This is a genomic window from Sphingomonas sp. P4_G3, assembly GCF_056401105.1.
This window is the reverse complement of sequence record NZ_JBFUJZ010000006.1, coordinates 113114-170784: the sequence shown is the minus strand read 5'-3', so window position 1 is coordinate 170784 and position 57671 is coordinate 113114. Positions and strand designations below refer to the sequence as shown.

Sequence of the window (57671 nt, the reverse complement as noted above, 5' to 3'; positions counted from 1 at the left end):
CCGCGGCGCGCCGGCGCTCCCCCTGGAGATCGTCGCCAAGATAAGCCGTCAGCCGCTCGCCGAGATCTCGCGCATCGCATGCGGCATAGCGGATGCCGCATCCCGGGCGGTGATGGTCGGCGGCACCGCCGCGATCGGGCAGGATCAGCGGCAGGCCGCTCGCCGCGCCTTCGGCGGCGACCATGCAGAATGTCTCCGCCTCGCAGCCGTGGATCAGCGCGTCGGCGCTGGCCAGCATCCGCGCCAGCCGGTCGCGATCGGTGATCGCCGGGGCGACGATGATATGCGGCGACCCGCGCGTCGCGCGAATCACCCGCGCGCGATCGCGTCCCGCACCGAACAGGACCAGCCCGATAGCGTGGTGCGATCCGGCCGCCAGCACCGCCTCGCAGATCATCGGCCAGCGCTTCTCGGGCGCCATGCGGCCCAGTCCGACCAGCAACGTCGCCTCGGGCGTCAGGCCGCATTGTTCGAGCATCTCGCGGCGCAAATCCTCGTCGCGCAGATCGGGCGAGAAGACGTTCGGCTGTACGCCCATCGGGATGGTCTGGGCCTTGGTCACGCCGCCAGCGCGCAATCGCTGCGTCAAATCGTCGCTGGCGCTCACCACGAAGTCGAACTGGCGATCGAGCTTGCGCAAATGCCGCCAATACCATTCGAGCCGGCGGTCGATCGTCGAGATCGAGAACATCCCCTGCAGCCAGCGATAGGGATAGGCTGACAGGAAATCGCAATGCATGATCAGCGCGCGCGGGGCATCGCCGCGCCACTGTCCGACCATCGACGCGCTGGTCCAGGGCGAGGCGACCTCGACCAGATCGGGCCGCCATTGGTCGAGCGCAGCGTGCAGCCGGTCCTGATCGTCGAAATAATGATAATTGCGATCGAGCGGAAACGGCGCCGCAGCGATCGTCGCGATGATCGCACCGGGTGCTACTTCCTCGATCCGGTCCTCGTCGCCGGGCGCAAGAATGACGATTTCATGCCCCGCGCGCGGACCCGCCTGCAGCTTGCGCTCGACATAGGTCTTCACGCCGCCGCCGGCGGGGGTGTAGAAGGCGCAGACGTCGACGATGCGCATCAGCGAGCCTCGACGTGCAGGGCTTCGCGCGCTAGGTCGGCGACAGCGAGCGCGGCGCCGATCACGACCTGCCCAGCGAAGAGCACGCCCGCGACGAGGGCGACCGTATCTGCGACGTCAGGCACATCGTGCAGCATGCCGGCGGCGAGGCCGGCAAACACCAGATCCTTGTTGGGCAGAAACGGCAAGCGAGTGACGAACTGACGCGCCGCCGACAGCAGCAGCCACCAGCCCACAGACACGCCCGGCATGACCATTGCCCACAGCAATCCGAACATCAATGTCACCGCGATCGACCGCACCGTGTGGATCGCCGCGATTCGCCAGAATTGGGCGCGCGACAGCGCGAACAGGCGATGACGGAACAGCATCACCGCCATCGACGAGGCGACCAGGAGCACGCCCGACCACAGGACGTGCGGGTTCATGACGCCGAATTCGAGCGGCCCGGGTACGGCGATCGCCGCCAGCAGCAGGGCCAGGGTGACGATATTGCCGGCCAGCGCCGACAGCACCGCGACGTCGCGCACTGCCCCGAAGGGCGAGCCGGGGATCGACGCGTTGCGGCGTGCCCAGAGGTAGAATTGCAGCTCGCCCGAATAGCCGAACAGCAATTCGTTCGATGCCGACTTGCGGAGCAAGGCGGTGAGCCCGCCGACCAGCGGCAACGGCCACAGCCCGCGGAAGATGATATAATCGGCGATCGGCTGGATCGCGAGCAGCAGCGCCATGCCCACCCAGAAGCCGGCCGATACCGGCAGCAGCTGATCGAGCGCGATCAGGTCGGCTCGACCCAGAACGCGTGCAACGACGAAAATGATCGCGATCGAGAGGATCGGCCCCGTCCAACGAAGCCAGGGGGCAGCAGCGCGATCCCCCGCGCTTCGTGCCCAATCGGCAACCGTGGCGGCCTCCATTCCGCGTACGGCCCGTGACATATCGTTCATTCGATCGTACCTTACCCGTCCCTTTCCCGTGTTGGTCTCTGGCCGCTCACGCCCCCATGGCCGGCAGAAGTTCGCTGTACCGCGCAAAACGCGCCCCGCGCGACAAACTGGCAACCGTGCGCGCGATACTGTCGGTCAGTGCCGGTACGTTGGTGTCTCCAGGATGAACGGCGAGCCGCATCCATGGACGGCGCGGCAAAGCGGCGCGCGCCACAGCCGCGACGGCGAGCGACGAGGCGATCCGCCAGCGGCTGCGGCTGGCCCAGGTGATCACCGGTCCCTTGGCGACGACCTCACCGGTCGCGGGACGCCACACTTTCATATGATCCTCGGCCAGCGCGAAGCCTTCCTCGCCCAGCGCCTGCATCGCGCCCTCGCCATAGAGCCAGGCGGGGGCGATGAATCCGGTCGCCGGTCGGCCGATAATGTCCTCGATCAGCTTGCGCCCATCGGCCATCCGGCTGCGCGCGGTATCGTGATCGAGGCCCAGAAACTCCCCCTCGCCCGCGGTCATCCGCTTCGCCTTGAACTTGGCCAGCGCGCCGTCATGCTCGCTGCGGTCGAGGTGGAACCAGCCATGGACGAACATGTCGACCCCGGCGTCCGACCAGGCCCGCAGCCGCGAGGCGAAGGGCGTGCCCCCGCGGATCGGTGAATCGCCCCAGTGATCGGGCACGACCAGCATCGCATAACGCGGCGCCGGCATGTCGCGCGAGACGAGCTCGGCGAGCCGATCGACCTTCCCCTCGAACTTCGGGGAAACGTCGTGGATCGAAACTAGCAGGGAGGGTTCTGGGCGGGGCATAAGGGAATGGGCAACAGCGTCGCGTCGGGTTGCGCGCCGCTAGGCCCGTTTCGGGTGGACCGCAAGTGCAGGAATGTCGCAGCCTGTCGCCGCGATTTGCACGCGGAAAGCTAAGCGGCGCTGCGCGTCCCGAACCAGAGCACATGCCGCGGGCCCTTGCCGTTGCTGCGGGCGCGGGTCACGACCTCGTCCACAACGAACCCACATGAGCCGAACTTGCGGGCGAACCGCGGATCGGGCGCCGCCGACCAGATCGCCAGGATACCGCCCGGGCGCAGCGCGCGCCACGCCGCTTCGAGGCCGCGTTCCGAATAGAGCCGGCCGTTGCTCGGGCGGGTCAGCCCGTCGGGGCCATTGTCGACGTCGAGCAGAATGGCGTCATATTGGCCTTGCCCGGTGTCGATCAACGCCGCCACGTCGTCGCCGACGACGCGGACGCGCGGGTCGTCGAGGCAGCCGGCGGCGAGCTCGGCCATCGGTCCCCGCGCCCAGTCGATGATCTCTGGCACCAGTTCGGCCACCGTCAGCCTGGCATCGGCGCCGAGCGACCGCAGCGCGGCGCGCAAGGTGAAGCCCATGCCATAGCCGCCGATCAGCAGATGCGGCGCCTTGCGGGCACCGAGGCGTTCGCACGTCGCGGTCGCCAGCACTTCCTCCGATCCGCTCATCCGGCTGTTCATCAGCTCGTTGCGATCGAGCACGATCATGAAATCGGCGCCACGGCGGAACAGCCGCAGCTCGTCATTGGTGCCGGGGATGCGCGCGACATCGATTAGTTCGCGGGGGATCATATGGTGTTTTCCTCGTCACCCCGGCCTTGTGCCGGGGGCCAAGGTGCCGCGATGGAAGTCATTGAACCTCTTGCCTTTCGGCCTGCCGCCCGTTGGCCCCCGGCACAAGGCCAGGGTGACGGCTGGGACGGACGCGCGGTTAGCCTCAGCTCTCGTCACCCATCCTGAGCGCGGCGATGAAGGCTTCCTGCGGAATCTGCACGCTGCCATATTCGCGCATGCGCTTCTTGCCTTCCTTCTGCTTGTCCAGCAGCTTGCGCTTGCGACTTATATCACCGCCATAACATTTGGCCGTAACGTCCTTGCGCATAGCGGCAATCGTCTCGCGCGCGATCACCTTGCCGCCGATCGCCGCCTGGATCGGGATCTTGAACAGATGGCGCGGGATCAGGTCCTTGAGGCGCTCGCACATGCCGCGCCCGCGGCTTTCGGCGGTGCCGCGATGGACGATCATGCTGAGCGCATCGACCGGCTCGTTATTGACCAGGATCGACATCTTGACGAGGTCGCCCTCGCGATAGCCGATCTGATGATAGTCGAAGCTGGCATAGCCCCGGCTGATCGACTTCAGGCGATCGTAAAAGTCGAACACCACTTCGTTGAGCGGCAATTCGTAGGTCACCTGCGCGCGGCCGCCGACATAGGTCAGGTTCTTCTGGATGCCGCGCCGGTCCTGGCAGAGCTTGAGGATCGAGCCGAGATATTCGTCGGGGCAATAGATCGTCGCCTCGATCCACGGCTCGCTGATCAGCGCGATCTTGTTGGGATCGGGCATGTCCGCCGGGTTGTGCAGCTCGATATGGCCCTGCCCGTGGGTCAGCTCGATCTGATAGACGACCGACGGTGCGGTGGTGATCAGGTCGAGATCGTATTCGCGGGTCAGCCGTTCCTGGATGATCTCCAGATGCAGCAAGCCGAGGAAGCCGCAGCGGAAGCCGAAGCCGAGCGCGGCCGAGGTTTCCATCTCGAACGAGAAGCTGGCGTCGTTGAGGCGCAACCTCGAAATGCTCTCACGAAGCTTTTCGAAGTCATTGGCATCGACAGGAAAAAGGCCGCAGAACACGACCGGCTGGACTTCCTTGAAGCCCGGCAGCGGCGCGGTCGCAGGACGCTTGGTATCGGTCAGGGTGTCGCCGACCCGCGCTTGCGCCACGTCCTTGATCTGCGCGGTGATGAAGCCGATCTCGCCGGTGCCGAGCTCGGTCAATTGTTCGATCTTGGGCCGGAAACAGCCGACACGGTCGACCAGATGCTGGGTGCCGGCCTGCATGAAGGTAACTTGCTGGCCCTTCTTGAGCACGCCGTCGATCACGCGGACCAGAATGACGACGCCAAGATACGAATCGTACCAGCTGTCGACCAGCATCGCCTTGAGCGGCGCGGATGCGTCGCCCTTGGGATGCGGGATGCGCTGGACCACCGCCTCGAGCACTTCGGCGATGCCGATCCCCGATTTGGCCGAGGTCAGCACCGCGTTGGAGGCGTCGAGCCCGATCACTTCCTCGATTTCGGCCTTGACCTTTTCCGGCTCGGCCGCGGGCAGGTCGATCTTGTTGATCACCGGCACGATCTCATGGTCGTGCTCGATCGACTGATAGACGTTGGCGAGCGTCTGCGCCTCGACCCCTTGCGCCGCGTCGACCACCAGCAGCGCGCCCTCGCACGCCGCCAGGCTGCGCGAGACTTCGTAGGCGAAGTCGACATGGCCCGGCGTGTCCATCAGGTTGAGCGTATAGGTCTCGCCGTCCTGCGCCTTGTAGGACAGGCGCACGGTCTGTGCCTTGATGGTAATCCCGCGCTCGCGCTCGATGTCCATATTGTCGAGCACCTGCTCGGACATCTCGCGCTCGGACAGGCCGCCAGTTGCCTGGATCAGACGATCGGCAAGCGTCGACTTGCCATGGTCGATATGAGCGATGATCGAGAAATTGCGGATTTTGTCGAGCGGCGTGGACACGATGATCTTTGCAATGAAGAGGGATTTGCCGCGCCGATAGCAGGCATGCGGCCAAACGCCAAAGGGCAAGGACCCTAAGCGCCTGAGAGTGACTTCTCGGTGCCGAGGATGGCGCGAAGCGCGGTCAGATAGCGCTGATCCCCCTCTCCACTCACCATCGTCCAGCGCACGCCGCGGCGTTCGAGCACTTCCATCGACAGTTCGTAGAAGCGTCGGCGCTTTTCCGGCGTGCCGAACATTCGCGTGCCGTCGTCCACCCAGGGAAGGTCGATGTCGAACAGCAGATAGAGATCGGCGAAGCCGTTCCACGAATCGAACCATTTGTCGTGGCGGCCGAACAGCATCTCGGCCCAGACCTCGGTCATCAGCGGGTCGGTGTCGAGGATGACCGGCGTCCGCCCGCTGGCGATCGCCTGGCGCGTCTGGGCGTCGTGCGCCTGGGCGATCGCGACGAGATCGGCCATCGTCCAATTGGTGCCGAACGCCTCGGTATAGGTGCGGCCATATTCGACCACGCAGGCCGAGCCGAAATGGCGCGCCAGTTCGGGCGCCATCGTGGACTTACCGGTGCTTTCTGGACCGTGGAGGCAGATCGAGCGGAGCTTCATGCCGCCGCCCTTTGCCGCGCGGCGTTCCAACCCGCCAGCCCCAACAGCGAAATAGCGAGCAGCACGACGTAAAGCGCGGTGGTAATCCACAGTCCCTTCGCCGCGTACAGCCCGATCGACAGGATGTTGGCGGCGATCCACAGCCACCAATTTTCCAGCTTGCGCACCGACATCAGGATCTGGGCGGCAACGCTGGTCATCGCCACCGAGGCATCCCACCACGGCAAAGCGGCGTCAGTGAAGCGGTGCATCAGCCAGCCCCAAGCGCCGACTGTCACCAGAATGCCTGCCAGCCAGCCCAGCCGCGCGTTCGCGGTCAGTCGTTCCACCACGACCTCGCCCGCGTTGATTTCTGACCGCCGCCATTGCCACAAGCCATAGAACTGAACGACCAGAAAGAAGAGCTGTAGCAATGTGTCACTGTAGAGCTTCGCATGGAAGAACACGACGGCATAGATAGCGACGCCGACGATCCCGAACGCAAAATTCCAGATACTTCGCAGCGCGACCAGCACGACATTGGCGAGGATCAGCAGCGCGGCGACGCCTTCGATTGGCGACATCTCGCTCAAAAATTCGCGGACGATATCGAGCGATGCCATCGCCCCCGACGATAGCGCCGCGCATGTCGGCGGCAAGGATTTCCGTGCGGCCGCCAGCCGGAACCGGGCAAACCAATGACGGAAAATGCCTATTTCGGATCATCACGCTCTGCTAGATATGGATCAGGATGCAGGGCGGGTCGCATCTCCCGCATCGCCATGGACGCGTCACGGCAACAGCTGGGCACGTGCGAACTGGGTCATCCGCGCCGGACCGCTCGAGGGCACTGGCGCTTGGGGAGGTTTAGATGCGTAAGTTGATGATAGCAGCCGTTGCTGCCGCGATGGCGTTTTCCGTTTCGCCGGCGTTCGCGGGGCCCGACAGATCGTCGGGCCGCAAGGATCAGGATCGCGGCATGCGCGAAATGCCGCATTGCGCGAGGCCGCTCGGCACGATCGCGATGGTCGAGCCCGAAAACCAATGGTGGCGGCAATATAGCCTGGGCAGCCCCGAGGCGATCATCAAGGTGTTCGTCCAGGAATCGCATTGCTTCACGTTGGTCAATCGCGGCCGCTCGATGCAGAGCCGGGCGATGGAGCGCGCGCTGGCCGATAATGGCGAACTGCAGCGCGGGTCGAACATGGGCAAGGGCCAGGTCCGCGCGGCCGATTTCCTGCTCGAACCCAATATCGTCACGACGAACGACAATTCCGGCGGCAGCAATGTCGGTGGTGCGATCGGCGGCGTCCTCAGCCGGTTCGGCGGTGGCGGCGCTCGGGCGATCGGTTCGCTCGCAGGCGGCATCAACATCAAGAAGGGTGAAGCCAACGTCACTTTGTCGGTGGTCGATTCGCGCACCACCGAAGAGCGCGTCGTCGAGGGCTATTACCGCAAGACCGATGTCGGCTTCAGCGCGTCGACCAGCGCGAGCTGGTGGGGCGGCTTCGCCGGGGCCGGCGGCGGCGGATATCAGAACACGCAGATCGGCCAGGTCATCGTGCTCGCCTATCTCGACGCCTACATCAAGATGGTCGACCAGCTCGGCGGCCGGTAACAACGACACGATAGGTCTACTAACCCCTCTCCCGCGTGCGGGAGAGGGAGGGGCCCGCCGCCGTCAGGCGGTGGGAGGGTGAGGGTCTTCTTTCCTCTTCGGTTCGGTCAAAGAAGAAGAAAGAAGACCCTCACCCAACCCTCTCCCGTAAACGGGAGAGGGCTAATGTAATTTAACGCTTCCCCGCACAATCCAGGCCGTTGCCGATGACGGATACACGCCCTAAGCATCCCCTCCTGACCTATCAGGAGGGGCCATGCGTCACGTTGCGATCATCGGATCGGGTCCCGCCGGCTATTACACCGCGGAAGCGTGCCAGAAGCAGTTCGGTGACCAGGTCCGGGTCGACATCATCGACCGCCTCCCCGTCCCCTATGGCCTGATCCGCACCGGCGTCGCGCCCGACCATCAATCGATCAAGGGCGTATCGCGCCGCTATGAAGCGACCGCGCTGTCGGACAATGTCCGCTTCGTCGGCAACGTGACCGTCGGTACCGACGTCACCATCGCCGAACTGGTCGGCCTCTACGACGCCGTCGTCCTCGCGACCGGCGCGCCCGCCGACCGGCCGCTCGGCATTCCCGGCGACGATTTGCCCGGCGTGACCGGATCGGCGGCGTTCGTCGGCTGGTATAACGGCCATCCCGATTTCGCCGACCTCGCCCCCGTGCTGAGTGGGCCAGGCGTGGTGATCGTCGGCGCGGGCAATGTCGCGCTCGATGTCGCGCGCGTGCTCGCCAAGACCGGTGCCGAGTTTGCCGGCTCCGACATTGTCGGCCACGCGCTCGACTCGCTCGCGACGGCTTCGCACGAAAGGATCACCATCCTGGCGCGGCGCGGCGCGCACCAGATCGCGATGACCCCCAAGGAGCTTGGCGAGCTCGGCCATCTCGAACGCGCGGTACCCCATGTCGACCCGGCCGATTTGCCGCCCGAGGCCGAAGACGCCGCGCTCGAGCCGGGGCTGCGCAAGTCGGTGACGCATTTGCGCAATTTCGCGACGCTCGACGTGGCCAAGCCGATCACCATCGAGTTCGACTTTTACGCGATGCCGGTCGCGATCGAAGGCGACGGCAAGGTCGAGCGCGTCATCGTCGAACGCACCGTGATCGACCGGGAGGGTCGCGCCAATGGCACCGGCGAAACCTATGTCATTCCCGCTGCTTTGGTGGTGAGCTGCATCGGCTATCGTACCCCGCCGATCGACGGCGTACCCTATGACGCCAAGCTCGGCCGCTTCGCCAATGACGAGGGCCGGATCGCGCCCGGCCTCTACGCGGTCGGCTGGGCGCGGCGCGGGCCGACCGGGACGATCGGCACCAACCGCCCCGACGGCTTCATGATCGCCGAGCAGATCGCCGCCGACTCGCCTGACGATTACGGCAAGGAAGGCCGCGCCGGGCTCGACCTGTTGCTGCGCGACCGCAATGTCGACGTCGTGACGTTTCGCGATTGGCAGAAGATCGAGGCAGCCGAGATCGCCGCGGCGCGCGACGGTTCGCCTCGCGAGAAGTTTACCAGCATCGACGCTATGCTGGCGGCGCGGGGGATATAACCATTTCTCATCATCCCAGCCTTGCGCCGGCATGACGACAGGGGCTGCCGCACCGCGATGCGAGGCTTGCGCGACTCCTCTGCCATGGTTATAGGCGCCCCCTCGCACGGCCGGGCTTGCCCGGAGATGCGCCGGTCGGGGAATAGCTCAGCCTGGTAGAGCACTGCCTTCGGGAGGCAGGGGCCGGAGGTTCGAATCCTCTTTCCCCGACCAATTTTCCCGAAAAAGCGAACGTCCGGGGGACGTTCGCCGGGAAAATTCCCGAGCGATAGCGAGGGCGGATAGCCCGCCGCTCCTCAACATCCTGATGCCAGCATAAGAAAACGCCGGGACGTCTCCGCCCCGGCGCCGCAGTTTTCAGGCCCTCCCCTGAACCCTATTCGTAGCGCAACGCCTTGATCGGGCTCGCTTGCGCGACCCGGACAGCGTGGCCGGCGATCGTCCCCGCCGCGATGATCACTGCCAGCAAGCCTGCCTCGACGAACGGCAGCGGCGTCAGCGTCACTCGCGTGTCGAAGCCGTTGAGCCAGCCGCGCATCAGCCACCACGCAACCGGCCACGCCACCAGGTTGGCAATCAGCACCGGCCGGCTAAATTGCCACACGAGCAGCCGGACGATGTCGCGGGTGCGTGCACCGAGCACCTTGCGGATGCCGATCTCCTTGGTGCGCCGTTCGGCGGTGAATGCCGCCAGCCCGAACAGGCCCAGACAGCCGATCACCACTGCCAGGATCGCGAACATCCCGAACAATTGCGCGCTCTTCTCGTCGATATTGTAGAGATCGTGGACGATATCCTCGACGTACCTGGCGCTGAGCGGCACGTTGGGCACCGACCGTTTCCAGACCCGCTCGACCGTCGCCCGCGCGGCCTGCGGATCGCCGGTGAAGCGTACCATCATCTGATTGAACGCGCCGCCGGTGACATAATAATAGAGGATCGGCTGAACAGGATCGCGCGCCGATCGGTAACGCACGTCGGAGACCACCCCGACGATCGTCGCCATCACCAGGCCTGCCTCATTGCTGACCATCGGCGCCTGGATCTGTTTCCCCAGCGCCGCCGCGGGCGAGGCGAAGCCCAGCCGTCCGACCGCCGATTCCGACAGGATGATATTGGTGCCGCGCGCGACGAGCGCGCGTTCGGCATTGAGGTCGGGCGGGTTGGGTGTGGTCGAATCGTCCAGCGCGATCGCCTCGGAGAAATTGCGGCCGGCGATCACCCGCATGCCCAGCGTGTCGAAGGCATGCGTGTCGACGCCGTAAATGCCCAGCGTCACCGGCTTGCCGCCGGGCAGATTGACGTCAGTGGTGGAATTGTTGCCCGACGCAATGCCCAGAGACACGCGCGCGGCATCGACGATCCCGGGCTGCTTGCGCAATTCCTGAAGCAAGGTCGGCGCCACGGCTTCGACTTGCGCGCGCTGGATGCCGTTGAGCTGAAGCAGCCCCTGGCGCTTGTAGCCGGCATCGACATTCCGCGCATATTGCGTCTGCGCATAGATCACCGAGGTGCAGATGATCAGCCCGATCGAGACCGCGAACTGGGCGATCACGAGCAGGCTGCGCAGCCGCCCGCTACCTTCGGCATCGGCGGCCGACTTGTTGGCCTTGAGGATCCGCGCGGGCTCGAAGCGCGAGAGATAGAAAGCGGGGTAGAGTCCGCCCGCCAACCCGACCAACAGGGTCAGCGCGATCACCGGCAGCAAAAGGCCCGACATGCCAAAATAGCGGAAAGTCATATCGGCATCGAGGAACGCGTTGAGCGGCCGGATAGCGAGTTCGGCCAGTGCCAGCGCGATCAGCATGGCGATCGCCGACACCAGCATCGATTCTCCGACGAACTGGACGATCAATTGTTGGCGGCTGGCGCCCAGCACCTTGCGCAACGCCACCTCGCGAGCGCGCTGCGAGGCACGCGCGGTCGCCAGGTTGGTGAAGTTCATGCACGCCATGGCCAGGATCAGCAGCGCGACCACCCCGAAGGTCAGCACCGATTGGCGATTACCGTTGGGCCGCCCCTGCCCATTGCCTTTGCTAAGGTGGAGATCGCGCACATTGATCAGGTGGAAATTCTCGAATTGGCCCTGATTGGTCACCGGATTGCTGCCGACGTCGTCGGGGATGTTGCGCTTTTCCCAGGCCGGGAACTGCGCCTCGATCGCCTTGGGGTCGGTGCCGGGTTTCAGGCGGACATAGATTTCGCCGTTCGACCAGCTCCAGAAATTCACCACACCCGGTGTCTTGCGGAAATAATCGGTCGGATCGATCCGGACGACAGCGGTCATGTCGAAATGGCTGTTCTTGGGCAGGTCCTTGAACACGCCCGTCACGCGATAATCGGCGGTCATGTCGCCGCTGGCGACGGTGATCGTCTTGCCCAGCGGGTCGCTGTCGCCGAACCGCGCCTGAGCCTCGCTCTCGCTCAGCACGATCGAATGCGGATCGTCGAGCGCGGTCGCGGCGCTGCCCCGGACGAACGGCGCGCGGACGATGTCGAACAGCGGGCCGTCGGTGATGAGCGACTTCTTGGCGGCGGTCGGCGTGCCGTCCTGCAGGAACGTGACGTTTTGCGACGACGCCCACACCACGCGCTCGACCTGCGGAAAATCCTTCTTGAGCGCGCCGCCGGCGACATAGGCAGTGGTCAGCGACAAGCCCGGCTGCTGCCCTTGCGGCGAGGGCAGATATTCGGTCGCCAGCTCATAAGTGTTCTCGGCTTCGGGCAGCCAATTATCATAGCTGAATTCGTAGCGGACATAGGTCAGGATCAGCAGGCATGCCGCCAGCCCGATCGCCAGTCCGACGATGTTGATGACGGCATAAACACGGCTCTTGAGCAGAGCGCGGATGCCGACGGTCAGGTAATTACGCCACATCGGGGCTCTCCTATTCGTACCGCAAAGCGTTGATCGGGTTGGTCCGCGCGACGCGGATCGCGTGACCGGCGACGGTCGCCAGCGCGATGCCGAGCGTGAGCGCGCCGGCGACGGCAAACGGCGTCGGGCCGAGCGCGATCCGCGTGTCGAAGCCGTTGAGCCAGTCGCGCATCAGCCACCAGGCGACCGGCCAGGCGATCAGATTGGCGATCAGCACCGGCCGACTGAACTGCCAGACCAGCAGTCGCACGATGTCGAGGGTGCGCGCGCCCAGGACCTTGCGGATGCCGATCTCCTTGGTGCGCCGCGCCGCGGTGAACACGGCGAGCCCGAACAAGCCCAGGCAGCCGATCACCACCGCGAGGATCGCGAAAGCGGCGAACAACTGGCCGCGCGCCGCCTCTCGTTCATATTGCTGGCGCACCAGGTCGTCGGCGAAGCTTGCCTTGAACGGCACGTCGGGAATCTGACGGCGCCACACCTGCTCGACCGCATCGCGCATCACCGCCGGCGCCACACCGGCATAGCGAACCGCGATCTGGCTGAACCCGTTGCGCTGCATGACATAAACGATCGGCTGCAACGGCTCGCGCAGCGACCGGAAACGGGCATCGGACACCACGCCGACGATCGTGCACGGCACCTGGCCGAATTCGGGCAGCGTGAGCTTTCCCGACATCTGCTTGCCAATGGCGGCTTTGATGTCGGCGAAGCCCAGGCGATGCGCGGCACTTTCGCTGACGACGACGTTGAGCCCACGAGCGACGAGCGCCCGTTCGGCGTCCGGGTTGACCGGATGCGGTGTCGTTGCATCGTCACGGCCGTAGTTCAGCGAGAAGTCGCGACCCGCCAGGATCCGCATCCCCATCGCCTGGAAAAAGCCCTCCTGCACGCCATAGGTGCCGAGCTCGATCGCGCTCGAGCTGCCAGCCAGGAAGTAGGAGGTGATCGAATTGTTGCCCGGCGCGACCGCGATCTGCGTTCCCGCCGCGGCACGCACGCCCGGCAGCTTGCGGATCTGTGCCACCAGCGACCAGGCCTGGTCGTCCGTCACGCCGCGGAAGGACAGATTCTCGACCTGGAGCAGGCCGTCGCGGCGATAGCCGGCATCGATCGTGCGGGCGTAGACCGTCTGGGCGTAGATCACGCTGGTGCACACGATCAACGCGATCGACACCGCGAATTGCCCGATCACCAGCACGTTGCGCAGCCGGCCCGACCCCTGCGAGTCCGCGGCCGACTTGTTGGCCTTGAGGATCTTCGCCGGCTCGAACCGCGACAGATAAACCGCCGGATAAAGTCCGCCGACCACCCCGACCAGCAGCACCAGCGCGATGCCCGGCAGCAGGACGCCACCCAGCCCGAAATAATGCAACTGGATGTCGGCATCGAGGAAGCGGTTGAAGAACGGCAGGATCAGCTCGACCGCGGTGAAGGCGACCAGCAGCGAGATCAGCGAGACCAATACCGATTCGCCGACGAACTGGACGATCAGCTGGCGCGGGCTGGCGCCGAGCACCTTGCGCAGCGCCACTTCGCGGGCGCGCTGCGACGCGCGGGCGGTGGCCAGGTTGACGAAGTTGACGCAGGCCATGCCGAGCACGAGCATCGCGATGATGGCGAAGGTCGTCACCGTGGCATTGTCGTTGCCCGGCGTCATCGCGCCATTCTGCGCCTTGCCAAGGTGGATATCGCGCAGGTTGACGAGCTTGTAATCCTGCCCGTCGCCAGGATTGTAGCGCTGGCCGTTGGTCACCGTGTCGGGAATGTTGCGCTTTTTCCACGCCGGGATCTGCGCCCTGATCGCGTCGATATCGGCGCCTGGCCGCAGCTTGAAATAGTGCCAGCCTTCCTGGTCGTCCCAATTGGTCAGTACCTGGGTCCGGTCGGCGAACTGAACGTCCATGTCGAACCGGGCGACCATCGCCGCGCTGAAGCTGCTGTTCTTGGGGATGTCCTTGAATATGCCGGTGACGCGGTAATCGACATTGCCCGCATTATCGACGACGGTCAGCGTCTTGCCGATCGGATCGGCATTGCCGAACCGCCGTTTCGCCTCGCTTTCGCTCAGCACCATCGAATGCGTGTCGTTGAGCGCGTTATGCGCATCGCCTTTCACGAACGGCACCTGGACGATGTCGAAGATGTTGCCGTCGACCATCCTGATCAGGCCCTGCGACGGTTCGCCGTCCTGGATCACGATCGGCGCAAAGCCGCGAACGAACACGACTTTCTCGATCTGCGGGAAATCCTTGGCCAAGGCACGACCCGCGGCGAGCGAGCTCATCTGCAGGTACATCTCCTCCCCGCCTTGCGGCGTGGGGTGATAATAGGTCTGCAGTTGGTACGCCTGATCGGTGCCCTTCAGCCAACCGTCATAGCTCTCTTCGTAACGGACGTAGAGCAGGATCAGCACGCACGCCGCCAGCCCGATCGCGAGGCCGAGGACGTTGATCGCCGCATAGACGCGGCTCTTGAGCAGCGAGCGGATGCCGACAATGAGGTAGTTGCGCCACATATGGCTTCTCCTATTCGTAGCGCAAAGCGTGGATCGGGTTGCGACGCGCAACGCGCACCGCCTGGCCAGCGACGGTCGCGACCGCGATGACAAAAGCGAGGCCACCGGCAATGAGAAACGGTGTCGGGGTGAGCGCGATGCGCGCGTCAAACCCGTTGAGCCAATCGCGCATCACCCACCACGCGGCCGGCCAGGCGATCAGATTGGCAATCAGCACGGGCCGGCTGAACTGCGCGACGAGCATGCGGACGATATCGCGGCTGCGCGCGCCCAGGACCTTGCGGATCCCGATCTCCTTGGTGCGGCGCTCGGTGGCGAACGCGGCCAAAGCGTAGAGGCCGAGACAGGCGATCACGATCGCCAACAGCGAGAAGCTCGCGAACAACGCGGTGCGGGCACGCTCTGCGGCATAAAGGTCGCGGACGACGTCGTCGGTGAAGCGTGCCTCGAACGGGATTTCGGGCTCGAAATGTCGCCAGATCTTGGCGAGCGCAGCCATCACCTCGCCGGGCCGCGCGGCGGCATAGCGGACCAGTACCTGATTGGTGAGGCCAGGGTGATAGGCGTAGACGATCGGGTGGACCGTATCGCGCGCGGTGCCGAACCGCGTGTCCTCGACCACGCCGGCGATCGTCGCGGGCACCCTGGCTGCTCCATCGAACCAGACGTCGATGACTTGGCCGATCGCGGCTTGCGGCGCTTGGTATCCAAGCTTGCTCGCCGCCGCACGGTTGATCGCCACGTTGATCCCGCGGGTGGCGAGTTGGGCCGATGTCTCCTCCGCGATGCGATCGGCGGCCTGGCGATCGCCGAGCATTCGCCCGGCGAGCAGCTTTACATCCATGGTCTGCAGAAAATCGCCATCCACGTTGTAGACCGTCAGCGAGGCATATTGCGACGCACCAGGCGTGCGGGCGAGCCACACCATTTTCTGGGTCGCGTCGCCGGGGACGAATCCGGTCCGCCCCACCTTGGTCACCCCCGGGATCGCGAGCATCGCCCGTCGCGCGGCGTCATATTCGCTGCCCTGGGTGTAGCGCCAGGCGTTGGCGATCTGGATCAACCCATCGCGGCGAAAGCCGGGATCGACCTGTTCGACGAAGCGGGTCTGCGACCAGATCACCGCAGTACTGGTCACCAGGCCGATGGCGATGGCGAACTGGACGATGACGAGCGCCATACGCAGCCGTCCACTGCCGGCGGTTTCGGTCGAACCACGATTGCCGTTAAGCACGGGCGCCGGTTTGAACCTGCTCAGATAGAGTGCCGGATATAGTCCGCCGGCTAGGCCGGTAATCGCGAACAATGCCAGTACCGGAAGCAGCATGCCGTCCTTGCCCAGATAGCGGAGCTGCATATCGGCCCCCATCGCCTGTGCGACAGACGGCATCGCGAGCTCAGCGATCGCCATCGCGATCAGCACCGCCACCGCAGCAATCAGTACGTTCTCGGCCATGAATTGGGCGATCAGTTCGCGCCGCCGCGCGCCGAGCACCTTGCGCAACGCCACTTCGCGCGTCCGCTGGAGCGCGCGCGCGGTCGTCAGATTGACGAAGTTCATCACCGCCATGCCGAGCGTCAGCAGCGCGACGACGGCGAAAGTGACCAGCGCGCGCGGATCACCCGCCGGCGTAAGCGCTGCTTCCTGTGCCATGCCAAGATGGACGCCGGTGACCGGCTCCAATCGCAGGTCGAACACGTCGGCCATCGGCACGACGCGCTTCTCCCAGCCCGGGAGTGCCGCGTTCACCATCGCCGCGTCGGCACCGGCGCGCAGCTTGACGTAATGTATCTGGTCGAAATTGCCCCAACCGCGCCGCTCGACGGGCATGTTGGCGGCGTCGCCGCGATACATGATGCCGATACGCAGGCTGGTGTTGCGCGGAAGGTCGCGCAGCACACCGCTTATCTTATAGTCGCGCTTGCCAGAGCCCGCGCCGAGCGTGAAGCGCCTGCCCAGCACGTCGGCGGTGCCGAATTGACGGGTCGCCTCCCTCTCGGTCAGCACGATCGAATTGGTGTCGGGCAAGGCAATCGCCGCCGACCCGTAAGCGAACGGCAGATCGAAGACTTTGAAGAAATTGCCGTCGACCGTCGTCGCGTCGATGAACACCGGCTGCCCATCGCGTTCGGTCACGGTCTTGCCCGCCGAAAGCGAAGTGACCGCTTCGACTTGCGGGAATCCGGCGGCAAGCTGTTCCCCGACCGGGAACGCGCTCGCCTGCGTCCGCACATCGGGCTGGCCGGGTGGGTGGATCGTCGTTTGGACCTGAAACAAGCGGCCGCTGTCCTTCAGCCAGCCGTCATAGCTCCGCTCGTACCGAATATAGCCGAGGATCAGCACGCAGCCGGCGAGCGCCAGCGCCAGCCCGCCGATATTGATCGCGGCATAGACGCGATTGCGCATCAGGATGCGGATCGCGATCAGCAGATAATGGCCGAGCATCGGTGCCAATCCTCTACCGCCCCGTTGCCGTTCAGGCCGCGCGGCGCCGTTCCTGGAGGATGCGGCCGTCGAGCATGTTGACCACGCGGCTGGCATAATCGGCGTGCGAGGGCGAGTGCGTGACCATGACGATGGTCGAGCCCTGCGCATTCAGCGTCTGGAGCATCTTCATCACTTCCTCGCCGTGATTGGTGTCGAGGTTGCCGGTCGGTTCGTCGGCCAGGATCAATTTGGGCTCGGCGACGAGCGCGCGGGCGACCGCGACGCGCTGTTGCTGACCGCCCGACAATTGGCTGGGGAAATGCCGCGCGCGGTGCGCGATGCCGACGCGGTCCATCACTTCCTCGGTGCGGCGGCGGCGCTCGGCAGCAGGCACTGAGTGATAGAGAAGCGCCAGTTCGACATTCTCGCGCACCGACAATTCGTCGACCAGATTGAAGCTCTGGAAGATGAAGCCGATCGACGCCTTGCGGACTTCCGCCAGCTTGGATTCGGACAGGCCGGCGACTTCCTTGCCGTCGAACACGTAGCTGCCGCTGGTCGGGCTATCGAGCATGCCCATCAGGTTGAGCAGGGTCGACTTGCCGCAGCCCGACGGCCCCATGATCGCGACGAACTCGCCGGGCATGATGTCGAGGTCGATCGCGTCGAGCGCGGTGGTCTCAACGGTGTCGGTGCGGTAGGTCCGCGACAGCGCGCGCATATGCAGCATGGTATTCACTCCTTCGCGTTCGAAAGGTCGAGCCGATCCTTGTCGGCGAAACCGGTATAGGGGCTGGTGATCACGCGCTCGCCGGCATCGAGCCCGTCGAGCACTTCGATATAATCGGGATTGCGGCGGCCGAGCCGGACTTGCCGCTTCACGGCGCTGTTGCCGTCGGGGGCGACGACGAAGACATAGGCGCCGCCGCTCTCATTATAGAAGGCACCATTGGGGATCAGCTTGGCCGGCGCGGGATCGCCGAGCGTCAGCTTTGCTTGCAGCGTCTGGCCGCGCTGCACGCCTTGCGGCTCGTCGCCGAGGAATTGCAGATCGACCTGGAACTGGCCGTTCTGGACCTGCGGATAGATTTTCATCACTCGCGCGCGGAAGGTCTTGCCGTTCCAGTCGACGCTCGCCGACTGATTGACCTGGACGCGCCCGAGATAGAATTCGTCGACGCCGGCCTGGAGCTTGTTCTTGCCCGGTGAGTCGATCTGGCCGATCCGCTCGCCACGCTGGAGCGACTGGCCGATCTGGATCGAGAAGCCCGACAATTTGCCGGTCACCGGTGCTTTGAGGTTGAGCGCATCGAGATTGGTGCGGGCGATGCCCAGACCCGCCGACATCGACTTCATCGATGCCTTTTGCTGGTCGAGCTGGCCCGACTGCAGCCGTTCGTCGCTTGACTGGCTGCGCTGGAGCACCGCGAGGCGGCGCTGCTGATATTGGTAATTGTCGGCCGTGTCGTTGAACTGCTTGCCCGACACATAGCCCTTCGCCGCCAGCGGTGCCTCGCGCTCATATTGGCGGCGCGCCGTGGTCAGCGCGAGTTGGGCATCGAGGATCGCGCGCTCGTTGGCCAGGCGGGTCTGCGACAGCGCCAGCTCCTGGCTGCGCATGTTGTTGATCTGCTGCTCGACCTCGGTCTGGCGCGCGAGCGTCGAGAGCTGAAGTTCGGCATTGGACAGCATCGCGATCGGCTGGCCGGCGACGACATCGGTGCCGTCCTCGACCAGGACCTTGTCGACCCGGCCGCCCTCAATCGAGTCGATATAGACGGTGAGCAGTGGCGTCACCTTGGCGCGCAGCGGAATGAAGTCCTCGAAGCGACCGGTCTGCACGGTCGAGATCGTCAGCCGGTTCTTGGTCACCGTCTGCGACCCCGCGCCGGGCATGAACCACCAGAACAGCAAGGCGAGCACCAACACAGCGCCGGCGCCGATCGCGATCTTGACGTTGCGCGACAGGCCGCGGCGCTCGACCACCTTGTCCATCTGGCTGCCGCTGACCGCCCGGTCAGGGGTGGCGGACGCCGCCGCCTTCAACGACGCGATATTCACGAACGCTCGCTCCCGATTTGCAGCAGGAATAAAGAGTGTCCGTTTCCGGACACGGGTGTCCGGAAACGGACAGTGTCGCTCTGGAGCGAGAAGGCGATCCGGACCGAGGAAATCTGGATCGCGCCGCTCCAGTGCGACGCCGGCTGAAAGAACAGCACCCAGCTCACGCCGAGTAACACGAGCACCGTGAGGAGTTTGCGGTTGGCTGCCGTGTCTTTCATCGGTTCTGTCCACTTGATTAGGTTGCCAGTACCTCAGCAGGATGCGTGCCAATTGGGTTTGGGTGGTGCCGGCCAAGCCTTCTTTCCCGTCGTCACTCCGGCCTTGCGCCGGGGTCCGCCGCGCCTCCGGGTATGACCGCCGTTGGGCATACCAGCCTCTCCCCGTCATGCCGGGCTAGTCCCGGCATCCACCGTGCCCTGCACCCCTCACCTTGGGATACGCGGCACGGTGGACCCCGGCACAAGGCCGGGGTGACGCTCTTGGGAATCGGGCCACGATTTCCTTTCCCGTTGGCCGCAGGGGATATCCGAACGCTCCCCCAAAACCCTCTGGCACGGAAATTGATTGTCCGTATTCGGACAGTGGCTGTACGGAAGCGGGCAATGGCGGCACCGGAATTCGATCTCTGCATCATCGTCGACGACGACGAGGATATCCTGGTGGCGGCGCGGCTCGCGCTACGCGGGCTGTTTCGCGAGTTGATCACCGTGTCGTCGCCCGAGCGCGCGATCGCCGCCACTGCCGGGCGCCAGCCCGACGTCATCCTGCTCGACGCCAATTTCGCGCGCGGCGCGACCGATGCGCGCGAGGGGCTCGCATTGCTCGATCGGCTGCTGACCAACGATCCCGAGGCGATCGTGGTAATGATCACCGCGCATGCCGGGGTGAATGTCGCGGTCGAGGCGATGAAGCGCGGCGCGACCGATTTCGTGTCGAAGCCCTGGGAGAATGAGCGGCTGGTCCAGACGGTGCGCACCGCCGCCGCGCTGCGCCAATCGCGCGCCGCCGCCGATGCGCCGACGCCGACGCCGGCATCATCGAGCGCGGCGCGCGGGCCGTCGCCGCTGATCGGCAGTGCCCCCTCGATGGCGCGCGTCCATTCGCTGATCGCGCGCGCGGCGCCGACCGAAGCGAACGTCCTGGTGCTCGGCGAAAACGGTACCGGCAAGGAATTGGTCGCGCGTGCGCTGCACCAGCAATCGCACCGCGCCGATCGCGAGATGGTGACCGTAGACCTCGGCGCGATCGCGACCGAGCTGATCGACTCCGAATTGTTCGGCCATATCAAAGGCGCGTTCACCGACGCGCGCACCGATCGCGTCGGCCGCATCCAGGCGGCCGATGGCGGCACCTTGTTCCTCGACGAGATCGGCAATCTGCCGCTCCATCTGCAGCCCAAATTGCTGACCGTGCTCGAACAGCGCAAGGTCACCCCGGTCGGGGCGAACCAGCCGATCCCGGTCGATATCCGGGTGATCGCGGCGACCAATATGACCCCGGCGATGCTACGCGACGAGCGCCAGTTCCGTCAGGACCTGCTGTTCCGGCTCAATACGGTGGAAATCGACCTGCCGCCGCTGCGCGACCGCCGCGAGGACGTGCCGGCGCTGATCGATCATTACCTCACTCTCTACGCCGAGCGGTACAAGCGACCGCGCCCCGAATTGTCGCCACAGGCGCTAGGAGCGCTGGTGGCGCATGACTGGCCCGGCAATGTCCGCGCGTTGCGTCACGCGGTCGAGCGCGCGGTGATCCTGGCCGGCGATGGTCCGCTGGAGACCGACGCCTTCGCCCTCGCCCCAACGGCGATGCCACGGGTCACCGCCGAGCCGGTAATGTCGGACCTCAATCTCGACCGCGTCGAGCGGCGGCTGGTCGAGGAAGCGTTGAAGAAGCACGGCTATAACATCTCGTCCGCCGCGCATGAGCTCGGCCTGTCGCGGGCCGCGCTGTACCGCCGAATGGAGAAGCATGGGCTTTGACCGCCGCTTCGCGCTGATCCTGGTCGGCTGGCTGGTCGCCTGCCTGCTAGCGCTGATCGCGCTGACGGTGGCGATCGCGACCCCGGGTCTGGCCGCGGTCAGGATCGTCGCCGGCCTGCTGGTGCTCGGCATGGTGGGCGGCCTGCTCCACCATATCGACCGCACCAATCGCACCGTCGCACGCTTTGTCGAAGCCTTGCGCTACGGCGATTTCTCGACCCGGTTCGACGGCCGCGGCGGCGCCGGGTTCGACACCTTGGGCGGCGCACTCGACGCGGCGATGCGCGGGCTGCAAGCGCAACGCGACCGAACGGTCGAGGAGTTGCGCTTCCTCGAAGCGCTGACCGACGATGTTCCGGTGGCGCTGCTCACGGTCGATGCCGATCACGGCGTGACCTTGGTCAACAAGGCGGCGCGACGCCTGTTCGCCGCGCACCAGGGTACCCGGCCGGAGGATTTCACCGTTTATGGCGAAACCTTCGCGTCGCGCCTGGCCGATGGCGCCGCGCCCGCGGCCGAATTGCTGTTGCTGCGATCGGCGACCGGACCGCAGCGCGCGATCGTGCGCAATGCCTCGCTCGAGCGGCTGGGGTTGACGACGCGCGCGATCACGGTCGAACCGGTCCAGGGCACGCTCGACGCGATCGAAATGGCGGCGCAGACCGACCTGGTCCGCGTCCTGACGCACGAAATCCTCAATTCGCTGACGCCGGTGACCTCGCTGGCGTCGAGCACGGCAGAGGTGCTGGCCGAGCAGGAGCCCGATCTCGATCTCGCGCGCACCGCCGCCGGAACGCTCGCGCGCCGCGCCGAGGGGCTGGAATATTTCATCCGATCCTACCGCGCGGTCGCGCATGTTCCCGACCCACGCCGCCAGCGGTTCAAGGCGGCATCGTTCGTCCGCGACCTCGAACGCCTGTTCGCCGCTGAATGGCCCGACATCGCGCTCAAGACCGAGGTGACGCCCGATCTCGAACTCGATGCCGATCCCGATCTGCTCGCCCAGGCGCTGATCAACCTGTTGCGCAACGCCGCCCAGGCGACGCGCGAGCGCGACGAGCATCTGCTGGTCGAACTGCGGTTGCTCGGCGACCGCACAGGGACGCGCATCCTGGTGGCGGATCGTGGTCCGGGCGTGCCGGAGGCCATGCGCAACGAGATCTTCCTGCCGTTCTTCACGACGAGGGCCAAGGGCACCGGCGTCGGCCTCAATCTGGTACGCCAGATCGTCATCGCGCATGGCTGGACGATCGAGGTCGGCGAGGGCTCCGAAGGCGGTGCGGAGTTCAGGGTTTTCGTTCGGTGATAGGCGCCATCAGGGCGAGGGGTTGGAAAGCAGATCCAGTTCCGGCTCCCCTGCCCCCTCTTCCTCCAGCGTCGCCAGGGTCACGCCGACCAGCCTGATCCCTGCCCGCAGCGGAAACAAGGTCGCCACCAGCCGCTCGGCCACCACGATCAGATCGGCATGGCTGGCGATAGCACCGCTCAGCGTCCTACTCCGCGTGACGATGCGGAAATCGGCATAACGCACCTTCACCACCACGGTCTTGCCCGTCGTCCGGGTTCGCTCGCACCATGCCCAGACCTGGTCGGCCATTCGCCGGACCTGCTCGATCACCTGGTCCGGTGTGGTCAGATCCTGTTCGAAGGTGGTTTCCGATCCCGATGATTTGCGCGGCCGGTCGGGGGTGACCTCGCGATCATCCTCGCCATGGGCGATCTTGTGATACCATAACCCCGATTTGCCGAAATGCGCCTGGAGGAACGCCGGATCGCGTTCGCGCAGATCGGCGCCGGTGACGATCCCCAGCCGGTTGAGCTTCTCCGCGGTGCGCGGTCCGATGCCATGGAACCGCCCGACCTCCAACCCGGCGACGAACTCGGCGCCGGTCCCGGGCGGGATGACGAATTGCCCATTGGGCTTGTTGTGGTCCGAGGCGAGCTTGGCGAGGAACTTGTTGTACGAAATCCCCGCCGAAGCGGTCAGCGCGGTCACGTCGAAGATGCGCGCGCGGATCTCCCGTGCGGTGGCGGTGGCGGAGGGGAGTTCGCGCAGATTGGCGGTGACGTCGAGATAGGCCTCGTCGAGCGACAACGGCTCGACCAAAGGGGTATAGTCCTCGAATATCTCGCGAATCTGGCGCGAGACGCTGCGATAGACGTCGAACCGGTGCGGCACGAAGATCAGATCGGGGCATCGGCGTATGGCGACGACCGATGGCATCGCCGAGCGCACGCCGAACGTGCGCGCCTCATAGCTCGCCGCCGCGACGACGCCGCGCCCGGTCGCCGATCCCACCGCCACCGGCCGCCCGCGCAACGCCGGATCGTCGCGCTGTTCGACCGAGGCGAAAAAGGCATCCATGTCGATATGGATGATCTTGCGTACCACAATGGACGAAATGACGCCCCCTCATGCCCTTGGCAACCGTCGGCGACCGGCGCAGGATGGTGCCGGGGCTCGCGAGAGGCGCCGGGTTGAGAGGGGTCATATGAGAAATAATCGCTTTGCCAGGGGCTTGAGCGCGATCGCCGCGCTCGCGATGGTTTCGAGTTGCGGCGGTGGCGGATCGGCGAGCGGAACCGGAGGAACCCCGACCCCTACCCCCAGTCCGACGCCGACCGCGACTCCGACACCGACGGCTGCGGGCTGCACATTGCGCGAGCGCCAGGATTGGGCCTTCGCGCAGCTCAAGGAATGGTATCTGTTCCCCGACACGCTGCCGGCAAGCCTGGACCCGACGCCCTATACATCGGTCGAGGATTATATCGACGCGCTGACCGCGACCGCGCGCGCGCAGCACAAGGATCGCTATTTCACCTATCTGACCTCGATCGCCGAAGAGGATGCCTATTACAATTCGGGATCGAGTGCTGGCTTCGGCATCCGGTTGGGGTTGACCAGCAGCAACCGCCTGTTCGTGACCGAAGCATTCGAGGGCGGGCCCGCGCTGGCGGCGGGGATCGATCGCGGGACGGAAATCGTCGCGATCGGCACCAGCAGTGCGAACCTGCGCAACGTCACAGACATCATGGCGACGTCCGGTTCCGCCGGGCTGACCGAGGCGCTGGGTCCCGACACAGCGGGCACGTCGCGCGTATTGCGGATAACGTCGTTGACCGGCGCGACCAGCACCGTCACCGTGACCAAGACCCAATTCGCGCTCGACCCGGTGTCGAGCCGCTATGGCGCCAAGATCATTTCCGATGGCGGGCAGCAATTCGGCTATATCAATCTCAGGACCTTCATCAATCCGGCCGAGCAGCCGCTGAAGGACGCCTTCCTGCGGTTCAGGACCAACGGCATCACCAACATCATCATCGATCTGCGCTACAATGGCGGCGGGTTGATCTCGGTCGCCGACCTGATGGGCGACCTGCTGGGGGCCAACCGCGCGCCGACCGACGTCTGGGAATATATGACCTTCCGTCCCGAAAAATCGGCGTATAACAGCAACCACACCTTCACGCCGATGTCGCAGTCGATCGCGCCGACCAAGATCGCGTTCATCGGCGGCGGCGGCACCGCGTCCGCGAGCGAGCTCGTGATCAACGGCATGGTGCCCTATCTCCACGCCAATGCCGCGCTGATCGGCTCGAACACTTATGGCAAGCCGGTCGGCCAGATCGCGCTCGACAAGACCGCGTGCGACGACCGCTTCCGCGTCATCGCCTTCGCGATCCAGAACGCGGCGCATAACGGCGCTTATTATGACGGCCTCGCCAGCTTCATGGAGGCGAGCTGCCAAGCCGGCGACGACATCTCGTACCAGCTCGGTGACCCGAACGAGCAATCGACCCGTCGCGCGCTCGATTATCTGGAAGGCAAGAGCTGCACCCCGGTGACGGCAAGCACCGGCGCACCCGGTACCGCATCGCAATCGAGCAAGACCCAGCTATCGGTGATGGAACAGTCGCGCCAATTGCTGACGCCCGATCGGCCGTCGACGCCGCAGCGCGAGGTGCCGGGACTGTTCTAGGCTCCGGTAGCGAAAGGACGCTATTCGCGAGGGATCGAGCGAGACGAAGGTCGGCAAGAGGTTGCGACAGGCGGGCTACGGCTTAAGTTGGCCGCAATGCCCGAAAACCAGTCCCCCATTCCCGCCGCGACCCTGATCCTCTTGCGCGATCGCGGCGGCATGCCGCCGGAAATCCTGATGGTCGAGCGCGCCAAGGCGATGGTGTTCGCCGGCGGCGCGCTGGTCTTTCCGGGCGGGCGAGTCGATCCCGGCGACCGGGCGCTGGCGGCCGAACTCGGTCGGGATGCCGAGGATGCGCCGGCGCGGATCGCAGCGATCCGCGAAACGATCGAGGAAGCGGGCGTGCCGGTGGGGCTCAGCCCGGCACCCGACGCTGCGACGCTGACCGTGCTGCGCGAGGGTCTTCATGCCGGCGAGGCGTTCGGCCTGTTGCTCGATCGCCATGGTCTGTCGGTCGATCTCGACGCCTTGACCTGGTTCGCGCGCTGGCTGCCCGCGCATGCCCATATGCGGATCTTCGACACACGTTTCTACCTCGCCCGAGCGCCCCAAGACGCCGCCGCAGCGACGGTCGATGCCACCGAGAATGTGCGCCTGTTCTGGGCGAGCGCAGCCGAGGTGCTTGCCGAGTGCGATGCCGGCCGCGCGACGGTGATCTTCCCGACCCGCCGCAACCTCGAACGGCTGGCGCAATATGACAGCTTTAGCGAAGCCGTCGCCGCCGCGCATGCCTTCCCGCCACGCACGATCACGCCGTGGAGCGAAGAGCGGGAGGGCGTGCCGCATCTCTGCATTCCCGACGATCTCGGCTATCCGGTAACGAGCGAAGCCCTGACCAGGGCGATGCGGGGATGACACGCCGCCGCAGGCGTCGCGCGCGCCGGGCGCGCCGTGCCCAACGGCGCGGTTGGACCACGCTCGCCATTTTCGCCGCATTGTTCGTCCTGATGCTCGGCGTACTCCATTTTCGCAATCGGCCGCAGGATCTGCCCTGGACGGCGCTCGATCTCGGCCAGCCGGTCGGGCTATTCACCGGGAGCAAGCTTGCCGCGCTCGACGGTGATTATCCGCAATGCCGCGCGCTGCTGGAACGTGCCGGCGTGCACTTCGCCGAACTCGAGCCGATCGAGAAAGGACAATGCGGCTATGCCGATGCGGTGCGGCTCGATCCCGGCGGCGCCCGCGCGATCGGGTTCGATCCGACCAAGCCGGGCATGGCATGCCCGGTCGCCGCGGCGCTATCGATGTGGGAATGGAATGTCGTCCAGCCCGCCGCCTTGCGCCATTTCGGCAGCCGCGTCGCGACGTTCGAGCATTTCGGGACGTATAATTGCCGCCCGATCGCGGGCAGCACGCATCTCAGCCAGCATTCCTATGCGCGGGCGATCGACATTGCCGGGTTCGTGCTGGCGGATGGGCGGCGGATCACGGTCGCGCGCGACTGGCGGGGAGAGGACGAGAAAGCGGGGTTCCTGCGCGAGGTTCGCGATGGCGCGTGCGGGCTGTTCTCGACCACTTTGTCGCCCGACTATAATGCCGCGCATCACGACCATCTGCATCTCGACGAGCAGCCGCGCGGCGGGTGGCGGGCCTGTCGCTGAGCAGCGTCAGGCCCGCCTGAAGGAAGTTCAGTTCGGCAGTGCTGCCGAGGTGTCGACCTTTTCGACCCAGGCTGGGAAGAAGCTCGGCTGACGGTTCGACCAGCCGGACGCGGTCGCCGCGGCCTCGCTGATCGACTGCAGCAGCTTGCGGCGCAAATCGGGGTGAAGGTGCGGCAATGCCGCCGCCGCGCAGAAGGCGCCGGGCAGCCACGGCCGAACCTCGGCACCGATCAGGCGCTCGTAGAGGAAGCGATAGGCCGAGAAAGTGGTCAGCCGGCCCTGCCCCAGGTCGAACGCGCTGACCGTGATCAGCGGCGCCATGAAGATCTCGACCGAGTCGAGCCCGCTATCGTCGGGGACGATCGTGCGAATCTCGTCGAGCCGGTCATAGACCCGCGCCTGGGCGCGAATCGATGCCGCCTCCACGGTATCGCGCGACCAGCGCGACAGCGCGTCCTCACGCTCCAGCCCGACATCCAGGCTGCGGCGCACATAACGCTGCGTCGCTGCTGAAAAGCCCGCGAACTCTTTAATCTCGGCCAATGTCATCGCGCCGTCGGCCGGTCTCTTGCTGGCACTCATCTCGAACACCCCACCCGCTTACCAATGGAAGGGCATCATGCGCTCAGATGGTTAACGCCATGCTTAACGCGTCGTCGCCCTGCGTTAAGCATGGAATCATAGACTGTGTTGCGGCGCAACAAAGTTTGCGACGAAGCGAGCTCTACGCGCAGATCGGTCAAAAAGTGAGGGTTTTGGGCAACGCTTTGTTACGCCGCCGGCGTCCCGGGTGTCCGTCGCGACGTTGGCGGGTCAGCTATCCTGCTGCCGCTCCGCCTCGGCCGCTTCGTCGAAACCGGAGGATTTGGGCGGCTCGCCCTTGTCGCCGGGTTGCGTCGCCGATGGCGGGTCCGAGGCATCCATCGATTCGTCGAGGCCCCGGTCGAGTTGGGCGTCCTGGTTCTCGGGGTCCTTATCGAGCCGCTTCTGGATCGATTGGTCCTGGCCGGCGTCCTGGCGCGGGTCCTGTGCGACATGCTCGGCGCCGTCGGTCTTGCCGTCGCGCTCGATTGCTTGATTGTCGGTCACGTCACCCTCCTACTCGGCCCGAATGGGCCTGATGTTACGCAAGCAAAACGTACGGGTGACGGGTGATGTTCCAACGAAAAGGCCCGGCGAATCGCTTCGCCGGGCCAATTTTCGCGTCGCTGTCGCGTCCGGTTAGTTGCGGCTCGAGCCGAACAGCCGGAGGATGAACAGGAACATGTTGACGAAGTCGAGATACAAGCTGGTCGCCGCCATGATCTTGGCGCGGCCTTCTTCCTGCGTCCCGGCGACATAGCTGTACATCGCCTTGGTCCGCTGCGTATCCCACGCTGTCAGACCGGCGAAGATCAGCACGCCGACCGCGCTGACCACCAGCGCCAGCGGGCCCGACTGCAAGAACACGTTGATCAGGCTGGCGATAATCAGGCCGACCAGGCCGACGATCAGGAACGAGCCCATCGCGGTCAGGTCACGCTTGGTGGTGTAGCCCCACAGGCTGAGTGCCGCGAAGCCGGCCGCGCTGGCGAAGAACGCCTGACCAATCGCCAGCGGCGAATAGACCAGGAAGATCGTCGACAGGCTGAGGCCCATCACCACCGCGAAGCCCCAGAAGGTCGCCTGCAGCGCGCTGTTGCTCATCTGCTTGAAGTTCATGAACAGGATGAAGCCCAGCGGCGCCAGCGTGATCACCCATTTCAGGATGCCACCGCCGACGAACACCTGCGCCGCCAACCCGCTCATCGCGAACGCCATCGCGACGACACCGGAAAGCAACACGGCCGAGGCCATGTAATTGTACACGGACAGCATGAACGATCGCAGTCCCTCGTCATACGCGGCGCCGCGCGCGTCGACCGCCGCACCGAAGGGCGCCATGCCGGAACGGGGATCAGACCAATTGGCCATCGAAAACTCCTTTGCCCAGCCACAACGGCCGGATGCGACCAATATCGTTGGTCCTGGTGCGCTATTCAAGCGAAACACGACTGCCAGCAACATTCGGAAACAATCGGCAAATGGATTAAGGACGTTTGGCCATGCACCGCCTGTTCGTCGCGCTCCGTCCGCCGCCCGACATCCGCCGCCGCCTGACCGAGCCGATGGGCGGCGTTCCCCATGCGCGCTGGCAGGATGACGAGCAGCTTCACCTGACGATCCGCTATATCGGCGAGGTCGACCGGCCAATGGCCGAGGACGTCGCGCTGGCGCTGGGCCAGGTCCATGCCGCGTCGCCGCGCGTAGCGATCCACGGCGTCGGCGCGTTCGACAAGAAGGGGCGAGTCGATGCCTTATGGGCAGGCGTCGCGCCGCACGACGATCTGGCGCGACTGCACAAAAAGGTCGATCAGGCACTGGTCCGGCTGGGCCTGGCGCCCGAGGGGCGCGCTTACCTGCCGCATATCACGCTCGCACGCGTTCCGCGCACCGCGGGTTTCGGGCCGGCGCTCGAACGCTGGATCGCCGATCATGCGGCGTTTTCGAGCGAGCCATTCGAGTTCGGCCACCTGACGCTCTACGAAAGCCACCTGACCGGCGAAGGCGCGCGGTACGAGCCGATCGCGCGCTGGGCGCTGGATTGAGCACTAACGTCATCCCCGCGAAAAACGCCTCCGTTTGAAGATTTAGAAGGGATCGACTTCGCACCCCAATTCGTCATGCCGGGCTCGTCCCGGCATCCACCGGGCAGCTAAGCCTAGCCCTTGAGCCTCGTGTCCCGCGCTTGCGGCACGGTGGACCCCGGCACAAGGCCGGGGTGACGCTGGGAGTTGGGCGCGCTGAACATCCATCCGCCCCAAATACGGGGACGTCGTCTAAGCCCTACCCCTTCGCCAACACCCCGCAAGCCACCCGCGCGCCACTATTACCCGACGGATCGGTCTTCAAATCGTCGCCCGCCGCATGGATGACCATCGCCGCGCCGTCGGCATCCATCAGCGCGTCGAAGCTCCCGCCGGCCAGCCGCGTGGTCAGCGTGCCGCGCCCGTCGGCGCCGATCATCAAATTGGGCATGTCGCCTTCGTGCGGGCCCTGCGGGTTCATCGATCCGTGCTTCATGTTGGTCGGGTTCCAATGCCCGCCCGCGCTGGCGAAATCGGGCGCCTCGCACTTGCCGACGGTATGAAGATGCGCGCCGTGCATCCCGGGCGGCAGATCGCGGGCATCGACCGACACGCTGAGGCCGCCATCGACTTCGCGCACCGTCACCTTGCCGACGTCCTTGCCCGTCGCGGTCATCAGAGTCGCGGTCGCGATCCGACCGGCGGCCACGGACGGGGCTTCCGTGCTCGTCCCGTTGGTCGTGCATCCCGCCAGCATTATCGGTGCGAGCGTCATCATCGCCGCCAGTCCGCGCATCCCGTTTCTCCCTGTGGTCCGATCGCGACAAGTATCGGCGCGGCGCGATTGTTCCGCAAGCGTCGCGCGGCAGCGATTTTGCTCGCGGCCCGCTTGCCCCATGCTATCGGTGAGGGCGACAGGGAGAACCAAATATGCGCGGCAAGTGGTTGCTGTTGCTGACGATCGCGCTGGCGGCATGCGGCCGCGACCAGAACGATCCGCGGCCGCCGCGGGTCGATACCGCGCCGGTGATGCCGAAGCTCGCCTCCACCCTGGTGGTGCCGGTCGACGTGCGGCTCGCCGACCTGGAGAGCGAGCTCAACCGCGCCACGCCGCAGACCTTGTGGTCGATCGACCAGCGCGAGGAGAAATGCGTGCCGGCGCAACGCCTGACCGCCTGCGCGATCAAGCGCAAGGACGGCAGCTGCCGGATCGGCATCAAGAAGCTGAAGGTCACGCCCGATCTGTCGTGCCGCATCGTCGGCCAGGTGACGCGCGGACGCATCGCGTTGGGCGGCAGCGGGGGCGATATCGTCATCACCTTGCCGGTCCGCGCCACGGTCAGCGCGCAAGACGTCGGCGGGATCATCAAACGCGAGACCGCGACTGGCGCCGCCAGCGTCCGCGCGGTGGCGAAATTGGGCATGACTCGCGCCTGGCAACCGACCGCGACGGTGCGCATCGCCTATGACTGGACCAACCCGCCCGGCGTCACGATCCTGGGCAAGCGCATCACGTTCGTCAGCAAGGCCGATGCGAAGCTGGCGGGCGTGATCGCCGGGCTGGAACGCAGCCTGCCGCAGCAACTCGCCAAGGTTCAGGTGCGCGACAAGGTGGCGGCGGCCTGGCGCGGCGCGTTCAGCACCTTGCTGCTCAATCGCGACAAGCCACCGGTGTGGATGCGCGTCACCCCGCAACGATTGGGGGTGCAGGGCTATAGCGTCCAGGGTCGCAACCTGCTGCTGACCATCGCGGCGGAAGCGAATGCGGAGACCTTTGTCGGGATCAAGCCCGACGCGCCGCCCCCCGCGCCGCTGCCCCCGGCGTCTCCGCGCATCGGGCAGCGCGGCCTAAGGTTCAACATCCCGGTGCTCGCCGATTATGGCGAGCTGGAGCCGGTGGTCGAACGCGCGCTGGCCAAACGCGCCGCACGGGGCATCACCTTGCCCAAGCTCGGCGCGGTCGATGTCAAATTCGGGGACGTGACGATCTACGCGACCGAGAACGGTCGGCTCGCGGTCGGCGTGCCGGTCCGCGCGAAGCTAAAGAGCGGCTATCTCGGCGAGCGGCGCGGCGAGGTCTGGCTGACCGGCCTGCCGTTCAACGAGCCCGATTCCGAAGTGATCCGGGTCGACGCGCTGCAGATCAAGACGCGCAGCGACAGCAAGGCGGTCGACCTGATGGTCGCGCTATTCACCGATCCCGAGACGATCGGCTCGATCCAGGCCGCGCTGACCGAGAATTTCGCCAAGGATTACGACCACGTCCTGACCGCGGCGCGCCGCGCCTTGGCCGAGCGGCGTGAGGGCGATTTCCAGCTCACCGCCAAGATCGACGAGGTCCATCACGGGCGGATCATGGTGACCGGYGGCGGGCTGTTCCTGGCGGTCGAGGCGCGCGGGGCGGCGAGTGTGCTTTATCGCCCGCGGCGGTGAGTGGGCGGGTTAGCTTGGTTGGGGACTCATATTCCCGTCGTCATCCCCGCGGAATCCTGCCGTCACCCCAGCGCAGCCTCCCGTCACCCCAACATACTCCCGTCACCCCAGCGAAAGCTGGGGTCTCTGGCGAAGGCGCGATACTGCTTGAGATCCCAGCTTTCGCTGGGATGACGAAGTAGGTGATGCACCTCCGCGCCTCCGCGCGACCCCTCTTCCCTTCTTAGCGCCTTAGCGTCTTTGCGCGAGAAAACCCCGACCGACCTCAGTCCGCCGGACACGCCCCATCCCGCACCCCGCTGACACTCCCCACCCCCAGCACGATCTTGGCCCGCCGCTCGAACGCCAGCGCCTGCCACCGCCCGCTATTCCCGACAGCAGTACGGCTGCGCAGGAAGGTCAGGCTCATCAGCTCATATTGCTCGGGGTCGATCCGCCCGGCATCGATCAGGCAAGTCCACGCCGCGACATTCCATTGCCAGTCGCCCGCGATGCCATCCTCGTCGATCGTCCGCGCCAGCGCGCCATACCAGTCGACGATCGCGCGCAGCCGCGGCCAGCGCTCGGCCGCGGGCATCGCCGCCAGCTTGGCGCGGAGCCGCGCGATATCCTCGTCGGCCGGAAAGCCACCCTGCTGCACCCGCGTGTCGATCGCCCAGCGCACCTTGCGCATGGTGATCGGCTCGCCCGCGAAGATCCGCAGCAGGTCGAGCCGTACCTGATCGAGCAAGACGATATAGGCGTCAGCCTGCACCTGGAGCATCGCGTCATTCTCGAACAGCGCGGTCAGCTCGGCGGCGAGCACCGGCGACAGCGTGCCCTTGGCATCCTCCGCCGCCAGGATCGCATCGCGGCACTTCTGCGCGACCGGCACCGCGAGGCAGTCTTTCGAGAACAGCAATTTGCCATAGGTCGGCGCCAGCGCGTTGCGCGTCCGTTTGAAGTCGCGCCGATGCCGGAACTGCTTGCGCCACGCGGCAAGCACCGGCTGCAGGCTCCCCGTCCCGAAATTCCACTGCGCCATCCCGACCGAGATCAACTGGCTGTCGAAATTGCCGGTCGGCGTCGCCCAGCAGCCGGAGGTCTCCGGGATCGAGGTCTCATGCATCCGCGCGAAGATCGCGGCGCGGTCGAGCCCGATCTCGGCGAGACGCGCGGCCGCGGCGGGATCGATGCGGATGCTGGGCGTGTCGGCGACGGGGCGGCAGGGCGGCAGTTCCTGCGGCGCGGCCCGTCCAGCTGACTGCGGCACGGGCAACGCAGGCGCGGCGCCCGGCCAGGTCTGCGCCAATGCGGGTGAGGCCAGCACGACCAGCATTGCTACCGCCGCCGCTGTCAGGTGCCGCATCCTCGCCCGCCCGCGCCGGCTTCGACACCAGCCGCCGGCTGCGCCATTGCCGCCCGCCGCGCCTCACCGCGGCGCCGGGCGCGCTGGCCGTAGAGGAAGGTCCACAGCGTCAGCGCGCCCATCGTGGCGTAGCCGACGATCGGCCCGACGATCAAATAGGTGCGGATGCTCAGCGCGAAAACCAATGCCACCGACACCGCGACATTGGCGAGCAGGCCCAGACCCCATACCAGGGTCATCACCGTCATCGTCCGGCGGAAACCGGCATGGACCTGGAGCGCCTCGAACGCCTGCGCCTCGTCCGCCGACTTGCGCCGCATGCTCGCCCGCGCCAGCTGATAGATCAGCGGCTTGCCGATCAGCGCCGAGCCGAGAAAGACCAAGGCGATCACCCCGGTGACGAGGTTCTCGCGCAGCTGCAGGAACTTGGGCCCGCCACCGCCGATCATCGCCAGCAGCGACAATATGATGCCGGCCACCACCAGCACCGACAGCGCATCGACCCGGCGGTGGCGCGCGAACTCGACCAGGCTCCAGGCGATCGGCGGCGCCGACGAGAGGAGCAGCGCGCGCACGTCGCCGAGCGGGGCTTCGGCATAGGAGTAGATCACGAAGGGCAGGATGAAATTGACCAGCGCTTCGACGAGGATGTGGCCGCCGTTGCTGCGGAGGTAGGAGATGATGCGAGTAATCGGGCCTGTTTGCGTATCCACTCGGTGGTCCTCGCTAACTAAGCCGCAAGGATACGGCGGCAGATGAATGCTGCAAGACAGCTGCCCCCTCTGCGGAAAGATGGGTTGGTAAACTGTTACATGACTCCAATTCCGCCATTTTGGACCTAATGAATTTCTCTTCCTGTTGGCTCGCAGCCTGAAATGCGACATGATTAACGTTTAACGCTGGGGGGGATACCGGTGGAAGAAGCGAATGCCGCTCGTTTGCGTTTTATAATTGATCACCCGGCCGATAGTGATTTCTTCAACACCCACACGCCTGTGGCGAAGGCGATAACGCAGTCGATCATCGAAAATTCAGCAATCAAAATCATTGGCCTGCTAGGTCGATGGGGTAGCGGAAAATCCACCATCGTGAGACAGGTGGCGAGAGAACTTGATGAGCACTCTGATCGCTATGTCACATTCGCATATGACGCATGGTTGCATCAGACCGACCCGCTAAGACGGTCGTTCCTAGAGTCTCTTGTCGATTATCTGAAAGAGCGCGACCTCGTCAGTCTCGATGAATGGACTAAAGAAATTAAACAGCTCAAAGGTGCTTCCGATAATACCGACATATTGGAGACGCCGATATTAACGGACGAAGCAAAACTTCTTTTTTTTCTGGCACTTCCCATACCGTTGGGAGCATCCTTTTTAGGGCGAGATACGTTCTCGGCAGCACTGGGCTCGTCAAGCACGACAGCCGGCATCTGGACTTTTATCCTAGCCCTAGGGTTAATTTTCATACCAATTTCCATTTGGTTGCTGCGTTATCTCTACGGAACGCTGAACGATGAAAGTCCGTCTTTATTCCCCGCGATGCTCTTAAATAAGAACTTGGTTCATCGGACTATTCAAACACAACGCTCCCCGGAACCGACCTCGATAGAATTCGGCGCCGCTTTCCAGCGACTCATGCTAGAGGTTCAAACAAAACAAAAACGTGTCGTAATAGTAATAGACAACATGGATCGCATCGACGAAAAGGAAGCAATGCAATTATGGGCAAGTATAAGAAGCTTTTTTCTAGCAACGGGAGACCAAAATCAGATCGATCATGAATCATATCACCCGATAGTTATTCTACCAATAGATTCACAAGCGTTATCTCAACTTTTTTCAATGGGAAATGACATCGATGGTAAGAAAGCTAAATCACTGGCGATGTCTTTCGTAAACAAAACTTTTGACGTCACATTTGATGTTCCCCCACCGATTATGTCAGATTGGAAAAGGTATCTCGGTGATAAAATGAGGTTTTGCTTCGGTGACGGCTTTTCCGATATTAGATACTTTAGGGTACGGCAGTTTTTGGAGACGTGGTTCAACCGCTCAGGAACATCTGTTACACCGCGAGAAATCAATAAGATACTTAATAGAATTGTATCCGCGTCAATGCAAAATCCGGATAGAGAGATCGATTTTGACGTAATAGCCTATTATGCCATTAACAAGAACGAGATAACAGATATAACAGCCGAGGTATTGATAGAAAATCACCCACTCGGAAAATTAGTGTCGGATTGGCAAGGAAAAATCTCCGCACTATTCTATGGAGTAAAAGTACCTGACGCAGCACAGATACTAATGACGGACCCGATCAAGCGGTCTATCCTGTTGGGGTCTGATAAATTGATCATTCCTTATAAGGACTTCAATGGATTTGGGGACATTTTTCACTCTGTCACTGAAAATCTTCCCTCAGACGCAAATCGTCCGGCGCCGGACTTAGAGGTTATTACCAACGCAGGTCGCATTTTGGTTGACCTAAACATTGATACCGTGCTCACGGAGTCCTCTTGGCGAAACCTCACCCGTTCACTGATAGAAGTTGAAAAGGGTGGCGAAAAGATAGCTGATTTAAGCGAGAGACTGCTCCCCTTCTTTGATCATTTAACGGAACAAGAAGTACCGGGGTTCATTGGATTGCTGGAGCGCATCGGTGATAGAGTCCTCTCCCAGAATGCCACAAAAGAGATGTTAATCGAGATTGGCAAACTTGGCGAGAAGGGTATTACTCTTGGCGCAACGATTGATCGGCGACCAATTTATGACAGTACGAAGCCGGCCGAAGACTATCTAGACGTGCTTATCGGTTTAAGCGAATTCCCGAATATGCAAGGGCGGACAAGGGGGGATGCGTCTCATGAGGATCTGATTAGTGATATACAGAGGAGAATGAGGGATCCGGCGTTAGCAAATGACGCCCCTCATCTGGTATCATTGCTGACGTCTGATGCGGCAAAGTTTATCATCAAGAGCCCTCTTCAGGGGTCTGACCTATTTCTAACTACCGCAGAAGAGCTAATTCGCAGTCAGCCGGGGGACAGCATTCTCTATCGAGTTGCCGTTCAGGTCTGCGCATCTTTTCCGGCTAAGGACGTCTCCTCGAAGGAACTCCTTGGACGCCTTGCTAAAGAAGGAATTTTAGTCAACCAATTGGCGTCCGTCGCTGAGCAAAATGACGATGCGACGCTCGCGCCGATGCTTGCAACGCTTGTCTGGCAGAAAATTGATCTCAGTTCGACCTCCGCTCAAGTCTGCGAGAAAGCTTTCAAAGATAAGCCGAATCTGGCGGAAAGTGTAAATAAATATCTAGATAATTTGCCGATGAATATAATTGCGATCGATGCAATTAGAGAATTTTACTCTTCAATTTACTGGAATCGAGATACCGCTAGCACCTTGCTCACCGATCGCGTCAAGCGGTCGAATCTCGGAACGCTCAACTCGGCTTCGGTAATATCGAATCTTTCGGCCTATTCTTCAATCCTGCCTTATAGTCTGCGACAGCGTTTTGCTGAACAACTAACGTCCTATAGAAAGTTTTGGCCGAATATTCAGGGTCTTCCATGGAGTACCGGGTTGGTTGATGCAGCCCTTCTTCTCATAAGGAAAGACGGTGAGGCGGCAGAGAAGGTGCGTGCTGAACTCACCGACCGTATGAACAAGGCGCCCTCTTCGGATTGGGTGTCGGCAATTCTAACAGGTGCCGAACCTTACCGCGCCGCGAAGGAAGTCGCGCTGGATTTCAAAGCGGGGGCGGGCTCGGAACTGCAATCTGCCTTACTCACAACCGCGGCGTCCGCAGATCTCAATTCCAAGGATGCTCGATCAAGGTGGTTTACCCTTGCTGAGAGCCTTTCGACGCCGGCTCGAAAGAAAGCCATGGAGGCATTAGCGGAAGCGTTAGTGACACGAACTCCAACCGATCGGCTAGCGCTATTGAAGGCTGGCGGTCCGCAATTTTTGCAAGAATCCGGCATCAAATCTCAAGCGGCCCGCACACTCACCGATATCATTATTCCGCTGTCGAAATCAGAGAAAGGAAGAGCTTGGCTGAAAGACAGGAGCAAGGATTTTAAGACGACAATTGCAAAGTTAACTGACCCCGAGATTGCATTGCTCGAAGGCGCGCTTGCGCAGTTGGTTAAGTCCTCAAACGAGGAACGCAAACATTGGGCGCTGATGATGAGGAACTCTTGGAGAATAGACTGAATATTCTATAAGTTACTGGCCGTCGTTCGCTGACGCGCTGACGCTGCGCGAAGGCGCTTAATTATCTTCCCTCACCCCACACCCCCCTCCCCCCTGCTATCGGCCCTCGCGACTCTCGCATTCGCCCGTTCGGGCGCGCTCGCGCGGGACGCCGACCTTCTCGGCCTCAGGCGCCCGCCTCCCCGTCGCAGCGCGGACTTTCCGATTATCAATCCAATCGGATAAGGGCGGCTCATTTTTGGACTGAGAGCAGCGTAAACCATGACGGATGAGAGCAATCCCCTTTCGATCAGCGCCGCCGATATCGGGGAAATCCGCGCCCTCTTCCTGCGGCAGGCGGAGGGCGAAAACGCTCACGACATCGGGATCATCGATACGGTGCTGGCAAGAGCCGCTCCCGGATGGCCCGACCCGGTGAACTTCGTTGCCCGCGCCTATTCGTTCTGGGGCCGCGCGGCGGTCCTCGATCATTTCCGCACCGTCTTCACCGGCACGTGGCGATTTGAGCCCGACCGGGATGCCATCAAGATCACGCCTCTCGGCCCCGATACCGCGCATATTTTCGCCCCGACGCGGATCACCGCGGGCGTGGCGGGCGAAAGCGGCACGACCTACCCGTTCCTGGTCAACGAAATCGCCGTGCGGACCGCCGAGGGATGGCGCATCTCGACGATCATTCCCGTGCCCGCGCAGCAATAATCGACGGTCTCCGTCGGCGGGCGAAGTGGATCCGTCTTCGTCGTATCCGCTATAAGAGGACCGAGCGGGACAACCTTCCTCACCCCCACCCTTCCCCCACCCCCTCCCCCCTGCTATCGGCCCTCGCGACTCTCGCATTCGCCCGTTCGGGCGCGCTCGCGCGGGACGCCGGCCTTCTTGGCCTCAGGCGCCCGCCTCCCCGCCGCGCCCGCGACCGGCCACACAGGGAAAGGACCCTTTGAATGACCGCCATCGGCCAGGACACGCTCAATACCCGCGACACGCTCAGCGCGGGCGGCAAGAGCTACGATTATTTCTCCCTGGCCAAGGCGAGCGCCAAGCTCGGTGACATTTCCCGCCTGCCCTTTTCGATGAAGGTGCTGCTCGAAAATCTGCTGCGGTTCGAGGACGGCGTCACCGTCACGCCGGCGGATTGCCAGGCGATCGTCGATTGGCAGCAGAACCCGGTCGCTCCCGATCGCGAGATTCAATACCGCCCGGCGCGCGTGCTGATGCAGGATTTCACCGGCGTGCCCTGCGTGGTCGATCTGGCGGCGATGCGCGACGCGATCACCAAGCTGGGCGGCGACGCGGCCAAGATCAATCCGCAGGTTCCCGTCCATCTGGTCATCGACCATTCGGTGATGGTCGACGAGTTCGGCACGCCCAAGGCGTTCGGCGATAACGTCGACCTGGAATATGCGCGCAATTTCGAACGCTACGAATTCCTCAAATGGGGATCGAAGGCGCTCGACAATTTCTCGGTGGTGCCGCCGGGCACCGGCATCTGCCACCAGGTGAACCTCGAATATGTCGCGCAGGCGGTGTGGTCGTCCAAGGAAAAAGGCGAGCGCGCCACGGCGGGCGCGACGATCGCCTATCCCGACACTCTGGTCGGCACCGACAGCCACACGACGATGGTCAATGGCCTGGGCGTGCTCGGCTGGGGCGTCGGCGGGATCGAGGCGGAAGCGGCGATGCTCGGCCAGCCGGTGTCGATGCTGATCCCCGAAGTGATCGGCTTCAAGCTGACCGGCGCGCTCAACGAAGGCATCACCGCGACCGACCTGGTGCTGACCGTGACCCAGATGCTGCGGCAAAAGGGCGTGGTCGGGCGGTTCGTCGAATTCTATGGCCCCGGCCTCGACAGCATGACGCTGGCCGACCGCGCGACGATCGCCAACATGGCGCCCGAGTACGGCGCGACCTGCGGCTTCTTCCCGATCGACGACAAGACGCTCGATTACATGCGCCTGACGGGCCGCCCGGACGAGACGATCGCGCTGACCGAGGCCTATGCCAAAGCGCAGGGCATGTGGCGTGACGCGGGCGCCGCCGATCCGATCTTCACCGACACGCTCGAGCTCGACATGAACGAGGTGGTCGCCAGCCTGGCCGGGCCGAAACGCCCGCAGGACCGCGTCAGCCTGAACAAGGTCGACGAAGTGTTCAACGGCGACCTCAGCAAGATCTATCACAAGGAGCGCCCGCAGCGCGTCGCGGTCGAGGGCATGTCGCACGATATCGGCGATGGCGACGTCGTCATCGCCGCGATCACCAGCTGCACCAACACGTCAAACCCGTCGGTGCTGGTCGCCGCGGGCCTCGTCGCGCGCAAGGCGCATGCCAAGGGCCTGATGCCCAAGCCGTGGGTCAAGACCAGCCTGGCGCCCGGATCGCAGGTGGTGACCGATTATCTGGTCAAGGCGGGGCTGCAGGCCGATCTCGACGCGATCGGGTTCAACCTGGTCGGCTATGGCTGCACCACCTGCATCGGCAATTCGGGGCCGCTGGCCGCGCCGATCTCGGCCGCGATCAACGAGAACGATCTGGTCGCCGCCTCGGTCCTGTCGGGCAACCGCAATTTCGAAGGCCGCGTCAGCCCCGACGTGCGCGCCAATTTCCTCGCCTCACCGCCCTTGGTGGTCGCTTATGCGCTCAAGGGCACGGTGACCGAGGATATGGTCGAGACCCCGATCGGGCAGGATCAGGACGGCGTCGACGTGTTCCTGAAGGACATCTGGCCGACCAATCTGGAAATCGCCGATCTGATGGCGGCGAACATCGACTCCGGCATGTTCAAGCATCGCTATGGCGCGGTCTATGAAGGCGATGCCAAGTGGCGCGCGATCGACGTGCTGGGGTCGGACACCTACACCTGGCGCGCCGGGTCGACCTATATCCACAACCCGCCCTATTTCGACGGCATCACGATGACCCCGGCGCCGGTCGCCGACATCATCGAGGCGCGGCCGCTGGCGATCCTGGGCGATTCGATCACCACCGACCACATCTCGCCGGCCGGATCGATCAAGGCCGACAGCCCGGCGGGCAGCTTCCTGCAGGAGCATCAGGTCAGCCGCAGCGACTTCAACTCCTACGGCGCGCGGCGCGGCAATGACGAAGTGATGGTGCGCGGCACCTTCGCCAACATCCGCATCAAGAACGAGATGGTCCCCGGCGTCGAGGGCGGCATGTCGCGCTACGACGGCGAGGTCCTGCCGATCTACGACGTGGCGATGAAGTTCAAGGCCGACGGCGTGCCGATGGTGATCGTCGCCGGCAAGGAATATGGCACCGGATCGTCGCGCGACTGGGCAGCGAAGGGCACCAATCTGCTCGGCGTGCGGGCGGTCATCACCGAGAGCTTCGAGCGTATCCACCGCTCGAACCTGGTCGGCATGGGCGTCCTGCCGCTGCAGTTCGCGGACGGCGTGACGCGGCAGACCCTGGGGCTGACGGGGGACGAAACCTTCACCATCCGCAACGTCGCCGGCCTGCGCCCGCGCCAGGATGTCGAGGTCGAGCTGACCCGCGCGGATGGTACCCAGACGACGTTCATGACGCGCTGCCGGATCGATACGGTCAACGAGCTGGAATATTTCCTCAACGGCGGGATCCTGCAGTACGTTCTGCGGAACTTGGCGGCGTAAGGGCCTCTGTTCCCCTCCCGCTCGCGAGTTCGAGGTCGGTCATGCCCCCGGCATGACCTGGTCGACGCGGGGCGTCGATCACCTCGAACTGGGTTAGGGGAGGGCATGTCGGTGCGGAGCTGTTCGCTCAAGTTACACCCCGTCATGCCGGACTCGTTCCGGCATCCAACGAGCCGCGGGCGCCGGGCTTGAGGCACAGTGGACCCCGGGACAAGCCCGGGGTGACGGCGGAGGTTGGCTACGCTCGTCCTACCCCGTCATGCCGGGCTCGTCCCGGCATCCACTGGGCCGCAGGCGCGTCAGCCTGAGATACGCCGCACCGCCGTCCTACCCCGTCATGCCGGACGTGTTCCGGCACCCAATGAGCCGCAATGGCTTCAGCTTGTGGCGCGTTGGGCCCCGGCACAAGGCCGGGGTGACGATGGGATTTGAGCCAGCTTCGGGGACTCATCGGGCTGCCTGGCTCGCGAGCGCCAACACGCCCTCCCAGCATCAGGTGAAACAGCCCCCGGCTGTTTCAGCTCGTCCGGGGGACGAGCGACCTGCATGCTCCCTCCCGCACGCGGGAGGGGAACACCTACCCCAGCGACACCGCTGCCACCCCCTAACCGATTGACGGCGCACGATGATCCCGGCCATAGGCTCGGCCTCGTCTCGGATGGGAGAAGACGCGGATGGGTGCGATATCGGCGGTCTTCTATTTCCTGGGTCATCATCCCTTCCTGGCGATGCCGCTCTATCCCCTGGTCGCCTTGGCGATCGGCGCGTTGCTCGCCCAGCTGACGCGATGGCGGGGATGGATGTTCCTGGGCGTGCCCGGCCTGATCCTCGCAGCGATGAGTCCGTTCTTCGGCTCGGCGGTGAACGCGATGTTCCTCAATGCGGTCGGGACCACGGGCAGTGCGGTGATCGTCCATTCGGAAGAAACCAGCTCGACGCTGAACGACAACAATATCTGGTATTATCAGGTCGTGGTGCGGACGGCCGACGGGCGCAATGTCGAGACTGATTTCGACACCATGACCGCGGCGCTCTATCCGTGGCGCAACGAGATCCAGATCCCGCCGGAAGGCGAGCGCTTCGTCGTCAAATACGTGCCGGGCTACCCGCGCAACATCGCGATCATGGTCGACCAGTCGCCTTATGGACGACAGCGCCTGATCGCGCAGGACAGGGAGCCGGTCGAGACCGCCACGGCGAAACTGGACGCAGCGCCCGACGACCCGAAATTCCGCGACGACCTCAGGCAGGCGCTCCGTGAGTTCATTGCCCGCCACGCCGCCGACGGTGACCCGGCGCTGCTGGCGACTTATCGCGCGCGGCTGGCGGCGCTGGACGCAACACCGGCAGCCGCGCGGCACAACTGACGGATTTCCCGAAACGCCTGCGGTCGCGGAGGCCGATCAGCCCACCGACACCGCTGCCGCATCCCGATCACGCGCAGCGTTGCGGGACCAGGTCAGGAACGCCTCCTCGTCCATCGGCTGGGCGATGACATAGCCCTGGATCACGTCGCAGCCGATCACGCGAAGCACATCGGCCTGGTCGGCCTGTTCGATCCCTTCGGCGACGGCTTCGCAGCCCAGGCCGTGGATCAGGCCGATCACCGATTGCGCGATCAGCCGCGTCTCGCGGCGGGTGGTGACATGTTCGATCAGGCTGCGGTCGAGCTTGATGCGGTCGATCGGCAATTGGCGCAGGCGCGACAGGCTGGAATGGCCGGTGCCGTAATCGTCGATCGCGATCGTCGCGCCGTCCATGCGCAGCGCCGCGATCGCCTCGATCACGTCTTCCGAGCAATGCATCGCCAGCGTCTCGGTGATCTCGAGCTCGAGCAACCGCGCCGGGGCGTTGCTTGCCAGCATCGCTTCGCGCAGGCGGCGGAAGAACATCGCATGGTCGAGCTGACGCTGGCTGATGTTGATCGCCAGCCGCTGTTCGACGCCCAGATCGGCCCAATGGCGGATCGTCGCGGTGACGCGGCCGATCACCCATTCGCCGATCTCGACGATCAACCCGGTCTCTTCGGCACGGGGCAGGAAGCTGCCGGGCAGCTTGACGCCCTCGGTCGGATGCTGCCAGCGCAGCAATGCTTCCGCCGCAACGATGCGGCCGTCCTTCAGCGATACCTGGGGCTGATAGACCAACGTGAATTGGTCGCGGTCGATCGCGGTGCGCAGATCGACTTCGAGCTGGGCACGGTCGGCGAGTTCGGCGGCGAGTTCCTCGGAGAAATTCTCGGCACGGCCGCGGCCGGTCGCCTTGGCATGGTACATCGCCGCGTCGGCGGCGCGCATCAGGTCGTGCAAGGTGGTGCCGTGATCGGGGCGGAGCGCGATGCCGATCGAGGCGCCGATCTCGATCTCGGCACCGGCGATGTCGAACGGCTCGGTTAGCGCGAACAGTACGCCGCGGCCGATCCGCGACGCTTCGCGCGGATCGTCGAGGCGGGGGAAGAACATGGTGAATTCGTCACCGGCCAGGCGACCGATCAACGGCTTGTCGGTAACCTCGTCGATCGAGATGCTGTCGGCCACCGCGCGCAGGCGATTGGCGACCATGCCGAGCAGCATGTCGCCGGTGGCATGGCCCATCGTGTCGTTGACCGCCTTGAAGCGATCCAGGTCGATGAACAGCAAGGCGGCGATCTGCCCGATCGGCATCTGGGCAAGCTGACGCTCGGCCGATCGGCGGAAATGGGTGCGGTTGGGCAAGGCCGTGACGGGATCGAACATCGCCAGCCGGTGGACGCTGTCCAAATTCGCCGCGACTTGCTGGAAGAGGCCATGCATCGCCTCCGCCAGATGCGGGACGGCGGCGCCAATATCCTCAGGGATAGGGCTGTCGAGGTCGCCATGCGCCGCCTTGGCGATGCGCGCGATCGCGGAGTCGATCGCCGCCGCGGTCGAGGCGATCGAGCGCTCGGCGGCGGCCCAGGACAGCACCGAACAGACGATCGCCGGGATCAGCGCGCGGCCCATCGTGTCGGCGCTGAGTTCGCCATGCGCGGTCGCCAGCAGCGCGAGGATGAACACCATCGCGCCGGCGCACAGTGCGAATACGATCGCCCGGCCTTTCAGCGATGCTGATTCCATTGCGCCCGAAAAGTCCCCGTCTGGTGGGCTGTCGAAGCGCCCCCGATGAAGACAACAGTGTGACGGGAAAGGGTTAAGAAATTCGTGCCCCGCGGGGTCTGCGCAGCACAATATATAGTGCTCCCGACCCGCCATGGCGCGGGTTGGCGCCCCTCACCGCGGCGATCGAGTCGGCGTGGCGCGACGAGTGCAGCCAATCCCCCACCGCCGCACGGATCGCGCCGCGCGCATGCGGCCGCTCGCTATCGGGCCGCGGCGGCTTGCCGGTGATCAGCAGGATGACGCGGTCGCCGCGCGCGACCGATCGGCCGAGCGCGTCGTCGAGCATGGCATAGGCCGAATTGAGCGTGTGGCCGTGCAGATCGACCGTCGCATCGGGCTGGACCATGCCGCGCGACAATCGCTTGTCCCAGCTGCCGTCGAGCGTGGTGCCGGGGGTTGGGGTGGTCGGAGGCGCGACCTTCTTAAGCCCCTCCCCTTTAGGGGAGGGGTTGGGGGTGGGGCGGGATCTCGTAGAGGGCGTCACCCGTGACTCCCCCACCCCAACCCCTCCCCTAAAGGGAAGGGGCTTTTCTGGCTTCACCACCTCGCGCCCGGGCATCGGCTTCACCGTCGCCATCACCCGCGCCCATAAAGCGCGCTCCTCAGCGCTGAGGCGTCGTTCCACCCCCGCCTCCCTGCAGGCGAGCGAGCGTACCGACCGGCACGAACAGGAACGCGGTGCCGCGGCCGGACATGCCGCCGGCGATCGCCTCGGCCTCCTTGCCCGCGCCCCAGAAGGTATCGACGCGATTGGCGCCCTTGATCGCGCCGCCGGTATCCTGCGCGATCCACAAACCGGTCGCGTCGGTGCGGTCCATCGACAGGAAGACCGGCGCGCCCATCGGAATGAACTTGGGATCGCTCGCCACCGTCACGCCGCCGGTTACCGGCAAGCCCATCGCGCCGAGCGGCGGGCCGTCGAGCAGGCGGAAGAAGACATAGCTCTTGTTGGCGCGCATCACCTCGCGCCCTTCGTCGGGATGCGCGCGCAGCCAGGCGACGATGTCCTGCATCGTGGCATGTCCCGGCTGGAGCATCCCGCGATCGCGCATCAACGCGCCGATCCCGGTATAATCGCGGCCGTTCTGGCTGTCGTAACCGATGCGGATGGTCGATCCGTCCGGCTGGCGCAATTCGCCCGAGCCCTGGACCTGGAGGAAGAACAAGGCGACCGGATCCGCCGCCCAGGCAATGATCGGCGCCTGGGTCATCGCGCCATTCTCGATCTGGGTGCGATCGTAATAGGGAATGAAATTCTTGCCTTCGACCCGGCCGCGGATCGACTTGCCCTTGAGCGCGTCGGAGAATTTGCCAAGGTCGACGTCGATCAAATCGGCGGGGCGGCCATAGATCGGCACGTCATAGCCTTTGCGCCGCTCGCGCGATCCGGCGATTTCGGGAATGTAATAGCCGGTCGCGAACGCCTTGCCGTCGCCGACCTGGATGGTTTCGAAATTGGTCGCGAAGAAATTCACGGCGTCGCGGTCGCTGACCGATTGCGCGGCGTTGCAGGCGGGTGCCCAGTCGGCGCCGCGAGTCAGCCCGGATTGATCGGTCCGGCGGACGAGTTCGCGGCAGCTCAAGCGAAACGCTGCGAGCGCGCGGGCGGCGCGTGATTGGCTAATCCCCAGGCTCGTCACCGACGGTCCCGCGACGGCACCCGCTCCCGCCGCATTGGCGCCGGCCGCGACGACGGTCGGATTGGCGACCGGCGGCAGCGGCTTGGCGGGAATCGGTTTGCGGACCGGCGCGGGAACCGACGACGTGGTGGTCGATGGCGGCACGATCCGCCCGCCGCACGCCGACAAGAGCAGCGCGAGGCTCGTCATTACGATCAGCTTGCGCGCGACGGCCATGTACGAAACCCCTTTACTCGATCTGGGTATCGCTAATGACCGGTCGGTCGACCTGAAACAAGCTCCGGAAAGTGCGCAATGCTACCGTTTGGTGTTCCTGCGAAAGCAGGAACCCAGGGTAGTCAAGTACTTCGCCACCCTAGGCTCCTGCTTTCGCAGGAGCACATGGTGCGATGAGCAATCGATTGCGGGCGCTCAAGCCTCGTCGGTGTCGGCCAGCTTCCAGTCGGGATCGCCGCTGCGTAGCGGGCGGGTAAAGGTCCAGACGTCATGCGTCTCGACCGCGTCGGTCAACGATCCGGCGACGACATTGCCGTCGGCATCGCGCGTCACCGCGGCGATATCGGCGTCGAACGCCACCGTCACGCGTGCAACCTTGTTGTCGACCGAGGCGTCCGTGATGATCGCGCGTTCGATCGTGACCAAGCGGTTGTCGAGCACGTGCCCGGCTTCCTTGCGCGCCTTGATCGCCTCGACGAACGCGTCGCGGACATGGTCCTCGGTCAGCCAGCCGAGGGTTTCCTCGTCACCCTTCCAGAACGCTTCGAGCACCATGCGATAGGCGTTCTTGGCGCCATCGAGGAAGCCGGCGACGTCGAACGAAGGATCGGCATGGATCACCGCGCGCAATCCAGTTTGCGCCGCGCTCTCGATCGTGCGCGGGCCGGCGTCGCGGAAATCGGGGCGCGGCTCGGCATTGCGGGCCAGCGTCAGCGGCGGGCCGGGGCGTTCCTCGGCGGGATTGCGCAGCACCGGCTCGTGCCCGGTCCGCTTGCCGAGCACGGCATACAGACGCAGGCCCAGGAACAGGGCAACCATGGCAAGGATAACAATATAAACCACCGGGCCTCCAATTTGACCGCTATGCAACATAGGCACAAGAAACGCGCTATTCAAATGTTCCCGTATGCGACCCGCCGTTGAACTGCCACGATCCCCCTGCTAGTCGCCGCTCACTTCGCGCGAGCCCACGGGCCTGACCCACGCGAAATACCCATTCAAGACGAGAAAGCAGCTACCCATGGACGATCAGGACACTTCCGGCGCGATCGACGCCACGCTCCCCAACGGCGCCGATAACGGCCCCGCCATCGGCATGATTTCGCAATATGTGAAGGACCTATCGTTCGAAAGCCCGACCGCCCCGGCGGTCTTCAGCTCGGAGAATCAGCAGCAGGCGCCGCAGATGGACGTCGAATTCGGCATCGGCACCAGCCAGGTCGGCGACGAATTCCACGAAGTCACGCTGAAGATCGAGGTTCGCGCCAAGATGGGCGAGCAGACCGCGTTCATCGTCGAATTGACCTATGCCGGCCTGTTCGGCGCGCGCAATGTACCCGAGGAGCACCTCCGCCCGTTCCTGCTCGCCCAGGCCCCGACCCTGTTGTTCCCCTTCGCCCGCCGCATCGTCGCCGACGTGACCCGCGACGGCAATTTCACCCCGCTGCTGCTCGATCCGATCGATTTCGGTACTTTGTACCAGCAGCAGCTCGAGGCGCAGGAACAGCAGGCCGAGGGCGTCGTAGGCAACGCCTGACGCTCGCCGGTCCGGCGGGGACTCCGGCGGAGACAGGGCCATGAACCTGGCGAAATCACTGGGATCGGTCGGCGGGCTGACGCTCGTCAGCCGCATCCTGGCGCTCGTCCGCGATACGTTGCAGGCAACCTATGTCGGCGCGAGTTTCGCGTCGGACGCCTTTTTTGTCGCGTTCCGCCTGCCCAACATGTTCCGCGCCTTGTTCGCGGAAGGCGCGTTCTCGGCCGCGTTCATCCCGATGTTCAACCGCAAGGTCGGGGAGAAAGGCGAGCTGGCGGCCGGGCTCGCCTTTGCCGAAGCGGCATTGGCGGTCCTGCTCCCGTTGCTCTCGATCTTCACGATCGTGATGCTGGTCGCCGCATGGCCGGTGACCTGGGGCCTGTCGGGCGGGTTCAAGAACCCGACGCATGACCAGTTCGCCTTCGCGGTCGAGCTGTCGCGCTACACCATCCCCTATCTGATGCTGATCTCGCTGGCATCGCTGCTCGGCGGGATTCTCAACTCGCTCAACCGCTTCTGGGTCAACGCCGCGGCACCGATCCTGCTCAACATCTCGATGGTCGGCGCCCTGTGGTTCTTCCACGGCTCGGGCCCGGACGCGGCCTACGAAACCGCGCGCGCCCAGGCGATCTCGGTGTCGGTCGGCGGCGTGCTCCAGCTCGCCTGGCTGCTGTTCGCCTGCCGCCAGGCCGGGGTCAGCCTCAAGTTCCGCAAGCCAGTGATTGACGATGATATGCGTCAACTGCTCAGGCTAATCCTGCCAGCGGCGATCGGGGCGGGTGCGGTGCAAGTCAACCTGGCGATCTCGACCGCACTCGCCGGCCGCCTGCTCGACCAGGGATCGATCTCGTACATTTATTATGCCGACCGGCTGAACCAGCTCCCGCTCGGCATGATCGGCATCGGGCTCGGCACGATCTTGCTGCCAACCGTCTCGCGACTGCTGTCGACCGGCAAATATGACGAGGCGATGGAGACGCAGAATCGCGGGATAGAACTCGCGCTGTTCCTGACCTTGCCGGCGACCGTCGCGTTCATGGTCGGCGCCGAGCCGATCATCCGCGGGCTGTTCCAGCACGGCGCCTTCACCGCCGCGGCGACTACCGCCAGCGCCGGGGCGCTCGCCGCTTTCTCGGTCGGGCTGCCGTCCTATGTGCTGGTCAAGGTGCTGACCCCGGGCTTCTATGCGCGCGAAGACACTAAGACGCCGGTCCGTTACGCCATGATTTCGGTCGCGGTAAACCTGGTCGGCAATCTCATCCTGATCCCCACCCTCCATCATGTCGGCCCGCCTCTCGCCACCGCGATCGCGTCCTCGGTCAATGTCGGCATGCTGTATCTTACGCTCCGCAAGCGCGGGCATTTCGTCACCGATGCCCGGCTGCGCCGCCGCGTGCCGCGGCTGCTGCTCGCCGCGATCCTGATGGGCCTGGCGCTCTGGGGGGCCGAACGCTTCGTCGACCCGTATCTGACCGGCAGCCTGATCCGCCGCGGGCTTGGCCTGACCGCGCTGGTCTCGGCGGGCGGCGCGGTGTACGCGGTCGCCTGCTTCGTCACCGGGGCCTATCGCCTCAGCGACCTCAAGGCATTGCTCGGTCGCCGCCGTCCGGCCAAGGCGACCGGCCAGGAACAACTTTAAGGGAATCTCATGCGCGTCGTTTCCGGCATCCAGACCACCGGTCGTCTCCACCTCGGCAATTATCTGGGGGCGATCAAGCAGTGGGTCGCGATGCAGGACGAGGTCGCGGCGGCCGGCGGCGAGTCGATGTACTTCATGGCCGACTTGCACGCGCTGACCGACCGCGTCGCGCCCAAGGAGTTGGCCGACAACACGATCGAGATGACCGCGACGATCCTTGCCGCCGGGCTCGACCCGGAGAAGTCGATCATCTGGAACCAGGCGCGGGTGCCCGCGCATAGCGAACTCACCTGGTTGCTCAACAATGTCGCGCGCGTCGGCTGGCTCAACCGCATGACCCAGTTCAAGGACAAGGCCGGCAAGGACCGTGAAGGCGCCAGCGTCGGGCTGTACGATTATCCCGTGCTGATGGCGGCGGACATCCTGCTCTACAAGGCGACGCACGTGCCGGTGGGCGAGGACCAGAAGCAGCATCTGGAACTCACCCGCGACATCGCCGCCAAGTTCAACAGCGACTATGGGGTGGAGGTCTTCCCGCTCCCCGAACCGATGATCAGTGTCGCGGCACCGCGCATCATGAGCTTGCGTGATGCGACCGCCAAAATGTCCAAGTCGAACCCGTCGGACATGACCCGGGTCAATCTCAACGATTCGGACGACGAGATCGCGCAGAAATTCCGCAAGGCGAAGACCGATCCGGAACCCCTGCCCGACAGCCTCGAAGGGCTGGAAGGACGGCCCGAAGCGAGCAACCTGGTGACGATCTATGCCGCGTTGGCGGACATCGCGCCGGCCGAGGTACTCGCGCAATATGGCGGCCAGGGGTTCGGGCAGTTCAAGCCGGCGCTCGCCGATCTGGCGGTAGCGAAGCTCGGGCCGATCCGTGATCGCCTGGTGCAACTGCTCGACGATCGCGGCGAAGTCGTGCGCGTGCTGGAGCGCGGCAGCGAGCGCGCGCGAGCGATCGCCGGACCGGTCCTGCGCGAGGCGCAGGATGCGATGGGGCTGCAGCTTTAGAGTCTGGCTTCGACTCTCCTTCTCCCCTTGTGGGAGAAGGAGGGAGGCGCGAAGCGCCGGAAGGATGAGGGGGAATCGGCGAAAGTTGTGAGTCTCCCCCTCATCCTTCCGCGCCTTCGGCGCTCCCTCCCTCTCCCACAAGGAGAGAGGGAGAATTAGCCCCCCTCCTACCCGATCAAACCGTGCTCTTGTCGCCCTGATACTTGATCTCGAGATACCGCCCGCGCGTCGACAACGCGTCGAGATCGCCTTGCGCGAGTTGCGCCGCCATCTCGTCGATCTCGCGGCCGATCACACCCAGCCCTTCGACCAATTGCTGGTCGGGGCTCTTGCCATTGCGTTCGACGCCGCGCAGCGCCGACGGCACGCGTTCGTAGCCTTTGATGAACTCGGGCAATTGCTCGCCGACCAGCTTGCGGATTTCCGCCGCGGCCGGCTCGTTCTCGTCGAGTCCCGCCAGCTGCGGGGTCAGCGCGTTGAGCTTGATCCCGATCTGATCGACCAGGTTGATCGCCGGTGCCGGCAGTGCGGGCCGCTGCGAATCGAGCCAGCGCCCGGTCTGCGCGGGCAATGCCTTCAGCTCGACCTGGCGCAATTTCTCGAAGGTCGGCGCGCGTTGCGCCGGAGTCGCGAGCAGCACCATCGTCGCCACCACCATCGCGACGATCATCAACAGAAAGCCGAACATGCCGATCGGACCGACCACCAGGCCGAACACCACCGCCAGCCCGACGATCGCCGCATCGGCGATCGCCGCCCGCGTCACCCGCTGCCCGACGTCGTTGACCCGTACACTCCGCCCCGGCCCGGCACGATAGCGTTCGGACGTCCTGTCGAGCGTCTCTCGCGCGCGCGCAATCACATCGTCGGTAGAGGACATTTACACCGCCTCGAGCTTGAAATCGGTCTGCGGGCCCTGCAGCGCCGCCTGCGACTGGCCCTCGGCCCGCGCGATATAGCCTTTCGACTTCTCGACCTCGGTCGACAGCGTGTTGACCGTCGTCTTCATCGAATCGAGCGCCTTCATCTTGAAGGCATCGATCGCGTCCATCGTGTCGTAGATATTCTGGAACGCGCGCTGCAGCGTCTCGACCGGGATGGTCGAGGCGGCCGCCTGCTCGTGAATCTGCGCGGTCTGCGACTTGAGCAGCTGACCGGTCGAATCGATGATGTTGGCGGTCGTCGTGTTGAGCTGGGTGATCTGCTCAAGCACCAGTTTCTGGCTGGTCAGCGCCTGCGCGACGGTAACCGCGGTGCGCAGTGCCGAGACGGTGGTGGTCGACGCGCGGTCGACGCCCTTGATCAGCTCGACATTGTTCTTCTTGACCAGATCGAGCGCGAGATAACCCTGCACCGTCACCGCCATCTGGGTGAGCAGGTCCTGGGTGCGCTGACGCGCATAGAACAAGGCACTTTCGCGCAGCGCCTTGGCCTTGGCCGGATCGGTCGCGTCGAGGTCGTTGGCCTTGTCCTCGAGCTTCGCGTCCATCGTCTTGGCGAGATGGATCATCTGTTCGAGCCGGCCCATCGCCGCCCACAGATTGGCGCGTTCGGTCTCGATCGCGGCATTGTCCATCAACAACTCGTCCTTGCCCGAGCCGAGGCTCTTGAGGATCGAGGAGATGTGGGTCTGCGACGATTTGTACTTGTCGAAATAAGTGTTGAGCCCGCCGCCGAAAATCTTGTCGAGCAGTCCGCGGCCGCCTGAGATCAACTTGCCGTTCTTGCCGGGATCGAGCTTTTCGATCGTTTGGCGCAGCTGGATCAGGTCGGCACCGACGCCGGTGTCCTTGTCCATGGCGCGCACCGGACGGTCGAGGAACCGGTTCGACTGCGACGCCGCTTCGCGGATTTCCTTTTGCCCCATGCTGGTGATGGCATCGACGCGCTTGCCGAATTCGGGCGAGTCGACGTCCTGGGCGACCAGGTCTTCGACGAACTGATCGACTCGGCGTTCGAGTTCGCTCCGCTTGGCATCATCGACCGGCACCAGTCCCGCCGCCTTGGTCGCCGACACCGCGGTAACGGGCTCGGGAGGCGTCAGAACCAGATCGGGTTCGGCCGTGACGGTTTCGGTCGGGGTCGTCGCCATTCTCAGTCCCTCTTCGCGATGGTTCGTGGAGTCTGGCCACGAATGGTCGCGCGTTCAAGTGTGTTGCACATGTAACACGCGCTGCCGGAATGGCAAGATGTGCTGCGCTCCGCGACCGACGGCACCACTGACATGGACGATCCGCTATTTGCTGCCGGTATTCGCAGAACTAGGCGGCACGTCTCCCGTCGCCAGCCACCGCACGACGTTGCGGATGAAGCGCTTATTGCCCTCGGCGCCCGGCGCATTGAATCCCATCGGTTTTTTCTTGGACCCGAGCAGTTGCGCCGACCACGCGCCGGCCTCCGCCAACAGGACCACTCGCCCCTTCCCAACCGCCAGCGTCGCCCCGCGCAGGTCGCTCCCCGTCATTGGCCGTGGCGGCTTGTCGGTAACCAGCATCTTCCAGCTCGAATCGAACCGCAGCAGCGGTGTCGCGGCAGCGGGCGCAGTGAAGGCAGCGCCATAAAAGGTCTGGATCGGCGGGAGCCCGCGCGTCAGCGGACCGTCGACAAGGCCGCCATTGGCGAAGCTGAAATATTCCTCCTTGGGAACATGTTGCGCGGCATATATCTCGATATCGAAGCCGAACGACGAGGCCAAAGCACGCAGGCTGCCCGCATAGGGCGGATGATCGGCAATCATCAACAGCGCCCCGCCGCCTTTCACCCAATCGGTGATCGTCGCGATCTCCTGCGGCGTGAAGGCGGAGGTCGATTGGTATTTGGGCGCCTTGGGCGGATCCTTCGGGTTTACCGGATCGACGATCACCAGCACGGCCGATTTGGCGAGACTGGCGGCGGAGATCGGCTCGTCGAAATCGCGGACGACATAGCCGTCATGGGTCAACAGCGCCCCGAACGGCGCATAGTCGGTCGCCAGGGTCTGGCGCTCGTCATGCCCCGAATCGACCATCACGACCGGCCCTTTGCCCGCCGCGAAGGCTGGATCGGCGACCTTGGTGTCGGCATCGGGATCGACGACCTGTTGCGCCAGCGCCGGCATAGCAGGGATCGCAAGCGCCGCGGCCAGCGCGAAATAGATGATCCTCCGCATGTCCGTATCAGTCCCCCCGTCGCGCCGCCTTCAGCGCGCTGCCCCACCATAGCAATTCCTCGAACAATGCCGAGAGGCGCCTGTCCTCTATTTCACCCGCATTGAACCGATCCCCCTCGCGCAGCTTCGCCGCACCCTGGAGATGGACCGCGCTGCTGAGCGGCGCCATCGCCATTGCAACGGTGACCTGTCGCAGCTGCTCGACCGAGCGCGCGCCGCCCATCCCGCCATGCGCGACGAACGCGACCGGCTTGCGGCCCCATTCGGCATAGACGGTATCGAGCGCGTTCTTGAGCACCGCGCTCATGCCGTGATTATATTCGGGCGCGACCAGGATATAGCCGTCGGCGCCGCCGATCCTTTCCGCCCAGGCGCGCTGCTTCTCGCCCGTATAACGTCCGGTCGCGGGCGGATTAGGCTCGGCGAACATCGGCAGATCCCATTCGGCCAGGTCTAGCAGCTCGGTATCGAACTCGGTCCGCGCGGCGATCCGGTCCATTACCCACTTGGCAATCGGCAGCGAGATGCGCCCTTCGCGGACGCTGCCGACAATTACCGAAATCCTGAGTTGCGCCATGATCGCCTTTCCTGTGTCGTCCCGTCATCGCCGGGCGCCGCGAAAGGATCAAGCGTCGGCCTCAGTCAGGCATAGGGCCGATCGTCGCCGAGGTTCTGTTTGCGCAGCAGGCGATCGATCGTCCGTCCGGGCGTTCCGGACGGGCGTTGCCAGGGGGCGAAGGGCAGCAATAGTCCCGCCAATGTTTCAGCCTCGGCGAGCAAGGCAGCGGCATCGTAATCGGGCTCGGCGAGCGCCGCCTTCAGCCATGCGGCGAGCGATTCCTTGGCGATGCATGTTTCCGCGGTGAAGATGCGCAGGCAGACGCCGTAGCCGCCCTGAATCCAGGACGCCCATTCGTCCCGCGCCGCGGCGCGTGCCGCGCCGAGATCGACCGCATCGCCCGAGAAGCAGGTGGCAAAGGCGAGGCGCGCATATCGCTGATGGCCGAGCGCCGATGCGAACCGATCCGCGAAACTATCGAGCAACATGGCAGCGGCCTCCGCCGGCGAACTGCCGCTGCGCGTCGCCAATTCCGCCTGGCGCAATCCCCAGGCGGCGCCGGGGCTGAACCAATGCTCGCCCGCGGGCGCCGCACCGTCCGCGCCGAGCGCGCTCCACCAGCTATCGGCACTCCTGGCGTAGATCGGCCCCGGCGCGCAGTTGGCAGCGATCAATTGCTCGATCCGCGCCGGCGTCACGCCCACCGCCTCGGCGAGATTGTCGAGCGTCCAGAACCAGCGCTCGACATAACGGCGAGCGTCGTCATCAATGTGCATGGCCGTCTTCCTTTGAAACGCCCGACGGATAGCGAGAGCGGACCGTTCGATGCTTCGGCGGTCGCCGAATGATGGCGTAGGTACCCACGCCCCTTCCCGCACCGCACAATTTAAGCTATGCGCGCCCCCGAACCCGCCTTCGGGCGCTCCAATCAGGATATCTCATGAGCCTCCGCAACGTGGCGATCATCGCCCACGTCGACCATGGTAAGACCACGCTCGTCGATCAGCTTTTCCGTCAGTCCGGCACTTTCCGCGACAACCAACGCGTCGAAGAGCGCGCGATGGATTCGAACGATCTCGAAAAAGAGCGCGGCATCACGATCCTCGCCAAGTGCACGAGCGTCGAGTGGGACGATCATGCCGGGCACAAGACTCGCATCAACATCGTCGACACGCCTGGCCACGCCGATTTCGGCGGTGAGGTCGAGCGCATCCTGTCGATGGTCGACGGCGTCATCCTGCTGGTCGACGCGTCCGAAGGCGCGATGCCGCAGACCAAGTTCGTCACCGGCAAGGCGCTCGCGCTGGGTCTCCGCCCGATCGTCGTGGTCAACAAGGTCGATCGCCCCGACGAGCGTATCCAAGAAGTGCTCGACGAAGTGTTCGACCTGTTCGTCAGCCTCGAAGCGACCGACGAACAGCTTGATTTCCCAGTTCTTTATGCCTCTGGCCGCAACGGTTACGCGAACGAGGATCCGAGCTTGCGCGAAGGCACGCTGGCCCCGTTGTTCGAAAAGATCGTCGAGCATGTCCCCGCCCCCTCGGCCGATCCGGACGGGCCGTTCAAGTTCCTCGTCACCCTGCTCGATCGCGACAATTTCCTCGGCCGCATCCTGACCGGCCTGATCTTCTCGGGCTCGGTCAAGACCAACCAGCAGATCCACGCGCTCGATAATGATGGCAACGTCGTCGAGACCGGCCGCGCGTCGAAGATCCTGACCTTTCGCGGGCTCGAGCGCGTGCCGACCGACGAGGCGCAGGCTGGCGACATCATCTCGATCGCGGGCCTGACGCACACCACGGTGTCCAACACGATCTGCGACCCCGAAGTGACCGAGCCGCTCCACGCGCAGCCGATCGATCCGCCCACCTTGTCGATGCGTTTCGCCGTCAACGACAGCCCGATGGCGGGCCGCGAGGGCACCAAGGTGACCAGCCGCATGATCCGCGACCGCCTGTTCCGCGAAGCCGAGAGCAACGTCGCGATCAAGGTGACCGAAGCCGCCGACCGCGACAGCTACGAAGTCGCCGGCCGCGGCGAGCTCCAGCTCGGCGTGCTGATCGAGACGATGCGCCGCGAGGGCTTCGAGCTTGGCATCAGCCGCCCGCGCGTGCTGTTCGGCGAGGATGAGAGTGGCAAGAAGACCGAGCCCTACGAAACCGTCATCATCGACGTGGACGAGGAATATTCGGGCACGGTCGTCGAGAAGATGGCGATCCGCAAGGCCGAGCTGACCGACATGCGCCCGTCGGGCGGCGGCAAGACGCGCATCACCTTCTCGGCGCCCAGCCGCGGCATGATCGGCTATCACGGCGAATTCCTCTCGGACACGCGCGGCACCGGCATCATGAACCGGCTGTTCGAGAAATATGGCCCGCACAAAGGCAATATCGAGGGCCGCAAGAACGGCGTGCTCATCTCCAACGGATCGGGCGAGGCCAATAGCTACGCGCTCGGCCCGCTGGAAGAGCGCGGCATCCTGTTCGTCGGGCACGGCGAGGCGCTCTACGAGGGCATGATCGTCGGCGAGAATGCCAAGCCGGATGACCTCGAGGTCAATCCGATGAAGGCGAAGCAGCTGACCAACTTCCGCGCATCGGGCGGCAAGGACGACGCGATCCGCCTGACCCCGCCGAAGAAGATGACGCTGGAACAGGCGATCGCCTATATCGACGATGACGAAATGGTCGAAGTGACGCCCAAGTCGATCCGGTTGCGCAAGCGCTATCTCGACCCGCATGAGCGGAAGCGGGCCAGCCGGGCGAAGCAGGCAGCGTAAGGCAAACGGGCCGCGAGACACTCGACCGCAAGCGCGCGAAGCGAGTGAGCGAAGCGGCCTGATCGGTCGATCCGACCAACTGGTCAACAAGGCCCCGCGCGGCTAACGTCGCGTGGGGCTTCTGTTTTTTTGGGGGAAATGATGAAACCTTCGATCCGGTCGTGGCGCGATCCTTTCGACTTTAAAGGACGTTCAACGCGAACCGAATATGGCTTGTATCACCTTGCTGCGATCGCCCTGTTCGTCACGCTCGAAATCATATTTATTGGGATCAATATCGGACTCAGCGGGCCTATGGGAGCCTCCCACGACAATCCCGTCGTGATGATAGTTAGCCTACTTGGCGGGCTGACCTTCCTCGTCGGTCTACCGTTGCTCTATATCGCGCATGTCGCGATCAGCATCCGTCGCCTGCACGATCACGGCGAGCCTGGAATCAAGTTCCTGCTGACCTTCATTCCGCTCATCGGAATCATCTTTTGGGTGATGATGGTGTTCACCCGTGGCGACAGTTTTGAGAACGACTACGGACCCGATCCTCGCCAGCCCGAAGCGGGCGGCGGCAACGAACTCGGCGGCGTATTTTCCTGAGTGACTCGCCGGTCGGCGCCGATCACTTCATCCCGGCGAACAATTCCCACACTTTCGCGCGCCCGGTCGGCTTGGGCGTGCCGTCGAGCCGCTGCGCGCGGATGATCGTGACCGGGCGGATCAGCATCTGGCCTTTCATCGCACCTTCCCCGCCGGGGCTGGTCGGCATCGCCAGGATCCGCTTCACCACGTCCATGCCGCCGACGATGCGGCCGAACACGGCATAGCCGGGCGATCCCGGCCGCGCGTCCATATTGGGGCTGGCGCCGACCATCAGCGAAAAGTTGGCCGTCCCCGAATTGGGGCTGTCGTAGCGCGCCATCGAGATTGCGCCGTCGACATGATGCAGGCCCGTCTTGCTGGTCGGCTCGAGCGGCACC

At 64.5% G+C, this 57671-nt stretch carries 48 protein-coding genes and 1 tRNA gene (2 of these 49 running past the window's edge); 19 read left to right on the top strand and 30 right to left on the bottom strand.

Annotated features, from left to right (window positions below):
• The 7 genes from AC1DQQ_RS16110 to pnuC all read right to left on the bottom strand — a co-directional run.
• A protein-coding gene (locus tag AC1DQQ_RS16110; RefSeq protein ID WP_478045767.1) for a glycosyltransferase crosses the window boundary here: on the bottom strand, positions 1–1081 show its 5' portion. The gene continues 89 nt to the left of window position 1, outside the view; only the first 1081 of its 1170 coding nucleotides appear in the window; its start codon is at positions 1079–1081; the stop codon falls past the left edge of the window.
• Complete coding sequence (locus AC1DQQ_RS16105) at positions 1081–2028, bottom strand: hypothetical protein (protein ID WP_478045766.1); 948 nt, start codon at positions 2026–2028, stop codon at positions 1081–1083. Before AC1DQQ_RS16105 ends, AC1DQQ_RS16110 begins: the two co-directional genes overlap by 1 nt.
• Before the next feature lie 46 nt (positions 2029–2074).
• Positions 2075–2833: a DUF2334 domain-containing protein gene (locus AC1DQQ_RS16100; RefSeq protein WP_478042859.1), complete on the bottom strand. Its 759-nt coding sequence runs from the start codon at positions 2831–2833 to the stop codon at positions 2075–2077.
• Between the two features lie 110 nt (positions 2834–2943).
• Positions 2944–3624 carry a spermidine synthase gene (locus AC1DQQ_RS16095; protein WP_478042858.1) on the bottom strand — a complete coding sequence of 227 codons (681 nt, stop codon included), beginning with the start codon at positions 3622–3624 and terminating at the stop codon, positions 2944–2946.
• A 145-nt stretch (positions 3625–3769) separates the two neighbouring features.
• The gene (gene lepA, locus AC1DQQ_RS16090; protein ID WP_066807655.1) at positions 3770–5581 is read right to left on the bottom strand and encodes a translation elongation factor 4; all 1812 of its coding nucleotides are present in this window, start codon (positions 5579–5581) and stop codon (positions 3770–3772) included.
• A 74-nt stretch (positions 5582–5655) separates the two neighbouring features.
• Positions 5656–6189 carry an AAA family ATPase gene (locus AC1DQQ_RS16085; RefSeq protein WP_478032235.1) on the bottom strand — a complete coding sequence of 178 codons (534 nt, stop codon included), beginning with the start codon at positions 6187–6189 and terminating at the stop codon, positions 5656–5658.
• Positions 6186–6791 (bottom strand): nicotinamide riboside transporter PnuC, encoded by a 606-nt coding sequence (gene pnuC, locus AC1DQQ_RS16080; RefSeq protein ID WP_478042857.1) that lies wholly within the window; start codon positions 6789–6791, stop codon positions 6186–6188. Before pnuC ends, AC1DQQ_RS16085 begins: the two co-directional genes overlap by 4 nt.
• A gap of 248 nt (positions 6792–7039) precedes the next feature.
• Here pnuC and AC1DQQ_RS16075 point away from each other — a divergent pair, with 248 nt between their 5' ends.
• From AC1DQQ_RS16075 to AC1DQQ_RS16065, 3 genes are all read left to right on the top strand, one after another.
• Positions 7040–7786 (top strand): CsgG/HfaB family protein, encoded by a 747-nt coding sequence (locus AC1DQQ_RS16075; protein WP_478042856.1) that lies wholly within the window; start codon positions 7040–7042, stop codon positions 7784–7786.
• 256 nt (positions 7787–8042) lie between these two features.
• Positions 8043–9341, top strand: coding sequence for an FAD-dependent oxidoreductase (locus tag AC1DQQ_RS16070; RefSeq protein ID WP_478042855.1), 1299 nt, complete (start codon positions 8043–8045; stop codon positions 9339–9341).
• 136 nt (positions 9342–9477) lie between these two features.
• A tRNA-Pro gene (locus AC1DQQ_RS16065) sits at positions 9478–9554 on the top strand.
• Positions 9555–9717: 163 nt separating this feature from the next.
• Here AC1DQQ_RS16065 and AC1DQQ_RS16060 read toward each other — a convergent pair.
• From AC1DQQ_RS16060 to AC1DQQ_RS16035, 6 genes are read right to left on the bottom strand one after another with little or no spacing between them, the layout of a single operon-like run.
• Positions 9718–12219 (bottom strand): ABC transporter permease, encoded by a 2502-nt coding sequence (locus AC1DQQ_RS16060; protein WP_478032230.1) that lies wholly within the window; start codon positions 12217–12219, stop codon positions 9718–9720.
• 10 nt (positions 12220–12229) lie between these two features.
• Positions 12230–14737 carry an ABC transporter permease gene (locus tag AC1DQQ_RS16055; RefSeq protein ID WP_478042854.1) on the bottom strand — a complete coding sequence of 836 codons (2508 nt, stop codon included), beginning with the start codon at positions 14735–14737 and terminating at the stop codon, positions 12230–12232.
• A gap of 10 nt (positions 14738–14747) precedes the next feature.
• A complete protein-coding gene (locus AC1DQQ_RS16050) occupies positions 14748–17183 on the bottom strand; it encodes an FtsX-like permease family protein (RefSeq protein ID WP_478045764.1) in 2436 nt (811 codons plus the stop codon).
• A 31-nt stretch (positions 17184–17214) separates the two neighbouring features.
• Complete coding sequence (locus AC1DQQ_RS16045) at positions 17215–17895, bottom strand: ABC transporter ATP-binding protein (protein WP_478042853.1); 681 nt, start codon at positions 17893–17895, stop codon at positions 17215–17217.
• Between the two features lie 5 nt (positions 17896–17900).
• Complete coding sequence (locus AC1DQQ_RS16040) at positions 17901–19226, bottom strand: efflux RND transporter periplasmic adaptor subunit (RefSeq protein WP_478042852.1); 1326 nt, start codon at positions 19224–19226, stop codon at positions 17901–17903.
• Positions 19223–19447 (bottom strand): hypothetical protein, encoded by a 225-nt coding sequence (locus AC1DQQ_RS16035; RefSeq protein ID WP_478032224.1) that lies wholly within the window; start codon positions 19445–19447, stop codon positions 19223–19225. The genes AC1DQQ_RS16040 and AC1DQQ_RS16035 overlap by 4 nt, the downstream gene beginning before the upstream one ends.
• 384 nt (positions 19448–19831) lie before the next feature.
• Between AC1DQQ_RS16035 and AC1DQQ_RS16030 the strand changes: the two genes are divergently transcribed.
• On the top strand, positions 19832–21211 hold the full coding sequence (locus tag AC1DQQ_RS16030; protein WP_478032223.1) for a sigma-54-dependent transcriptional regulator: 1380 nt from the start codon (positions 19832–19834) through the stop codon (positions 21209–21211).
• Entirely contained in the window at positions 21201–22517 is a 1317-nt protein-coding gene (locus AC1DQQ_RS16025; protein WP_478045762.1) for a sensor histidine kinase, read from the top strand. Before AC1DQQ_RS16030 ends, AC1DQQ_RS16025 begins: the two co-directional genes overlap by 11 nt.
• Positions 22518–22526: 9 nt before the next feature.
• Here AC1DQQ_RS16025 and dinB read toward each other — a convergent pair whose 3' ends face one another.
• A complete protein-coding gene (gene dinB, locus AC1DQQ_RS16020; RefSeq protein WP_478045830.1) occupies positions 22527–23615 on the bottom strand; it encodes a DNA polymerase IV in 1089 nt (362 codons plus the stop codon).
• 88 nt (positions 23616–23703) lie between these two features.
• On the opposite strand from dinB, the gene AC1DQQ_RS16015 reads away from it, so the two are divergent.
• From AC1DQQ_RS16015 to AC1DQQ_RS16005, 3 genes are all read left to right on the top strand, one after another.
• Positions 23704–25191: a S41 family peptidase gene (locus tag AC1DQQ_RS16015; protein ID WP_478045761.1), complete on the top strand. Its 1488-nt coding sequence runs from the start codon at positions 23704–23706 to the stop codon at positions 25189–25191.
• A 96-nt stretch (positions 25192–25287) separates the two neighbouring features.
• Positions 25288–26046, top strand: a complete 759-nt coding sequence (locus AC1DQQ_RS16010; protein WP_478042850.1) for an NUDIX hydrolase — start codon at positions 25288–25290, stop codon at positions 26044–26046.
• Positions 26047–26138: 92 nt separating this feature from the next.
• Positions 26139–26792: an extensin-like domain-containing protein gene (locus AC1DQQ_RS16005; protein WP_478042882.1), complete on the top strand. Its 654-nt coding sequence runs from the start codon at positions 26139–26141 to the stop codon at positions 26790–26792.
• A 27-nt stretch (positions 26793–26819) separates the two neighbouring features.
• On the opposite strand, the gene AC1DQQ_RS16000 is transcribed toward AC1DQQ_RS16005, so the two are convergent.
• The 3 genes from AC1DQQ_RS16000 to AC1DQQ_RS15990 form a co-directional block, all read right to left on the bottom strand.
• Complete coding sequence (locus AC1DQQ_RS16000) at positions 26820–27374, bottom strand: hypothetical protein (protein ID WP_066591361.1); 555 nt, start codon at positions 27372–27374, stop codon at positions 26820–26822.
• 231 nt (positions 27375–27605) lie between these two features.
• A complete protein-coding gene (locus AC1DQQ_RS15995; RefSeq protein ID WP_478032216.1) occupies positions 27606–27881 on the bottom strand; it encodes a hypothetical protein in 276 nt (91 codons plus the stop codon).
• A 132-nt stretch (positions 27882–28013) separates the two neighbouring features.
• Positions 28014–28745 (bottom strand): Bax inhibitor-1/YccA family protein, encoded by a 732-nt coding sequence (locus tag AC1DQQ_RS15990; RefSeq protein ID WP_478042849.1) that lies wholly within the window; start codon positions 28743–28745, stop codon positions 28014–28016.
• Positions 28746–28876: 131 nt separating this feature from the next.
• On the opposite strand from AC1DQQ_RS15990, the gene thpR reads away from it, so the two are divergent.
• Positions 28877–29419, top strand: a complete 543-nt coding sequence (thpR, locus tag AC1DQQ_RS15985) for an RNA 2',3'-cyclic phosphodiesterase (RefSeq protein WP_478042848.1) — start codon at positions 28877–28879, stop codon at positions 29417–29419.
• A 238-nt stretch (positions 29420–29657) separates the two neighbouring features.
• On the opposite strand, the gene AC1DQQ_RS15980 is transcribed toward thpR, so the two are convergent.
• Positions 29658–30194 carry a superoxide dismutase family protein gene (locus AC1DQQ_RS15980; protein ID WP_478032213.1) on the bottom strand — a complete coding sequence of 179 codons (537 nt, stop codon included), beginning with the start codon at positions 30192–30194 and terminating at the stop codon, positions 29658–29660.
• Positions 30195–30328: 134 nt separating this feature from the next.
• Between AC1DQQ_RS15980 and AC1DQQ_RS15975 the strand changes: the two genes are divergently transcribed.
• Positions 30329–31831 carry a DUF4403 family protein gene (locus AC1DQQ_RS15975; protein WP_478042847.1) on the top strand — a complete coding sequence of 501 codons (1503 nt, stop codon included), beginning with the start codon at positions 30329–30331 and terminating at the stop codon, positions 31829–31831.
• A gap of 265 nt (positions 31832–32096) precedes the next feature.
• Here AC1DQQ_RS15975 and AC1DQQ_RS15970 read toward each other — a convergent pair whose 3' ends face one another.
• Both AC1DQQ_RS15970 and AC1DQQ_RS15965 read right to left on the bottom strand, forming a co-directional pair.
• Complete coding sequence (locus AC1DQQ_RS15970) at positions 32097–33179, bottom strand: hypothetical protein (protein ID WP_478042846.1); 1083 nt, start codon at positions 33177–33179, stop codon at positions 32097–32099.
• Positions 33167–33892, bottom strand: coding sequence for a VC0807 family protein (locus AC1DQQ_RS15965; RefSeq protein WP_478045759.1), 726 nt, complete (start codon positions 33890–33892; stop codon positions 33167–33169). Before AC1DQQ_RS15965 ends, AC1DQQ_RS15970 begins: the two co-directional genes overlap by 13 nt.
• A gap of 201 nt (positions 33893–34093) precedes the next feature.
• Here AC1DQQ_RS15965 and AC1DQQ_RS15960 point away from each other — a divergent pair, with 201 nt between their 5' ends.
• The 4 genes from AC1DQQ_RS15960 (at position 34094) to AC1DQQ_RS15945 (ending at position 42395) form a co-directional block, all read left to right on the top strand.
• Positions 34094–37396 (top strand): P-loop NTPase fold protein, encoded by a 3303-nt coding sequence (locus AC1DQQ_RS15960; protein WP_478045757.1) that lies wholly within the window; start codon positions 34094–34096, stop codon positions 37394–37396.
• Between the two features lie 261 nt (positions 37397–37657).
• On the top strand, positions 37658–38095 hold the full coding sequence (locus AC1DQQ_RS15955) for a Cif family virulence factor (RefSeq protein WP_478045755.1): 438 nt from the start codon (positions 37658–37660) through the stop codon (positions 38093–38095).
• A 242-nt stretch (positions 38096–38337) separates the two neighbouring features.
• Positions 38338–41028 (top strand): aconitate hydratase AcnA, encoded by a 2691-nt coding sequence (gene acnA, locus AC1DQQ_RS15950; protein WP_478045754.1) that lies wholly within the window; start codon positions 38338–38340, stop codon positions 41026–41028.
• 674 nt (positions 41029–41702) lie between these two features.
• Entirely contained in the window at positions 41703–42395 is a 693-nt protein-coding gene (locus AC1DQQ_RS15945) for a hypothetical protein (protein WP_478045752.1), read from the top strand.
• A 36-nt stretch (positions 42396–42431) separates the two neighbouring features.
• Here the strand turns inward: AC1DQQ_RS15945 and AC1DQQ_RS15940 are convergent, their stop codons facing one another.
• From AC1DQQ_RS15940 to AC1DQQ_RS15925, 4 genes are all read right to left on the bottom strand, one after another.
• Entirely contained in the window at positions 42432–44123 is a 1692-nt protein-coding gene (locus AC1DQQ_RS15940; protein ID WP_478045750.1) for a putative bifunctional diguanylate cyclase/phosphodiesterase, read from the bottom strand.
• A 73-nt stretch (positions 44124–44196) separates the two neighbouring features.
• Positions 44197–44742, bottom strand: a complete 546-nt coding sequence (locus AC1DQQ_RS15935; protein WP_478045828.1) for a Smr/MutS family protein — start codon at positions 44740–44742, stop codon at positions 44197–44199.
• 25 nt (positions 44743–44767) lie between these two features.
• Entirely contained in the window at positions 44768–46021 is a 1254-nt protein-coding gene (mltA, locus tag AC1DQQ_RS15930) for a murein transglycosylase A (RefSeq protein ID WP_478045748.1), read from the bottom strand.
• 195 nt (positions 46022–46216) lie between these two features.
• Positions 46217–46864 (bottom strand): Tim44/TimA family putative adaptor protein, encoded by a 648-nt coding sequence (locus AC1DQQ_RS15925; RefSeq protein WP_478042836.1) that lies wholly within the window; start codon positions 46862–46864, stop codon positions 46217–46219.
• Positions 46865–47042: 178 nt separating this feature from the next.
• On the opposite strand from AC1DQQ_RS15925, the gene secB reads away from it, so the two are divergent.
• Genes secB through trpS form a run of 3 tightly spaced genes read left to right on the top strand, consistent with a single transcriptional unit; the run spans position 47043 to position 50214 of the window.
• Positions 47043–47558: a protein-export chaperone SecB gene (gene secB, locus AC1DQQ_RS15920; protein WP_478032198.1), complete on the top strand. Its 516-nt coding sequence runs from the start codon at positions 47043–47045 to the stop codon at positions 47556–47558.
• 40 nt (positions 47559–47598) lie between these two features.
• The gene (gene murJ / locus AC1DQQ_RS15915; protein ID WP_478045746.1) at positions 47599–49197 is read left to right on the top strand and encodes a murein biosynthesis integral membrane protein MurJ; all 1599 of its coding nucleotides are present in this window, start codon (positions 47599–47601) and stop codon (positions 49195–49197) included.
• A 9-nt stretch (positions 49198–49206) separates the two neighbouring features.
• Complete coding sequence (trpS, locus tag AC1DQQ_RS15910) at positions 49207–50214, top strand: tryptophan--tRNA ligase (protein WP_478045745.1); 1008 nt, start codon at positions 49207–49209, stop codon at positions 50212–50214.
• Between the two features lie 175 nt (positions 50215–50389).
• Here trpS and AC1DQQ_RS15905 read toward each other — a convergent pair whose 3' ends face one another.
• From AC1DQQ_RS15905 to AC1DQQ_RS15885, 5 genes are all read right to left on the bottom strand, one after another.
• Positions 50390–51094, bottom strand: coding sequence for a hypothetical protein (locus AC1DQQ_RS15905; protein ID WP_478045744.1), 705 nt, complete (start codon positions 51092–51094; stop codon positions 50390–50392).
• The gene (locus tag AC1DQQ_RS15900; RefSeq protein ID WP_478032192.1) at positions 51095–52306 is read right to left on the bottom strand and encodes a toxic anion resistance protein; all 1212 of its coding nucleotides are present in this window, start codon (positions 52304–52306) and stop codon (positions 51095–51097) included.
• Positions 52307–52450: 144 nt separating this feature from the next.
• Positions 52451–53362, bottom strand: a complete 912-nt coding sequence (locus AC1DQQ_RS15895; RefSeq protein ID WP_478032191.1) for a hypothetical protein — start codon at positions 53360–53362, stop codon at positions 52451–52453.
• 7 nt (positions 53363–53369) lie between these two features.
• The gene (locus AC1DQQ_RS15890; protein ID WP_478032190.1) at positions 53370–53939 is read right to left on the bottom strand and encodes an NADPH-dependent FMN reductase; all 570 of its coding nucleotides are present in this window, start codon (positions 53937–53939) and stop codon (positions 53370–53372) included.
• Positions 53940–54004: 65 nt separating this feature from the next.
• Positions 54005–54697, bottom strand: coding sequence for a DUF6058 family natural product biosynthesis protein (locus AC1DQQ_RS15885; RefSeq protein ID WP_478032189.1), 693 nt, complete (start codon positions 54695–54697; stop codon positions 54005–54007).
• Between the two features lie 164 nt (positions 54698–54861).
• Between AC1DQQ_RS15885 and typA the strand changes: the two genes are divergently transcribed.
• Complete coding sequence (gene typA, locus AC1DQQ_RS15880; RefSeq protein WP_478032188.1) at positions 54862–56700, top strand: translational GTPase TypA; 1839 nt, start codon at positions 54862–54864, stop codon at positions 56698–56700.
• Positions 56701–56841: 141 nt separating this feature from the next.
• On the top strand, positions 56842–57291 hold the full coding sequence (locus tag AC1DQQ_RS15875) for a DUF805 domain-containing protein (RefSeq protein WP_478032186.1): 450 nt from the start codon (positions 56842–56844) through the stop codon (positions 57289–57291).
• Positions 57292–57313: 22 nt separating this feature from the next.
• On the opposite strand, the gene AC1DQQ_RS15870 is transcribed toward AC1DQQ_RS15875, so the two are convergent.
• A protein-coding gene (locus AC1DQQ_RS15870; protein WP_478032184.1) for a peptidylprolyl isomerase crosses the window boundary here: on the bottom strand, positions 57314–57671 show its 3' portion. Its footprint extends 311 nt past the window's final position; 358 of the gene's 669 nt are visible here — the last part of the coding sequence; its start codon lies off the right edge, out of view; its stop codon occupies positions 57314–57316.

Excerpts from the sequence above, each read along its gene's own strand:
- AC1DQQ_RS16105 (WP_478045766.1), bottom strand. The coding sequence starts at position 2,028 with ATGAACGATATGTCACGGGCCGTACGCGGAATGGAGGCCGCCACGGTT.
- AC1DQQ_RS16100 (WP_478042859.1), bottom strand. The coding sequence starts at position 2,833 with ATGCCCCGCCCAGAACCCTCCCTGCTAGTTTCGATCCACGACGTTTCC.
- AC1DQQ_RS16095 (WP_478042858.1), bottom strand. The coding sequence starts at position 3,624 with ATGATCCCCCGCGAACTAATCGATGTCGCGCGCATCCCCGGCACCAAT.
- AC1DQQ_RS16085 (WP_478032235.1), bottom strand. The coding sequence starts at position 6,189 with ATGAAGCTCCGCTCGATCTGCCTCCACGGTCCAGAAAGCACCGGTAAG.
- pnuC (WP_478042857.1), bottom strand. The coding sequence starts at position 6,791 with ATGGCATCGCTCGATATCGTCCGCGAATTTTTGAGCGAGATGTCGCCA.
- AC1DQQ_RS16075 (WP_478042856.1), top strand. The coding sequence starts at position 7,040 with ATGCGTAAGTTGATGATAGCAGCCGTTGCTGCCGCGATGGCGTTTTCC.
- AC1DQQ_RS16070 (WP_478042855.1), top strand. The coding sequence starts at position 8,043 with ATGCGTCACGTTGCGATCATCGGATCGGGTCCCGCCGGCTATTACACC.
- AC1DQQ_RS16060 (WP_478032230.1), bottom strand. The coding sequence starts at position 12,219 with ATGTGGCGTAATTACCTGACCGTCGGCATCCGCGCTCTGCTCAAGAGC.
- AC1DQQ_RS16055 (WP_478042854.1), bottom strand. The coding sequence starts at position 14,737 with ATGTGGCGCAACTACCTCATTGTCGGCATCCGCTCGCTGCTCAAGAGC.
- AC1DQQ_RS16050 (WP_478045764.1), bottom strand. The coding sequence starts at position 17,183 with ATGCTCGGCCATTATCTGCTGATCGCGATCCGCATCCTGATGCGCAAT.
- AC1DQQ_RS16045 (WP_478042853.1), bottom strand. The coding sequence starts at position 17,895 with ATGCTGCATATGCGCGCGCTGTCGCGGACCTACCGCACCGACACCGTT.
- AC1DQQ_RS16035 (WP_478032224.1), bottom strand. The coding sequence starts at position 19,447 with ATGAAAGACACGGCAGCCAACCGCAAACTCCTCACGGTGCTCGTGTTA.
- AC1DQQ_RS16030 (WP_478032223.1), top strand. The coding sequence starts at position 19,832 with ATGGCGGCACCGGAATTCGATCTCTGCATCATCGTCGACGACGACGAG.
- AC1DQQ_RS16025 (WP_478045762.1), top strand. The coding sequence starts at position 21,201 with ATGGGCTTTGACCGCCGCTTCGCGCTGATCCTGGTCGGCTGGCTGGTC.
- AC1DQQ_RS16015 (WP_478045761.1), top strand. The coding sequence starts at position 23,704 with ATGAGAAATAATCGCTTTGCCAGGGGCTTGAGCGCGATCGCCGCGCTC.
- AC1DQQ_RS16010 (WP_478042850.1), top strand. The coding sequence starts at position 25,288 with ATGCCCGAAAACCAGTCCCCCATTCCCGCCGCGACCCTGATCCTCTTG.
- AC1DQQ_RS16005 (WP_478042882.1), top strand. The coding sequence starts at position 26,139 with ATGCTCGGCGTACTCCATTTTCGCAATCGGCCGCAGGATCTGCCCTGG.
- AC1DQQ_RS16000 (WP_066591361.1), bottom strand. The coding sequence starts at position 27,374 with ATGAGTGCCAGCAAGAGACCGGCCGACGGCGCGATGACATTGGCCGAG.
- AC1DQQ_RS15990 (WP_478042849.1), bottom strand. The coding sequence starts at position 28,745 with ATGGCCAATTGGTCTGATCCCCGTTCCGGCATGGCGCCCTTCGGTGCG.
- thpR (WP_478042848.1), top strand. The coding sequence starts at position 28,877 with ATGCACCGCCTGTTCGTCGCGCTCCGTCCGCCGCCCGACATCCGCCGC.
- AC1DQQ_RS15980 (WP_478032213.1), bottom strand. The coding sequence starts at position 30,194 with ATGCGCGGACTGGCGGCGATGATGACGCTCGCACCGATAATGCTGGCG.
- AC1DQQ_RS15970 (WP_478042846.1), bottom strand. The coding sequence starts at position 33,179 with ATGCGGCACCTGACAGCGGCGGCGGTAGCAATGCTGGTCGTGCTGGCC.
- AC1DQQ_RS15955 (WP_478045755.1), top strand. The coding sequence starts at position 37,658 with ATGACGGATGAGAGCAATCCCCTTTCGATCAGCGCCGCCGATATCGGG.
- acnA (WP_478045754.1), top strand. The coding sequence starts at position 38,338 with ATGACCGCCATCGGCCAGGACACGCTCAATACCCGCGACACGCTCAGC.
- AC1DQQ_RS15945 (WP_478045752.1), top strand. The coding sequence starts at position 41,703 with ATGGGTGCGATATCGGCGGTCTTCTATTTCCTGGGTCATCATCCCTTC.
- AC1DQQ_RS15940 (WP_478045750.1), bottom strand. The coding sequence starts at position 44,123 with ATGGAATCAGCATCGCTGAAAGGCCGGGCGATCGTATTCGCACTGTGC.
- AC1DQQ_RS15935 (WP_478045828.1), bottom strand. The coding sequence starts at position 44,742 with ATGGCGACGGTGAAGCCGATGCCCGGGCGCGAGGTGGTGAAGCCAGAA.
- mltA (WP_478045748.1), bottom strand. The coding sequence starts at position 46,021 with ATGGCCGTCGCGCGCAAGCTGATCGTAATGACGAGCCTCGCGCTGCTC.
- secB (WP_478032198.1), top strand. The coding sequence starts at position 47,043 with ATGGACGATCAGGACACTTCCGGCGCGATCGACGCCACGCTCCCCAAC.
- murJ (WP_478045746.1), top strand. The coding sequence starts at position 47,599 with ATGAACCTGGCGAAATCACTGGGATCGGTCGGCGGGCTGACGCTCGTC.
- trpS (WP_478045745.1), top strand. The coding sequence starts at position 49,207 with ATGCGCGTCGTTTCCGGCATCCAGACCACCGGTCGTCTCCACCTCGGC.
- AC1DQQ_RS15905 (WP_478045744.1), bottom strand. The coding sequence starts at position 51,094 with ATGTCCTCTACCGACGATGTGATTGCGCGCGCGCGAGAGACGCTCGAC.
- AC1DQQ_RS15900 (WP_478032192.1), bottom strand. The coding sequence starts at position 52,306 with ATGGCGACGACCCCGACCGAAACCGTCACGGCCGAACCCGATCTGGTT.
- AC1DQQ_RS15895 (WP_478032191.1), bottom strand. The coding sequence starts at position 53,362 with ATGCGGAGGATCATCTATTTCGCGCTGGCCGCGGCGCTTGCGATCCCT.
- AC1DQQ_RS15890 (WP_478032190.1), bottom strand. The coding sequence starts at position 53,939 with ATGGCGCAACTCAGGATTTCGGTAATTGTCGGCAGCGTCCGCGAAGGG.
- AC1DQQ_RS15885 (WP_478032189.1), bottom strand. The coding sequence starts at position 54,697 with ATGCACATTGATGACGACGCTCGCCGTTATGTCGAGCGCTGGTTCTGG.
- typA (WP_478032188.1), top strand. The coding sequence starts at position 54,862 with ATGAGCCTCCGCAACGTGGCGATCATCGCCCACGTCGACCATGGTAAG.
- AC1DQQ_RS15875 (WP_478032186.1), top strand. The coding sequence starts at position 56,842 with ATGAAACCTTCGATCCGGTCGTGGCGCGATCCTTTCGACTTTAAAGGA.